Consider the following 57,671-nt stretch of genomic DNA (forward strand, 5'->3'; position numbering starts at 1 on the left):
ATATTGAAGATGCGAAGTGTCGCTGTTGCCTGCACTGTCCCAGTTTTCGGCTCAAACTTTGCCTGAAAATCGCCTCTGCCAATGGAAGCGGGTAATGTCGCTGTTTGGTAATTAAAGTTGAGTGTTGCTGCAACCTTGGAAATAAAATTCCCGTTTATATCACAGTTTGGGCATTCGTTACGAACAAAACAGCAGATGTTAGGAATGAAGTTGTTGTAGTTACCACAGCTTGTCTATTTGTAGCAAACGCTGATGTTGCCGTGACCACAGCTTAAGTAAAACTTATCAATAAACTTGTTGTCGTTACCCCAGCTTGCTTATTTGTTGCAAACGCTTATGTTCTCGTTATCACAATTTAAGTAAAACTTATCAATAAACTTGTTGTCGTTACCACAGCTTGTCTATTTGTAGCAAATGCTGATGTTGTCGTTACCACAGCTTAAATAAAACTTATTAATAAAGAGTACAAAATACTTGCTTGCCCTAAAATGGCAGTGGCAACGATGAGCATATTTTAAAACGATAAGCAAATAGCGATGTGTACGACCAACTACGCCTACGCCCAATTTGACTGCATACTGAAGCGTTTCTAACGAGACAGGCAAGATTTCACAGCCTTCTCCCAATTCTTCAATTATATTTTGTTAAACCCTTGGGTTAAACTATTGCTACACCCTAAAATTTTTAATTCATTATGACTCAATCACCAGTAAAAACTCTCTATATAACAGATTTTGCATTGTGGATTGAGCAGACTCTCAATAGCTTAAAATCCCAAGATTATAGCACCGTAGACTGGGAAAACTTAATTGAGGAAATAGAAGCATTGGGGAGGAGAGATAGACGCGAATTAGAAAGTCGTTTGACAACTTTATTTGAACACGTCTTAAAACGGAATTATCTAAATTTACCAGAATGTTATGGCGGTTGGGAAGCAACAATTAGCCGCACACAACAAGAATTAAGTCGTATTCTTCGAGATTCCCCTAGTCTGCGTAATTATTTCTTAACTATATGTGATGAATCTTATCAAAATGCCCATAAAAACGTGAGTAAGGAATATCAAACAAAATTTCCTGATGATTGTCCTTTTCCTAATGATGTAGAGACATTATTGAATGAAAGCTTTTGGTGTTGTTAAAAACCTGTAGTCATCAGTTTTCGGTTATGATTTGTAACCTTTGTGGCTATTTGTTGCTTTTGGATCGCATTTGGATCGCTGGGGTTGAAGATGAAACGATAAAGCCAAATATTAGAATCAACAAAGCATGGGGTCGAATCACCAGCATTCGTTTGCTTCTTCTCTGGCGAGTGATTTGAAACGTTAGCTGGGTGATAATACCCGTTTGCAGAAATTATTTTACAATTTACTTAAAAAAGAATATGGAAATCAAACACATTTGCGTGATTGGGGCTGGAATCAGTGGTCTGGTAACAACTAAAACTTTTATCGAGGAAGGGTACGACGTTACTGTATTCGAGAAACAAAAAGGACTTGGTGGTGTTTGGGAAAAATCTCGAAGTTATCCAGGATTAACAACCCAGAATACAGGTGACACCTATAGTTTTTCAGACTATCCCATGCCTGCATCCTACCCAGAATGGCCGACAGCAGAAGATATGCAGAATTACCTAAATTCATACGCCGATAATTTTGGGGTTCTTGAGAGGATTCGCTTTCAAACAGAAGTGACAAATGTTTCTCGAAAAACTGGAGAACAACCAGGATGGATAGTTACCATCAGAGTGAATGAAAAAGAGGAAAAACACGAATTTGACTTTGTGCTAGTGTGCAATGGGATATTTAGCACCCCTAAGCTACCTTCCTTACCAGGTAGGGAGGAGTTCGCAGCATCTGGAGGACGGGTACTACATTCTACCGAGTTTAACGATGCCTCAATTATTGAGGGTAAGCGGGTAGTGGTAGTAGGTTTTGGTAAGTCTGCCTGTGACATTGCGACTGTGGCGGCAAACACAGCCAGAGAATCCACCCTCATCTTCCGTCAGCCTCTGTGGAAGATTCCGAGATTTTTCCTGGGTTTAGTAAACCTGAAGTATATTTTATTAACCCGCTTTTCAGAAGCTTGGTTCCCCTGGCGTCAAATGGGACGGCTTGAAAGCTTGCTGCACACTCTGGGAAAGCCCCTAGTATGGGCTTTCTGGCGCACTAACGAGACGCTGTTACGCCTGCAATTCGGTCTTGATAGCTGCGGGATGTTGCCTGAACAACCGATGAATCAGGTTAACTGTCAAATTACTATAGCTCATCCAGATTTCTTCAAGTATGTACACTCTGGTAAAATCCAGGCAATTAAAACGAGCATTGCCAAGTTTATCCCTGGTGGCGTAGAATTAGCCAATGGTCAACAGTTGCAAGCAGATATAGTAATTTTTGGTACAGGATTTCGCCAAGAACTTCCCTTTCTCGAAGAAGAATATCGCCGACAGGTAGTCGATGAAGATGGTAATTTTAGCCTTTACCGTTATCTGATTCACCCTAATATTCCCCAGATGGGTTTTGTTGGTTATAACAGCAGTTTATATAGTCAGTTAACATCAGAAGTTAGTGCTTGGTGGCTGCTAGAGTATGTCAAAGGCAACTTGTTATTGCCTTTGCCGTCAGCAATGTATGAAGAAATGGCAGCAAATATGGATTGGATGAAAACTCAGTATCATCGTGTTGTAGCGAAGGCGACATGCATCTTCTCATTTTCCTTACGTTACACTGAGCAACTCATGGAAGATATGGGTGCAAATAATCAACTTGGTGTCTGGAAGGGAATTTCACAGATTATGATGCCTGTGGATTCATCCCTTTACAACAAACTTCGACAGGAATTAAAGTCGCAAAGACTGACAAATGTCAATGATTCACCTACTAATGAATCTAATCATTCTGAGTTGGAAGTAGGTGGGTGAACTAACTCCATTGATAAAGCACCGAAACGATAGCCTTTGCCATAGACTGTGTGAATCAGCGCAGTTTCTCTACCTACTTCAATCTTACGACGCAGTAAACGAATTAATGCCGCGATCGCATTACTATTGGGTTGTTCCTCTTGCCACAAATTTTGCATAATCTGGGCATGAGTCATTAGTTGTCCAGTGTGTTCCATAAAGTATTGTAATAACTGGCTTTCTTTCTGCGAAAGCTCAATTATTCGTCCTTGGCGATAGGCTACTTGATTTTCACAGTCGAGTTCTAAATCAGCGACAGTCAGCCGTCCGGTGGTGGTTTCATAAGTTTGAGAACCGGAACGACGCAATAAAGCGCGGACTCTGGCTAATAACTCCCGCAGTTCAAAAGGTTTAACTAAATAGTCGTCTGCACCAGCATCTAAACCTTGTACGCGGTCATCTAGAGTATCCTTAGCTGTGAGAAACAAAACAGGAGTGGTTTTGCCTTGGCGTCGCAATTCCTGACAAATTTCTAACCCCGTCTTTCCTGGCAGCATCCAATCTAAAATTAATAAGTCATAATTGCCTATTTGTGCATATTCGCTGCCACTGGTTCCATCGTAAGCGGCATCCACAGTGTAACCCTCACGAGTTAATAAGCGACTCAAGGGTTCAGTTAGTTCAACTTCATCATCAACTAATAAAATTATCATGCTGCTTGTGGTAAGCATATAAAGATATTATTCAACTGCTGGGACACCAAGGATACTAAAAAAAGAATGCTGACTGTTGCATTGCCAAAAGGGGAACTCCTTAAAAATAGCATCCGCCTGCTACAATCTGTGGGCTTAGACTTTAGTGCTTTTTTAGATTCAGGAAATCGCCAACTTCAAATTCCTGACACTAAAGGAGTTGCAAAAGGTTTGCTGGTGCGGGCGCAAGATGTACCCGTTTATGTAGAATATGGTCAAGCACAACTGGGTATTGTTGGTTACGATGTGCTGCGGGAGAAGCAGCCGCAAGTTGCCCATTTGGTAGATTTACAGTTTGGGCATTGTCGAATGTCGGTAGCGGTAAAAGCATCCAGTTCTTATCGATCGCCTTTAGATTTACCAGCGCATGGTAGAGTTGCTTCCAAGTATGTCAATTGCGCTCGTGAATATTTCCACAGTCTAGATTTACCTGTGGAAATAGTGCCATTGTATGGTTCAGTGGAATTAGGTCCAATTACTGGGATGTCAGAAGCGATCGTAGATTTGGTTTCCACAGGGCGGACTTTGCGCGAAAATGGTTTGATTGAAATTGCCACTCTCTATGAAAGCACGGCGCGGTTAATTGCCCATCCTTTGAGTTATCGCCTAAACACGGGTAATCTAAGTGATGTGATTGCCAAGTTGCGGTCAGCTGTTTTGGTAGAGGTTTAATAGTTCCAGTCAGAGGGGAATTTTGCACATTTAGGATGCTCGACAATTTTTATCACTAAAATTATGATTTAATCCGTAAACTGATGATTTAATCAGTAAACTGATGATTTAATCACCAAACTCATGATTTTTTCCTTAAAATCACGATTTTTATACTAAGATCATGATTTTTTCCTTAAAATCACGATTTTTTTCTTAAACTCATGATTTTTTTCTTAAACTCATGATTTTTTTCTTAAACTCATGAGTTTTTTCTTAAACTCATGATTTTTTCACTAAACTTCTGTGTTGAGTCCAATACAGACCTAACAAGAACAGCCCCTTCCCTACAAAAACTACGGTGTACACACAAGTCATCGAATTCCCAAAACAAAAACCTCACCCTGCCCTGACGGACATCCCTCTCCCCTTAGTAAGGCTACGGTCTGTGTACACACAAGTCGAATTACCCCCCTTAATCCCCCCTTATTAAGGGGGGAAACCGGAAATCTAGTTCCCTCACGCCACATGCTTCAAGTCGGCAAAGCCGCCCAACGCAGTGGCTCCCCTTTATAAGATCCGGGTTAGGGTGGGGTAAAACCTTGGTTAATCAGCTATTTCAGACTTGTGTACACCGTAGCCTTAGTAAGGAAAGGGACAGGTTTGCCAGAGGCGGGGAAAGGACTAAGAATTATTAAAAAAGCTTAAGTTATTCTGGAGATAGACACCCTGCTGACTAAATATCACATTTAAATTTATTAAGAAAAGTCAATGAAAGCTGGACACATTGATACAGAAGTGGCGAGGCTAGAAACCCTCCGCCAGTATCAAATTCTTGACACTGAACCGGAAGAAGCCTACAACAATCTTGCCCAGTTAGCGGCATTTATTTGTGGCACTCCCATCTCCTTGGTAAATTTTATTGATGAAAATCGTCAATGGTTTAAAGCAAGAGTCGGTTTAGATATATCAGAAATGCCCCGGAGTGTTGGATTATCTTACCTTTGCCTAGAGCAGCGTAATGTTGTAGTGGTTCCCGATAGCCTAGCTGATGAAAAATTGGCAAAGAATTTGGCAGTAACTAGCTATCCATATATGCGGTTTTATGCAGGTGTACCCCTAATTACCCCCAAGGGAGATATGCTGGGAACTCTGTGCGTGATTGACCAAGTTCCCCGGCAATTGAGCCAAAAACAAGTGGAGGCGCTTGTAGCTCTGAGTCGCTTGGTAATCGACCAACTAGAACTCAGGCGTTATGTAGCTGGGGAAAGTGAAGAACGCTGGCAATTAGCATTACATGGTAATAAGGATGGGATTTGGGATTGGAACCTCCAGACTAATGAAGTGTTCTTCTCAACTCAATGGAAGGAGATGCTCGGCTATAAAGACCAGGAAGTTTCCACCGATTGGGATGAATGGACAAAACGAATCCATCCCGATGAGCGAGATTGCGTAGTTCAAGCTTTCCAAGACCACTTTGCCAAGAAAACACCGTTTTACGTCTGTGAATATCGAGTCCAATGCCAAGACGGCAGCTATAAATGGATTCTAGATCGAGGACAGGCACTTTGGGACGCATTGGGTGATATAGTACGGATGGTGGGTTCTTATACTGATATCACAGATCGCAAGCTGGTAGAAGAAGAATTAAAACGGCAAAATCTGCGATCGCAATTATTTGCCGAAATCACCCTGAAAATTCGAGAATCTTTACAAATAGATGAAATTCTGCAAACCACTGTCACAGAGGTACAAAAACTACTACAAGCTGACCGGGTGTTGATTTTTCAACTGTGGCCTGATGGTTCGGGAACAGTGGTACAAGAGGCAGTGCTGCCTGGTTGGCCGGTAATTCTCGGAGAAAATATTTTTGACCCCTGTTTTAAAGAAGAATATATAGAAAGATATCGCCAGGGAAGAGTAAGTGCCATTGAAGATATTGAAGCTGCTCATATTCAACCATGCCATCGAAAATTTCTTCAGCAATTTGCTGTCAGGGCTAATCTCGTAGTGCCGATTTTTGTCAGAGACAGCATTTGGGGCTTGTTGCTGGCTCATCAGTGTGCCGCACCTCGACAGTGGAATAACTTTGAGACGGAGTTGTTACAGCAATTAGCTAACCAAATTGGGATTGCTTTATCTCAAGCGCAACTATTAGAAAAAGAAACTCAGCAAAGTCAAGAACTTACTCGTTCTAATGCAGAATTGGAACAGTTTGCTTATGTCGCTTCCCATGACTTGCAAGAGCCGTTGCGGATGGTAACAAGTTATTTACAACTACTAGACCAAAGATATAAAAATCAACTGGATGCCAATGCCGATCAGTTTATCACCTATGCAGTAGATGGGGCGCGGCGGATGCAGACCCTGATCAATGATTTGTTGAACTACTCCCGCCTCAGCAGCCGACGACAGCCCTTTCTACCAGTTGATTGTAGTGTTGTTTTACAACAGGCGATCGCTAATCTGGAAATTGCGATCGCTGATAGTATGGCAGTTATCACCCATGATCCTCTACCATTCGTAATGGCTGATAGTACCCAACTCACACAAGTATTTCAAAATTTAATTGCCAACGCAATCAAATTTTGCCGTCAGCAGCAGCCACGAATTCACATCGGAGTAGCCAGGGGAGATGTAAATCTAGATGAAGAAAGTTTAAGTTTTATCCCGTCAGCCGATGAATGGTTGTTCTGGGTGCATGATAATGGTATTGGTTTGGAACCCCAGTATGCTGAACGTATATTTATAATTTTTCAGCGTTTGCACGGTAGAGACAAGTATCCAGGCACTGGAATTGGTTTGGCAATTTGTAAGAAAATTATCGAACGCCACGGCGGTCGGATCTGGGTTGAGTCGAAACCGGGTGAAGGGTCGACTTTCTACTTCACAATTCCCGATAGAGCAATACCAAATTCTTAAAAACCTAATTAAAACAGGACTTACGCAAAAAAGTTCCGAAGTAGCGGTAATACCCTGCGGGAAGCTAAAGCTACATGAATTACCGCTACGATAAATTAGGTTTTTAAGAGAATTTTGTGTAAGTCCGATACAAAAACGGCTTAAAAATTAGTAGGGCGGCCTACTCCCTTTCTTTACGCTTGGAGACTGTTGAAGCCGTCTTCCTGGGTTGAAACAACAAGCAAACCCTCTAAAGTAAAGGAAACGTTAGTTGAATTACTGGCTTTAAATAAGTTTGGTCAAGTTCTGTATAGCAGCAGGTAAGTAATGGTAAGCACCATAACAGCGATTATGCCTATTCAGGTTTTATTAGTAGAGGATAATCCTGGCGATGCCCAACTTACACGCATTGCCCTGGAAAATAGCAAAATCTCGATTGACTTGAATGTGGTCGAAGATGGTGTAGAGGCAATGGCATTCTTGCGAAAACAAGAAAAATATGTCAAAGCAGCCCATCCAGATATTATACTGCTCGATTTAAACCTCCCTAGAAAAGATGGGCGGGAGGTATTAGCAGAAATTAAAGCAGATGAAAACCTTAAACGAATACCTGTAGTGATTTTGACGACTTCCCAAGCGGAAGAAGACATCCTGAAAGCTTATAATCTTTTTGCTAACTGTTATATAAGTAAGCCAGTAGATTTCGATCAATTCGTTAAAATTGTAGAATCAATAGAAAATTTTTGGTTTGCGATCGTAAAACTGCCACCGGAGTAGTGTAAATGGCAGGTAAACAGATTAAAATCTTGTTAGTAGAAGATAACCCTGGTGATGTCTTTTTATTACAGGAGTTGTTAAAGGAAGTTACCACAGTTGTAGTTGATTTGATGCCCGTTGAGCGGCTTAATGAAGCACTCAACTACCTAACAAACGAAATTTTTGATGTGATTTTGTTAGACCTTGTGCTGCCTGATAGCCAAGGACTAGAAACCTTTGTCATCGCTCACCATCAGGCAAAAGCTACCCCGATAATTGTGCTGACAGGTATAGACGATGAAACCCTGGCAATTAGCGCAATGCAGCAAGGAGCGCAGGATTATTTGGTGAAAGGGCAAGTAACTGGCGACTTGCTGGTACGCTCAATACGTTATGCGATCGAGCGTCAACGGGCAGACGACGCACTGCGCCATAGTGAGGAGCGATTTCGGGTTGCTCTGAAAAACTCTCCAATCTTTGTTTACAACCAAGATCGGGAGTTACGCTACACCTGGGTTTACAATCCCCCCGATGGATTGACAGTTGAGGAAATATTGGGCAAACAAGACTTGGATCTGATCCCAGTTGAAGATGCTCAACGTCTGATCGCAATTAAACATGGGGTGCTAAACACGGGGCGAGGAACGCGAGAGGAAGTATCAATTACAATCAGAGATACAACTCGATATTATGATTTAACTGTCGAGCCATTGCGAAATGAGTCGCAAGAAGTTGTCGGCGTGACTTGTGCCAGTATCGATATTAGCGAACGGGAAGCGGCGCTACGCGATCGCAAATTGGCAGAAGAAAAAATCCGCGAACAAGCAGCATTACTAGATGTCACCACAGATGCGATTTGCGTGCGAGATTTAAACAATCAAATTACCTTCTGGAACAAAGGCGCAGAAACACTTTACGGCTGGCAAGCTACAGAGGCATGGGGTAAAAATGCTAGTAAGCTTTTGTATGATGAACCTTCACCAGAAATTGAAGCGGCTCTGTTGCAAGTTATTAGTAAAGGTAAGTGGCAGGGTGAGTTAACTAAACTTACCAAAACTGACAAAGAAATCCTCGTTGCTAGTCGTTGGAGTCTAGTGTGCGATGAACAAGGCAAACCCAAATCAATTCTCACGGTTGACACAGATATTACCGAGAAAAAACATTTAGAAGCCCAATTGTTTCGCGCTCAACGCCTGGAAAGTATTGGCACTCTAGCTAGTGGTATTGCTCACGATCTTAACAATATCCTGACACCAATTTTGGTAGGAGCGCAACTGTTACCACTGAAATTTCCGGATGCGGATGAGCGAACTCGCCATCTATTAGAGATTTTGGAAATCAACGCTAGACGCGGTGCTGATTTAGTCAAACAAGTGCTGTCCTTTGCGCGGGGTGTAGAAGGGAAGCGCATCACTTTGCAAATCAAGCATTTGATTCTGGAACTTGCTAAGATTCTCAAAGAGACATTTCCCAAATCGATAGAAATCAGCACTGATGTACCGCAGGATTTGTGGATGGTTTCAGGAGATAGCACCCAACTGCATCAAGTGCTGATGAACCTCTGCGTTAACGCCCGCGATGCTATGGCCAATAGCGGTAGTTTGAATATCTCTGCCGAAAATGTGTTGATTGACGAAAATTATGCCCGCATCAACCTGGAAGCCAAAGAAGGGTCTTACACACTGATTACTGTCTGTGATACTGGAGTTGGGATTCCTAAAGAAATCTTAGATAGAATTTTCGAGCCATTCTTTACCACAAAAGATGTCGGACAAGGGACAGGTTTAGGACTTTCCACCGTACTTGGGATCATTAAAAGTCACGGAGGTTTTGTGAACGTGGATAGCGAACCCGGAAGTGGCACTACCTTTAAGGTTTACTTGCCAGCAGTCGGGGGAATGGAAATATTCACCCCAGAAGAGTTGCCACCACAGACAGGACATGGAGAATTGATTTTGGTTGTGGACGATGAAATTGCGATTCAAGAGATTACCAGAACATCACTAGAAGCTCACAACTACAAAATCTTAGTTGCCAGTGATGGCATTGAGGCGATCGCGCAATACGCTCAAAATATGGACAAAATTAGTGTTGTACTAATGGATATTATGCTGCCCTCGCTCGATGGTTTAACTGCCATCCGTACCCTACGAAAAATCAACCCCCAAGTCAGAATTATTGCTAGCAGTGGACTTATGCCTGACAATAAGCTCAGTGCAGTAGCTGCTATTGGTGTCAATATGTTTTTGCCTAAGCCCTATACTGTCAACGAATTATTGCTTTCTTTACAAAAAATACTATCGTGAAATCTGGTAATTACCTAAGTCATCTCTAGCTTCCCTCTCCTTTATAAGGAGAGGGATTGAGGGTGAGGTAAGCTAGGGACTGTATGTTATTTAATTCTTATTCCTAAGTAACCTGATAACTGTAAATGCTAATCGCCTGGATTGGTTATGATTGAGCATCGGTTAATACACTTGTGTTAGCGATACTCATTCATCTAGTTATTATGCCTCGGTTTCTGAAGTTTATCATCAATATAGTCATCTTGAGTACATTGCTACTCATATCTGTGCAAGTTTGGGCGCAAGATTGGCGTCCGGTTCGCGGTGGTATCCCTTTCGGTATTGGTGGTATAGCTTTGATAGAGCAGCAAAGCGATACCCTAAATTTTATGATTGTCCATGACAACAAACAAAAAAACCAAGGTCGTTTAGCAATCATCAGCATTAAGGGTAAGAACCAACCTGAATATTTCCCCTTGAACTGGCCAAGTAACATAGAATTGCCCATCGACTTAGAAGCTTTAACATCTGTTCCAGAGAAAACAAAATCCTCATTTATTACTTTAAGCAGTTCGGGAAAAGCTTATTACATCAGGTTAGAGCCTGCCAAGAAAAGCATCTCAGTTATTAAGGAATTCAATCTACCAGGAATTATTCCCGGAAATAATTTTGAAGCATTTGGGTTACAAAATATAGACGGCAAATTAGTTGCTATTTGGGCAGATCGAGGTGCAGGAGAACAACCAGCAACTATTTTTTGGGGAGTATTTGACTTGGCCAAATATCAAATTACTCTCGCAGGTTCTGCCAAGCTGAAAGTACCGTTTCCATCTGGCAATGTTCGTCATATTTCAGATATTAAAGTAGACTCCGTAGGAATTGTCTACATTACCTCTGCAAGTGATGCCGGAGATGATGGCCCATTTCAGTCAGCTGTGTATGTCGCTGGTTACTTGGGTTTGCGTGGTAACAAAATTGCTTGGCAGCAAAATCCTCAACTTGTTCCCTTTTACCGCTCTAACTACCACAAAATCGAAGGTATAGAACTTGTTCCCGGTGCAGAAGGCGGTGTAGTGGTTGGTACAGATGATGAGAATTTGGGTTCCTATGTATACATTGTAGGTGGAAGTAACTGAAGAGTATGTTCTTGCTGGTTTATTTGCGATCGCCTTACATATCTATATTCACATATCAAAAGTTTTGTCAAGTTATTTATGGCGATGCCTACACAGCGTGGAAATAAGTTCTCTGGCGATTGATGATAACGCTCTTTTATTACTCTCGTCAGATTAAATTTGAAACCCTATTTTGACGTTAGTCCGCGCAGGCGGACTTTGTTTGTGTAGCCGCGATTTCTAATCGCCTGGATTATCCCAGTTTAATTTTTGTCTCAATTCCGTTAGTGTAACACTGAAGGTTCTATACTAAATTAGTAAAAAATATCTGCTGTTTAAGATTTTTTATCTTATGAAAAAGTGGCTCATTTTTATTATAATTGCATTTTTATGTTTCTGTTCAACTTATGTCGTTAATGCGTCTAATTACCCCTTAATAAATTCAGATAATAGTTGTAATTTACGATTGATGAAAAAGGGAGAAGGGTGTTTTCTTTACAAAGTGAAATCTGGTAATTTTTCTATTCCTATTTACTACTATTTACCTGATACATTGCAGGAAGATACTAAAATTTTATTTGCTATGCATGGTGAAAAACGTAATGCGGAAGATTATCGAAATGATTGGAGAAAGATTTATAAATACAACAGTGATGAGCATCCGAATTTGATTTTACTTGCTCCCCAGTTTGAACAAAAGTGGTTTCCAAAAGCTGTGGGTTATAATCTTGGCAATATGTTTACAGAAGATTTAAAGATTTTAAATCCTCGAAACCAATGGGCATTTACTGAAATTGAAAATATCTTTACTTTCGTTAAAAGAACCACGAAAGTAAAGGCTAATAATTACTATCTCTATGGTCACTCTGCGGGCGCACAGTTCGTACATCGAATGGTTATCTTTATGCCATTCGCACATATCCAAAAGGCTGTGGCTGCTGAGGCAGGTTCCTATACAATACCGGATGAAAATAGGGAATATCCCTGCGGACTGAAGAAACTAACTGGAGAGCCACTATCATCTGTAGATTTGAAAAAAACATTTACTATACCCATGACAATAATTTTAGGTACAAAAGATAACAAAATTCTACCTCCTGAACATGATTCTTATGCTTGTGATACACAGCAAGGTTCTAATCGTTTAGCTCGTGGCGAATATTTCTACACTCAGGTTAAAAGTATTGCTGATAATAGAAAAGAAGATTTTAAATGGACTCTCAAAGAAGTTACTGCTACTCACATTGTTGCAAATACGAATCCTACGATTGAAGATCCGATGTTAGTGTCATGTGCCGCTTTGGAGTTTTTTCCTAAATTAACCTACGTTAATTGCAAATAGTTATTTCTGCACCCTGTCAAATTTTGAATTTAGAATTGCTGGTGCGATGCCTACGGCGGGCAAAGCCTACGCAACTTAGTGTAGGTTGACCATTATCTTATCGATAACGGTCACTGATTAATTACCCCTACACATTAAATCGGAATAACATTACATCCCCTTCCTGCACAACATACTCTTTCCCTTCACTGCGAACCAACCCTTTCTCCTTCGCAGCATTCATCGAACCAGTTGTTACCAAATCTTTATAAGCGACAGTTTCGGCGCGAATAAATCCCCGCTCAAAATCACTATGGATTACACCAGCAGCTTGAGGTGCAGACATTCCGGCATTAATTGTCCAAGCGCGGGTTTCTTTGGGGCCGCAGGTGAAATATGTCCGCAAGCCTAAAAGCATGTAAGTTGCACGAATCAACGATTTCAAACCGCCTTCTTCCACACCTAAAGACGCGAGGAAATCAGCTTTATCTGATTCTGGTAATTCCACTAATTCCGCTTCAACTTGAGCCGAAACTATCACAACTTGGGCATTTTCTGTAGCTGCAATTTGCCGCACTGTTTCCACAAAATGATTACCAGTTGCCAACTCATCCTCAGATACATTCGCGGCGTAGATAATCGGTTTATAAGTGAGCAGTTCTAATCCTTTAATAATTTCTGTTTCTTCTTCATTCAAGCTCACCTGACGCACCGATTTACCTTCATTTAAAGCCGCAGCTAATTTTTCCAAAACTGAGACTTCAAACTGTGCATCCTTGCTGGTACGAGCTTGTTTGCGAGTGCGGTCAATTCGCCGCTCAATTTGTGCTAAATCTGATAAACCCAGTTCTATATTAATGATTTCAATATCTCGCGCTGGGTCAACAGAACCAGCAACGTGGATAATATCGTCATTTTCAAAACAACGTACCACATGTACGATCGCATCAACTTCCCGGATGTGGGACAGGAATTGATTTCCTAGTCCCTCACCCTGACTTGCACCTTTAACTAAACCAGCAATATCGACAAATTCAACCCGTGCCGGGATAACTTGTGCCGAACTGGCAATCTTAGCAAGAACATTTAACCGTTCATCCGGTACTGCGACAACGCCGACATTCGGTTCAATCGTGCAAAAAGGGAAGTTAGCAGCTTCTGCCTTAGCATTAGCAACTACAGCATTAAATAAAGTAGATTTTCCGACGTTGGGAAGTCCGACAATTCCGGCTCTTAGCATTTTGGATTTTAGATTTTAGATTTTGGATTACATTACCAAGGTAATCTAAACAGGTTCCGGTATGGTTTGGGGAATTGGCCCAGGAACTGTCTGAGGAATGGGAGCAGGTACAGGTTCTGGTACAGGTTGAGGAATCCCTGGCCCCGGTGCAGGTTCAGGACTCGGTAACGGATTCGGCCCAGGATTGGGAATTTGTGGTTCTGGTATAGAAATCGCAGTGGGATTAATCATCGTAAGTCTAAATTAAATTATTCAACCTTCCCACGGTAGATGACAACCTCATCTGTTGACATCTCCCCAAATAGCTATACCCACGAACACATCCTTTAATAATTTACCGATCTTCTCATTCTCTGCGTCCATCTGCGCTTCCCTCCGCGCACCTTTGCGTTTAAATTTCACCCCCTCAATTCCCCACCATTTGCACAAAACTACTCCTCCTTCACCTTTTCTACCGCCTCTGGCACTGGATCGTAACCACCTGGATGAAATGGATGACAGCGCAAAATCCGCCGAGTTGCCATCCACCCACCACGCAACACTCCAAATCGTTCAATCGCTTCAATAGCATACATCGAACAAGTTGGTTGAAAGCGACAAGTCGGGAGAAACAACGGCGAGATAAACATTCGGTAGCCCCGAATCAGCCAAATAAATAATAATTTCATTGCAGCTACCTAAATCTTATAAATTAGTAACAGGGGTAAAAATTTTCATTTTGTCGCATCTTTGTTAACTACATTTTCTGACTTCACCTCAATTCCGGTTTTCTGGCTGCAAATTGCGTTGGCTGCAATTTGGGTGTTACTCATCCTCCTGATTGCAGGGGTGGTAAACGGCTTTGCCGACAAGCCAGAAATCGTGCGGAAGATAGTTCATATTGGCACTGGTAATGTGATTTTAATCGCTTGGTGGCTCGATATTCCCGCTAGCGTCGGGATTACAGCTTCTATTTTAGCCAGTGGAATCACCTTATTATCCTACCGATTGCCCATTCTTCCTGGTATTAATAGTGTTGGACGCCAAAGTTTAGGGACATTTTTCTACTCTGTCAGTTTCGGTATTTTAGTCGCCTGGTTCTGGTACTTGCAACAACCCCAATACGCAGCATTAGGAATTTTGATTATGACCTGGGGAGATGGATTAGCAGCCTTGATTGGGCAACGCTTTGGTACACACAAGTATAAAGTTTTTGGCACGCAAAAAAGTTGGGAAGGCTCCCTAAGTATGATGCTCGTTAGCTATCTTGTCAGTAGTTTGATTTTAGTTGGAACTCAAGGAAACAGTTGGCAAACTTGGGCGATATCGCTGATAGTGGCAGTTATCGCTACTGCTTTAGAAGCTGTTTCATTTTTGGGTATTGACAATTTAACAGTTCCTTTGGGTAGTGCAGCCCTTGCTTTCTTCTTAAGTCAGTTAGTTTTGAGTTAGTAATTGCCTTGAGTGCTATTCCTAATTGAGCAAATAAGAGATAGTGCCAAAAATTCATCGTTAGGAATAAGAATTAACTAACATACAATTTATGTCTTTGGCTTACCTCACCCTCAATCCCTCTCCGATATATTGGAGCGGGAAGCTAGATACAAGATGAAAAAGGCGGTTATAAACCGCATCTACACAAGCAAAACCCACCTCCGTGGGTTAAGAACCTTTGATTTTGTATTAGTCCACGGAGGTGGACTTTGTTTGTATAGCCGCGAATTCCATTCGCCCTGGCTCTAATGTTGACACTTTATCAAAAAAGTGAAGGTTCAAAACCTCGCCCCTTGTGGGCAAAACAGTCCTTGTATCTGAAGGTAGGTAAAAACCCCACCCGAAGTGTCTGGCTTGATTTAATACTTGCGACTTGCGACTTCATTTTTTATTAATAATTAATAAGTCAAACTTTTAATTTAATTGAGGTGGGATGCCTTCGCTATACTGAGATAAAATCCAATCGAGTAAAATCGGATTGACTAACTCCGGCGCTTCATCCTGTGGACAATGCCCCACTCCCTCTAAAGGAATAAACTTTTCTACTTGCGGAAAGTTAGCTAATTCTCTCCCTAACTTAATTGCTTCCCACGGATCAGCCGTTCCCCACAAGATAATCGCCGGACAGGGTAATTGTGGTAAAAGGTCTTCTGGTAGTGGCCCTGTAGAATAAGAAGTAAAAGCCAGAAACACAGCCCCAGCCCCCGGATCACTTGCTGGTGAAGTCAGAATATCTACCAACTCATCTGTCACCATCTCAGGATTCGAGTAGGCTTGCAGGAGAATTTTCCGCACCGTTTTCGGTTTGGCGAGTTGATTGAAAAAGAAATCACCAACTGGTTTAATAGACAACAGGCTTTGCAACAAAGGCGCTCCGAAACGACGACTCCAAGGTAAAGTTACCCGTTTGCGATCGTGCAACAGCCTTAAAGAACAGTTGAGCAAAGCAACTCCCAAGGCGATATCTGGGTTGGTTACTGCTGCTTGCATGGCTACAATACACCCAATAGAATTTCCAACTAAAAAAGCTGGCTCACCCACTACTTCGCGGCAAAAATCTGCCACTTGCTGTCCCCAGGTTTCTAGCGTGTAGGCAATTTTTTCACCCGGTTGAGGTTTTGCGGAAGCGCCAAAACCAATCAAATCGATCGCATAAACCCGGCAATTTTCCGCTAATACAGGAATATTTTTTTGCCAATGCCACCAAGAAGCGCCAAATCCATGCACGAGGACAACAGCAGGGCCAGTGGTTCCTTGGGTTTGATAGCAGATTGGGAAATCTTGCCAAATCCAGGTTTTTGTAGAGTTAAGCGCTGTTTTTGAACTTGAGGTTGTCATGGTAAATTTGATGAAAACATAGGTAAAAGCCTTTCAGCAGCAAGCCGCAAGTTAAATTGTTTTGAATTTGAATAAAATTTATCAGATTTTTAAAGTAAATCTTTTGCTCTAGTGATAACTTAGACATACACCACGAAAGCTTCTAAGGCGATAACACTAGCATTAAGCTCTAGTATAGAGAGTTTTCATCTTTGTAGAGGTAATTTACTCACAACCACAACTTACACAAACAATAGCTGAAACCCTAATTTTTAAGTAGGAGAAATTCATGAATTGCCCCTGAGCGCGTCTAGTTTTGCGTAAGTTATAACAACTTAGATTGTGTCAGTATTAAAAATCACGACTTTTGTAATGTGAGTAATATTTTTGCTATTTTTAGATGTGAGGGAATTAGCATCAGTGCTAGATTCAGTAGTTTCACAATTTACGACAGCCAATCAAGTCTATAAAATTGTCAAATATGAGGCATCGGCTAAGGGGTGGTTTGCAACTGGAAACTGACGCTAAATTTAACAATATTTTTCTTGTTCTTAGTTCTGCGAGCCAGAAAACATGAATCTAGTAGAAACAATTGATACTCCTGTTGGGAGTTACGCACCAGATTTTGAAATACCAGGAATTGATGATCAAGTACACCATCTCAGGCGTTATCTTGAGAAGTTCCGAGCAGTCGGTGTCATTTCTATGTGTAACGACTGTCCTTATGTAGAGTGGTATATAGACAAGTTAAAAAATATTCAAGCCGAATTTGCCCCAGAAGGCTTTACACTAATTGGCGTGAATGGTAGTAATGGCGATCGCGACTCTAGTCCCAGCTTGGAAAATATGAAAGCTTTTGCCCGGCGTCACGACTTGAATTTCCCCTATTTGTGGGACTCGACGCAAGATGTCAGCCGCAGTTTTGGGGCGACAAAAACCCCAATGGCCTTTTTAATAGATAGTAACGGTATAGTACGGTACAAAGGTCAAATTGACGATCATCCTCAAGACCGATCATCGGTGGGAGAGGATTATTTGAGAACTGCGATCGCTTCTCTGCTTCTTAGTCAAAAAATAGATATACCACAAACAGAACCAATCGGTACGACATTGATTTGGCGTAATTAGACATAGATAGTCGCTGTAACTGCTATCTTAAATTGGAGGCAATTGCAACTTTTTTGATAAAGCGGAACTTCATGGGAACGAATTACCGACGGGTTTTACTCAAACTGAGCGGTGAAGCCTTAATGGGCAACATGGGCTATGGCATTGATCCAGAAGTGGTCAAAGGAATAGCACAAGAGGTAGCAGAGGTGATCGCCACTGGCGTTCAAATGGCCATCGTTGTTGGCGGTGGCAATATTTTTCGTGGCGTGAAAGCGGCGTCGGCGGGAATGGACAGGGCAACAGCTGACTACATAGGGATGATTGCCACGGTAATGAATGCCATGACGTTGCAAGATTCGCTAGAACATATAGGAGTACAGACGCGGGTGCAAACTGCGATCGCTATGCAAGAATTAGCAGAACCGTATATCCGTCGTCGTGCCATCCGCCATCTTGAAAAAGGGCGGGTGGTAATTTTTGGTGCTGGTTCGGGAAATCCCTTTTTTACTACAGATACTACTGCGGCATTAAGAGCCGCAGAAATTGATGCGGAGGTGATTTTTAAAGCCACTAAAGTAGATGGGGTATATGATGCTGATCCTCATATTTATCCTGACGCCAAGCGTTACAATAGCCTTACTTACGCACACGTTTTAGCCAAAGATTTGCGAGTGATGGATAGTACTGCGATCGCCTTGTGTAAAGAAAATAATATCCCAATTTTAGTATTTGACCTAACGGTGCGAGGTAACATCCACCGAGCAGTCATGGGAGAATCCATCGGTACCCTTGTGGGAGGTTCTTGTGAAATTAGCTGAAGCTGAGAGTACGATGCAAAAAACCGTTGAGGCGACTCAACGAGCTTTTAACACAATTCGCACTGGTCGCGCCAATGCGAGTCTATTAGATAAGGTATCGGTAGATTATTACGGTTCGCCTACGTCGTTGAAATCACTGGCAAACATTAGCACACCAGATGCCACGACAATCTTAATTCAACCCTACGATCGCAGCAGTTTAAATATAGTCGAAAAAGCGATTTCTTTATCTGATGTCGGTTTAACCCCCAGCAATGACGGTTCTGTGATTCGGCTGAACATTCCGCCCTTAACAAGTGATCGCCGTAAAGAATTTGTCAAAATGGCATCTAAGTATGCTGAAGAAGGTCGTGTTGCTATTCGCAACATCCGCCGCGATGCCATAGATGCCATTCGCAAACAGGAAAAAAACGCCGAAATTCCTGAAGATGAAGCACGAGATCAGCAAGACAAACTGCAAAAACTCACAAACAAATACAGTGCCAGAATAGACGAATTGCTGGCAGAAAAAGAAAAAGACATCACGACTGTTTAAAGTCAAAAGTCTGAAATATAAAGGCTGAAGGATGATGAATAAATTCTTCAGCCTTTATCATTTCTTAAGTATCTAACAAAAATCGATTAAGTAGGGGCGATTCATGAATTGCCCCTACTTAATAAAAAATAAACTAATTTAGGAGCAAAAATTCAGCCATATGTACGACTGCATCATCGTCGGTGCTGGCCCAGCTGGTGGAACAGCTGCATATCATTTAGCCAAGCAAGGTCGCTCAGTATTAGTATTAGAAAAAGAATCCCTACCAAGATATAAACCTTGTGGCGGTGGTGTCTCTCCAGCGATCGCTCAATGGTTTGACTTTGATTTTAGCCCAGCCATTTCTATGAAAGCCGACTCCCTGCGCTTTACCTGGAAATTGGACGACCCCGTGGAAGCAAAACTCGCCACAAAAGAACCGATTTGGATGGTGCGACGAGACATTTTTGACCATTTCCTAGTGCAACAAGCACAGAAGCAAGGGGCTGAACTACGAGATAATACTGAAGTTACTGGTATTGAGTTTCAAAGTGACTATTGGCAAGTTAACACAGCTAATGGTTCAGTTACAGGTCGCTATTTAATCGCGGCTGATGGTGCCAAAGGGCTAATGGCAAAATGGCTAGGCTTTAAAGAACGTAAACGCATCCTCACGGGGGCTTTGGAGGCAGAAATTCCTGGCATTAGAGAAAACAAACCCACAATTCATTTTGAGTTTGGCTTGGTCAAAAACGGCTATATGTGGAACTTCCCCAAAGCTGATGGTTATTCAATAGGTGTAGGAACCTTCATTGGTCGTCAACCTCAGGACTTTAAAAAGATTTTAGATGAGTATGCCAAATCTTTTAATTTAGACCTGAAAACCAGCAAGCAATACGGTCATCCTCTATGTATTTGGGATGGTAATCAAAAGCTGCACACCCAAAATGCGCTTTTGGCTGGGGAAGCTGCTTGTGTGGTTGATCCCATGACAGCAGAAGGTATTCGCCCCTCAATTTTTAGCGGTTTGCTTGCAGCAGCAACCATTAATGAAGCACTTTCTGGTGACACTAACGCTTTAGAAAAATATAGCGAAACCATTAATGAAGAGTGGGGTAATGAAATGGCTTGGGCACAAAAATTAGCTGGAGCATTCTATCGGTTTTCCAACATAGGCTACAAAGTTGGTGTTAAGCACCCCTCTGCTCCCCAAATCATGGGTAAGATTATGTGTGGAGAACTGCGCTATGGCCACGTTGTTGATCGCGCCCTCAAGCGTTTAATCCCTGGTTTTGGGGGTTAAATATTAGGGATTAAGTAACGAATCTCTAGCGAGCGAGACGCCCACCCCACAAAAATTAATCATCTCTTGTGGGGTGGGCAGCGTTCGACTGACTTGTACTGACTTTGCCTGCCCTGAGCTTGCCGTTCGCGTAGCGTCTCCAAGAGTTGGGTACTGAGCGACGCGTTGCCGTTCGCGTAGCGTCTCGTAGAGAAGGGTCGAAGTAGCGTTGTCGTTGGCGCAGCCTAAGAAGAGAAGTAGCGCTCACGCCGAAGTCCTGCCCGCCGTATTTTAACTTTATTTATGCCTACCTACTTACCATTTCTCTAAACTAAGGTTTTAGACAAGGAACTCTTAAAGGTCTGCAATATAATTCCCAGAATCTTATCGACGGAATTAATATGGTATTCTACTGAGTCAATACAAACAGTATTCTGTTCTAAAGTTAAGAATTTCCAAGCGGTTCCACTTGTCACTGCTCCATAGATGACTGAAATCTCATTTCCTGCTCTTTGATTAAATATCTGAGCAGCAATCATTGTGGCTGCACATTGCCCCAATCCAGTGATGATATTGTCATTTTTGGCCTCTACAACAGTTACTACTGGAGCGCTGATAAAATACTGTTCACCAGATGCACTGAGGATGAAGTCACAAAAACCTGAGAGTCCTTGAGCCGGATCAACATTGAACTCTGTACCTGAAAATAAGCTGATTTTATAATCTAACTGTCGCCTTACTTCAGACAGAATCGGAGCGATTAAGAACTCAGAGCGGGCTTTTTCGCTGTTGATAGCAGTTGCTAAAGTTAAGTTCTCATCTAGCAACCGCTTCAGTAAGTCGGATGGCTGGACACCCCCTACAGTCAGAAACAGATTACGTGTCTCTTCCAGAGTTAAGCCAAATGCATTTCTTACTTTAGCGAGACTAAAATCACTGTATGCCATAGACTTCTGCTCCAGTTCTATCTTAATTCTGCATGGCTTCCCCGTCTTTGCAAGATATTGCTTCGTTAGCAGGCTTGCCTCTCAAATATTGCACCTGAACGCGAAATTAAAAATACCTAGAGAAAAGCCAGATAATCACTCCAGTTCCGAATACACAAATAATTCCCGCCAAGCCAGCTAGAGGTTTTTTATTCTTACCTGTGAACCAGTCAGAGACTTTACCAGTGTAAGTAATTAATTCTGCTGTATCTAGGGTTGCGATCGCCCATATCCATCCCGCGTGCAGTCCCCAAGCTAAACCCAAATTGCCGTTAGAAGCAAAGCGTGCCAACACCAGCAACATTCCCATCAGCCATAATCCAGGAAGTTGGGGTGCGGTTTCGCGTTGCTCCCAAACCAGGTGTAGCAAGGCAAAAATCAAGCTAGAAATTGCTGCTGCTACCCAAACGGGGTAATCCTGCGCTAATTCAGTGAACAGGAAACCGCGAAAAACTAACTCTTCTATCCCACCGACTAATAACGCTATCAAGAAAATCGGTAGCAAGATCGGTAGCAGTAACTTGAAATTCGTCTTTTCAAAAGAACACCAACCTAACCCAAATTGCCCACTAAATACAATAGCTAGGCTGACCACTCCCAAACCGAAACCTAGTGCTAAAGAACCAAGAGTTGAAAGATTCCCAACAAAGCCGTAATCCGAAAAAGATTTATTGGTCAGCCAACTAACTCCCCACAGAATCAGGGGAGCTAATAGGTAGAGTGACAACAATAACGGCATCTTTTGCTCTGGCTGCAAAGGTTTGGGAGGTTGCCAATTGAGCAATATTGCTGATACTGTTGCGATCGGCAACCAGCAAACTATCCAGAAAACAAAAAATGCCATCACTATAACTAGTGCTGGTGCATTTTCCATAAACGCTAGTAAGGCGTTGATCGAAGGCTCAAAGAAAGTTATCAAAATTAACAAAAAAAACACGATAGACTTCTTGCACTATAGATTTCTTGCTGATTAATCAAGAGTCTACTAAATTTGGTGACTCCTGCAAGGGGTCTAATCGTATTTTTCACTTGGACAAAATTCTCTAAATAGAGCTACTAGTTTGCTGTCCGGGTAAGGACAAGTTATCATCACCTGAAACTTATCCCTACCATCAGCAAATTTACTCTTCCTCTTCCAAATCTTCGTCCGAGTCGTCGGAGTCTACATCTTGTGAGGTTAGTTTTTTATCGGTTTCACCCAGTTGAATCAGGTGAATATGCTTGTATCCCAGCCTAATTTCAAACTCATCTCCAGCTTTTAAGCCCATTGCTTTGGTATATGTGGCACCAATCACAATCTGACCATTTTGATGGACACTAACCCGATATGTCGGTTCACGACCACGACCATCTTTAGGTGCTTCTGGACTTAGAGGAATTCCTCTAGCCGATAGCAAAGCGTCATAAAAATCCGTGAGATTGACACGAACCTGGTTATTCTTAGTAACAGTGTAATAGCCACACTGTTTAGCTCTTTCTCGGCGTGGTAAAGTGGAAAGTTCTTTTACTTTACCAAGTAATGCTTTTCCGGTTAATGGCGCGGTTGCAGTTTCAGTCATTATGCTCAAATTTTCCTTACTTTCTCCAAATTGATAAACGATGTAGTCTCATGCCAGCATTTGACTTTTTAGCATTTGCATAGAGCTACTGAGGACTCTAGTGTAACGGGTGAATTCCTGCTGATAGGAGCCAAAAGCACTCCTATATATGGTTGTCCACAACAAATTAGAGGTCATAGTTGCCACAGACATTAATTTGGCTGATTTCACGGCACTTTTAACCATTATTCGCCATCAGAAACGAAATTGTTTTCTCTTTTGGCGCTACTCTAGCGGTGTAACTTTCAGCTACCTTAACAAATTGGGTTGGTTCTACTACAAATAAGTCGTAGTCCCAAAAAATTGCAGGTTTTCCACTTTTAGTGCTTGCCGTTCCGGCCAATGAGCAAGTAGAGTTTTCTCTACTTCTACTCTCAAGCTTAGGACTGCATAGTATTTCAATAGAGTCCTATGGGCATCTGCCCTTTTGTCCTGCCAGTAGAGACGCGAATTTTCTTGTCTCTACATTCCGAATCAACAAAGCAGTAGTAGCCGCGCTTATACGGCTATTGATTCTGGTTTTGTCAGTTCGTAATTTTATATTAAATACTAGCATGGACTAATAATAGCAAAATAGTTGTTTAATTTTGAATTAAAGTTGCTGGTAAATTTTTATTTAAATTTCTGGACTTAAAGCTTGGGGATTTTTGTAACCCTTTATTGCAAGCGTGAGTATTGCCCTATGGCTTTTAGAAAAATTTATCTAATATAGATGAGCAGTTTTGACCAATGAGTTAAATCCAAGATTTTATTGATTGAGAGGAGACTAAAATCTCAAAGTCTCGCGGATTAGGGATTCCCGGTGCAAGAACTTTTCTTTGAAAGTGGTGAGGATTTTTCCTCGATTTATTCCCGTAAGCTCAAAAGCGGCCAGAGAATTTTGTACGTCTGTCTATGGTAAGAATAAATCTCTTAACATCTGCCTAACGCTTGATTGCTACTACTATATATTGAATATGTGGTTTTACATTTCTATATAATCAAAAAATTCCGTCAAGCGGTAGCGAAGGCGGAATTTCCCAGCGAGGACTGCATGACTCAAGCTGACATCAAGAGGTGTTGCTAACCTGATAAGCATTTAATTAAACTGGATATGATCGCTAGGTCAAAAATAAATCTAAGTCCCTTTCTAAGCAAACACCCTTTGCTTTAGATTCCCAAACAGGTAAATTCAATCCAAAGCTGCGATTACATTTTTGGCGTTTTTACTCAGAAGTTGACACAAATCTTGCCTACAGCGATGCTACAAGTAAAGCTTTAATGGTTATCCTTAAACTAGAATCAGTCGCTCTTTCATCGTCAGCCTATTAACACCAGGATTTGAATTAAGGGCAAAAAAAGCATAGCTCACTTTTCGCAACGACCTACCTTGACTGATGATTGTTAAGGCAGGTGAAGCAATTTTAAAATTTTGGTTAGTGGTCATGGAAGTTATTTTTAAGGTCATTCGACAGCAACAAAATTCCTCCCCCGTTGTGCAAACCTACCTTGTAGAGGCTCAAGCAGGTAATACAATCCTGGATTGCCTCAATCATATTAAGTGGGAGCAAGATGGAACCTTAGCGTTTCGCAAAAATTGCCGCAATACTATTTGTGGTAGCTGTGCTATGCGAATTAATGGGCGTTCGGCTTTAGCTTGTAAGGAAAATGTTGGTAGTGAACTTGCCAGATTACAACAAATAGCATCATCTGAAAGTAAAGTAAATACCATTGCCGAAATCACGATCGCGCCTCTGGGCAATATGCCCGTGATTAAGGATTTGGTTGTCGATATGAGCAGTTTCTGGAACAATCTAGAGGCAGTTGCTCCTTATGTGAGTACAGCAGCACGACAAGTACCAGAAAGAGAGTTTTTGCAAACACCACAAGAGCGATCGCGCCTCGATCAAACTGGCAACTGTATTATGTGCGGTGCTTGTTACTCTGAATGCAATGCCCTTGAAGTTAATCCAGACTTTGTAGGCCCCCATGCCCTTGCCAAAGCTTACCGGATGGTAGCAGATTCCCGCGATACTGACACCCAAAATCGCTTAGAAAGCTACAACGAAGGTACTAAAGGCGTATGGGGTTGCACCCGTTGTTTATACTGCGATTCAGTTTGTCCAATGGAAGTTGCACCATTAGAACAAATCACCAAAATTAAACAAGAAATTCTCACCCACAAACAAGCTAGCGATAGTCGTTCACTTCGTCACCGAAAAGTGTTGGTAGATTTAGTTAAAGAAGGTGGTTGGATTGATGAACGTCAATTTGGTTTACAAGTAGTCGGTAACTACTTTCGGGATTTAAAAGGATTACTCAGTCTTGCACCCCTCGGTTTGCGAATGATCCTCCGGGGTAAGTTTCCCCTGTCATTTGAACCTTCAGAAGGGACAGAACAAGTGCGATCGCTCATTGAATCTGTGCAACAAGTAGAAAACAAAAGTTAAGAGTTATAAGTTAGGAATTTTAACTCCTAACTCCTAACTTTAGTTCAACGCGGTTCCTGAGGTATATTCAAAGGCTGTCCATTCCGGTCATATACTAAAATATCCCACTGGCCGTTGTTACTAGATTCAAAAGCAATCCTACTCCCATCAGCGCTAATTGTCGGGTTGCGGACTTCTGCTTGCAGATTATTAGTCAAATTTCGTGATTGGCGTGTTTCTCGGTCGTAGAGAAAAATAGCCGATCGCCCCTGACGGCTAGCACCAAACACAATATAACGACCATCTTGTGAAACGCTAGGATGATTTGCGATCGCATCAAAGGAGTTTAAACCCGGCAAATCAACCAAATCACGAGTCACCGTATCAAACATATAAACATCTTGGCTACCCCGTCGGTCAGTAATAAAAACAATGTATCTCCCAGAGATTTGGGGGTTTAATTCCGACGCTAAACTGTTGAGACTGCGACCCCCCGGATCAAAGGGATAACTCAAAATACGAGGGTAGCCAAAACACCCAGTCAATAAACTTAAGCAGAAAAATACAGGTATAAAAAAAACACGTTTCATATAAATCGTAGTGTTAATCGGCGAAACAATTCAAGTAGAAATTTTAAGTAACGGCGAGGAATTAATTCAATGAGTAACTATCAACAATTAAGCGAAGCCGAACTGAGAACTTATGTAAAGACACATCCAGATGATGAGGAGGCTTTTTAACATTATTTAACAATTATGAGGGCAAAACCTAACCGGGTTGTAGTTAGTACAGAGGAACAAGCCCTAATTGAATTTAGGAAGAGAATTACAAGCGGAGTAAACACCCTAACCCGCCCTGACCCCGTCACACCCAATCAATCACCCATTCCCCTATAACCCCAGGGCTATTTCGTTCTAGACAGAAACTGCCCAGAACTGAAGTTCAGAGGCTCATAGCTAAAGTCCGTTAAAACGGACTATAACCTTTTCTTAGTCGTCTTTAGACGACTTTCGCTATTAGACTCAGAATTCATTCTGAGGCGGACTAGATGAGAATGAAATAGCCCTGCCTATAACCCCAATTCTCACCCTGTAGCGCGTCTCTAGCTGTGGGGTTTTGCTTTGGTGGGTTTGGTGCGATCGCTGTTTGTTTGGATGCGTCTCTCCAACTCCTAACTCCTAACTTCTAACTCCTAACTTTTTCCCCTACGGAGGTGAACCGACAGTTGCACCATTAGGAATATCTAACTCAATATTTGGCCCCCGGTCTAGGACTTCAATATCCCACTGACCACGGCTGGCGGTTTCAAAGACAACATAACGTCCATCTGGGCTGATATTTGGTTTTCTCACCCAGCCGCGATAGGTTGGTGTGACGATTTGCGACTGTTGTGTAGCGCGATCGTAAAGCGCCACCACTGGTCTACCTTGGTCGCTAGTCAGATAAGAAATATAACGCCCTGTGTAGCTCAAGCTAGGACTTTCGGCAATTGTCTCTTGTCGGTTTATCCCCGGTGTGCTAATAAACAGTTGCCTCTCCAAATCGTAGACTAGTAGCTGCTGATTACCATTCCGATTAGATACAAACGCTAAAAAGCGCCCATTTCCGCTCAAAGCAGGTTGATCTTCGGTGTAGCGACTGTTGAGGGAAGTAGGCCCTATGGGAATATCGTTAGAACCACAAGATACAAGCAAACTTGTTAAACCAAAAACCAGGCTCCAATGAATTGGTCTTTGGAGCCAAAATGTCGGCGTAAATTTTTCCACCTCAACTGTTTTCCGTCGCCTCTAAATCTACTTCCACGCCAACTGTTTTATACATCGTCATCAAAATCGGTCGAATTATCTGGCCTCTCATCTGGCTTTTCAATCGGGTTGTATGGTACATAATCAGTTGGGATCGCCTCATCATCTTCGCGCGATCTTCTCGGAGTTGAGTCAGTGGGTGGACGACGCCTTCTTGGTCTGGGAGCAACATCATCTTCCCGACTTTCGGGACGCTGGGACTCGTTATTACTGCGACGAGAAGGTTTTCTGACTTCCCCACCTGAACTTTCCCAATCATCAACTTGTCTAGATGAAGAACCCCAATTTTCTTCTTCAGAGTTTTCAGAAGGCCGATTCACCGGACGCCCAGAAGTCCGCCGACGTGTTTTATCAGATGGAGTCTGTTTTTCACTACTGCTGCGGCGTTCTGAACGACGGGGGGATTGCTCCTGGTAGTAGTCATCACGAGTTGAAATCTCATCCCTACTTCCTCGAATCCGGGGACGCACAGGGCGCTCCTCTTCTTCATAAGGCAGTGGATCTAAGTCCGCATCCATTTCAGCTTCATACTTTCTGCGATTATTGTACTCATAGCGATCGCTAACCGGTCGGTCTTCGTCCACAATCGGAGTGTTGCGCTTTGCTTGCTGGGTAGCTATACTCCGTAGGCGAATACTTTCAACTGCAAAAAACACAGTTGTGCCGACTAAAAGCAGTTGACCAAATTGTAAAATCGGGTCTAGCCGCCATCCTTGAAAGACAAGAATGAAGCCGCAGAGCAAGCCGACTGCCGCAAAAAAGATATCTTGATCCCGTGACAATTCTGGACGCACAGTGCGGAGAAAATACAGTGCTGCCCCAGCCACAGCCAGGAAAATTCCTAGAATACTGGCTGAGTTTGCCCCAAAATTAACCTGAGCCAGAAAACTGGCTGAGTTCAGCCCAAAATTTATCATTGCTGTTTTCCCAATATCAAATCTATGTTAGCGAGTCACAATTAAAATCACTACTCTATTTAGTCACGATATATTGAAGCTTCAGAGCCTCTGGCAAAGAAGCTCTGAAGCTGTTCACCGAAAAGAAAAAAAACCTATGTCTGTCAGCTACAACTGCTCCTAGCGGCAAATACTGCTGCTTTTGGTGTAATTATAAATAGCTAACAGACAATCGGTTATAAGAGTCGAATTGACTCTCATAAGCATTATGAACGCTGAATTTTATCTTTCTGGCTAATGAAAATTAGACCAACTGTAACAGGTACTACAACAATTGCACTACCCCAAAGCAGACTCCAAAGAAAATTTGCTAAAGAAGGCGTCATACTTCTAAACCTTTTTTTACACACTTCATCCTAATTTTAATAGTGTATTACTTTCTTGAGAAGCCTCTAACTCTGAACTGCCAAACTTGGGAACTGCTTTCACCGATTGTTGAGTTAACCGCGTGAGCGAGTTTGCTTTTCGATTTCGGAAGGAAGGGACAGCATTTGGTTAAAATGATCATGAGAGTGCTTTACAAAGCTTAAAATTTTCTGGCGATGTCTACGATGGTCACTGAGCTTTGTCGTACCACTTCGTGGAAGCAAGCTACGCGCAGCGTCTCGTAGAGAAGTGCGGGCTACGCCGGAGCAAAGCCCAGTAAGCCAGCGTTAGCGATGCCGGAGCGTCACCCGTTCGCGTAGCATCTCCCACAGGAGAAGGTCTTGCTGTTGCCTAAGTTTTTCTTTCTTCACAGATAGATAGTAGCTGAAACCGATGACTAGTGTTGACCTGACTGCTTGGATTCTCGGCCCTGTGTTAGGGCTGATGACACTATTATTTATATTCCGGATCATTCTCACTTGGTATCCGCAAGTGGATCTGAATCGTTTGCCCTTTAATTTAATCGCTTGGCCGACTGAGCCATTTTTAATCCCCTTGCGAAAGGTGGTGCAACCTATAGGCGGGGTAGATATTACACCGATTATTTGGGTTGGTATCTTCAGCCTCCTGCGAGAAATCCTGCTAGGTCAGCAAGGATTGCTGACTATGCTATCTCGTGTGAATTAGGGATGGGGCATTGGGCACTTGTACTGAGCGAACGCGAACAGCGTCTCGTAGAGAAGCCGTTGGCGTAGCCTCTCGTAGAGAAGTATTGGGCATGAGTTATTCCCTTTGTCCCCCTTGTCCCCCTCATCTCCCTCATCCCCCTCATCTCCCCACTCCCCACTCCCCTAACCGTTCATTTCCTGCACAAAATTTGTATAGACATTCCCCTGCAAAAACTGTGGATTCTCCATAATTTTTTGATGAAACCCGATGGTGGTGGGTAGTCCAGTGATGGCACATTCCCGGAGTGCGCGTTTCATGCGGTTAATAGCAGTGGGTCTGTCTGGTCCCCAAACAATTAACTTGCCGATCAAGGAATCGTAGTAAGGAGGGATTTGGTAATCTGTGTAAACGTGAGAATCAATCCGAACACCAGGGCCACCAGGGGGAAGATAGCCGCTAATGCGTCCAGGAGAAGGGCGAAAGTCATGATCGGGGTCTTCGGCGTTGATCCGACATTCGATCGCATGACCTCGCAAGACTACTTGCTCTTGGGTAAGCTTAAGTCTTTCTCCTTGGGCAATCCGAATTTGTTCGACAACTAAATCTATCCCAGTAATCATCTCTGTTACAGGATGTTCTACTTGAATCCGGGTGTTCATTTCCATAAAGTAGAATTTACCGGATCTATCCAAGAGGAACTCGATAGTACCCGCCCCAGTGTAATTAATGAATTGGGCAGCTTTGACAGCAGCTTGTCCCATCTTCTCACGCAAGTCTTGGTCGAGAGCCGGACTTGGTGCTTCTTCCAGTAGCTTTTGATTGCGGCGTTGAATAGAGCAATCACGTTCGCCCAAGTGGATAACATTACCGTAGTTATCCGCCAAAATTTGAAATTCGATGTGGCGGGGACGTTCAATAAATTTTTCTATGTAAACACCAGAATTACCAAAAGCTGCTCCTGCTTCACCTTGGGCTGCGAGGAAAAGTTTCACAAATTCATCTTCAGAACGAACTAGGCGCATACCCCGTCCACCGCCACCGGCTGTAGCTTTGATCATTACTGGATAGCCGATATCCTTAGCAAATCTTAATCCTTCTTCTTCGGATTCTACCAACCCCTCACTACCTGGTACTGTCGGCACTCCAGCTTTTTGCATGGTTTCTTTGGCAGTGGATTTATCCCCCATCCGCCTCATAGCTTCTGGAGTTGGGCCGATAAAAGCAATATGATGGTCGGCACAGATTTCCGCAAACCGAGCATTTTCTGCTAAAAAGCCATAACCTGGATGAATAGCTGTAGCATTGCGCGTCAGTGCAGCAGCAATAATATTGGGAATATTCAAATAACTTTTGCTGCTAGCAGGTTCGCCAATGCAAACCGCTTCATCAGCAAGTTGGACGTGGAGAGCATTACGGTCAACGGTGGAGTGAACCGCAACTGTCGCAATTCCCATTTCTTCACAGGCGCGGAGAATGCGAAGAGCGATTTCTCCCCGATTGGCAATTAATATTTTGTCAAACTTCATTTTTTAGCTTCGATATCATTACCAGTAGATTGACATTTTCTCTGATCCAACTTGAAACGAGGCTTTCGCACTATTTAAAATTATCACAGGAGATTCACCACCCTGATTCTAAGAAAACTTCAGATTGCAGGTTGCTGCCTCTACAGTCTTACTACACTAACAACATTACTGCTGTAAGTCTTAGCTAGCTTACCAAACTGGGCTTTTGCTCCGGCGTAGCCCGTACTTCGGCAAGCTCAGTAACCGTCGTAGACATCCCAAAAGCCATCACACCTTATCAAACACACTAGCTCTACCCTTTTTAATATCACTTGTGCAGCTGCTAGATTTCTGTCAGTCTGATACCGCCTTGAGAAAATTTAGATTTTTAAGCAACTGAATTTAGATATCACCTTACTATAATTATTTTCTTATGCTATAGTCTATCTTTAGACAAACCATGCGGATGTGGCGGAATTGGTATACGCGCACGCTTGAGGTGCGTGTGGCTTTGCCTTGCGAGTTCGAGTCTCGCCATCCGCATTTTTGCTTGTCTAGTCATAGGGTCAATAGTCAAGGGTCAAAAAACCTCAGACTATTGACCCTTAAATCTGAACTTACTTTTAGTACCCCCTCAAGGCAACAATGCTTGGTAAATAAGTTTGTAGTAAGGACTTTAGTCCTGATCTGAAGCATTGAAGTGCTAATTACGTAGCTAAAAAATTTGACAAAAGGAAAAAACCTTTCCCTACTCCCCACCAAGCATTGTTGCCTTGCCAAAGTTCTACTTTTTTATGCTTTTATAGAAATAGGTGAAGTTTTGTAAAAAGCATTGACTATTACTTTTACGCCGACAAACAACTTAACACTGCCAGGAGCTTGGCATCGCCTCACTCCGATTTGGCAAGGAGGGGAGGAAATAATTCAACAAAGTTTACCTCACACTCAGCTAGCACCTGCCTGGCAGATAATGCTTTTGGGTGACGGCTCCCCAACACGTCATTTAGAATTGCTCACAGGTGAGCCTATAGAAGTAGATGTGATTGATATGTCATTGATTGGCATGGACTTAGATGATGCTCCTGAGTTAATCCAAGCTGTCCCAAGTCCGCGACTACGACGACAAGTGTGGCTGCGTACCGCTTCGGGTCAGCGATTAGCCTATGCTACTTCCTGGTGGGAAGCCAGTCATGTAGATGAGTATTTGCAAAATCGTTCATTACCAATTTGGGCGAGTTTAGCTCGTCTTCGCACAGAGTTGTATCGGGATGTTCGAGGAATTTACTACGGTGACTCATCGGCGCTAGAGTCTGGTTTTAATGTAACTGGGCCTTTTTGGGGTCGCCACTACTTGTTTTGGCATCATGGACAGCCACTAACTTTGATTTATGAAGTTTTTTCGCCTTATTTAACCAAATATTTGGGTTCTATGCAGCTGAGTGCTGTTAATGCTGAGGCATAATACCATTGAAAAATTCAAACGTGTTCTTATCCAGCATCAGCCTAGTACCGCTTATCTACCAGACGCTGCACATAGCGTGCGGGGCATCTCAATGAGTGTAAAAAGCCTTGTAAAACCTCACCCCAACCCTCTCCGTGAGTTCGGAGAGGGAGCAAGAATATTGTTTCTCATCTGGTATATTTGCTTTCACTGAGATGCTCCCGCGTGCTTTTTTGAAAAAGTAGACTCTAATTCAAAATTCAATTAATTTTTAATTAAAAAGATTAGCACTTCATCCTCAGCAAAAACAACAACTGTTTGGCATCAAAATGATACAAATTCCGAAAAATTATAATTCATCAACATATCTGATTTCTAAGATTGGTAATCCATGCGAAATCCCGGATACTGAATTGTTCTAGGTTAGATAAAGTCAATACAACAGATGTAAGTTCTGTAAATAGAAGGTAGTGTGGGTTGCTGATGACTTGCAGCAATGCCCAAGTTAGGTATATCCTCAAAGTGCTTGAAATGACGGATTTAACTCTCGAAAAATTTCCGCAGAGGCAACCGTCCAAAGGAAGCGTCCAGCGAAATTCAACAAAGCGTGTTAAAAAAGATAACTAACTACTAAAGCACCGGTTTTGAAACAGTCGGGAAGGTTGATTACGGAAATATCATCAATGTCTAGGATGGAGAAATTTATGCAGTTAACTGCCCTAGATAACGAGAAACTTTTTGGTTAACTTAACCAATCAAACAAGTAATGAGTTTGCAAGTATGAGGTATAGGTTTCAATGGCACCGCCTCTTGTGTCTGTTCCGATGAAGAAAAATAAAAATAAAAAACCGTCTTTGGTGTTGACGCTCTCGGCGGCTGGGTTATTGATTGGTGGGGGGAGTATAGCATACCGGTTGTTAAGCCAAAGACAACCATATTGGAGCGATTTGCTAGTAGGTGCAAATATGATTCCTGGTGATGCCCTGTTTGCGGTTTCTCTGACAACTGATCCCCAGCAATGGCAGCAATTGCGCCAGTTTGGGACAAGAGAAACCCAAACAGAACTGGACAAAAATTTAGTACAATTGCGCGATCGCTTTCTAACTAATAATGGTTACGACTTCCAGAAAGATATCGCTCCTTGGGTAGGCAATGATATCACGATCGCAATTCTTGCCCCAGATACAGCGAGTAAACCTGCACCCAAACCAGTTACCACCAATGGAGATGCTGGCAATGATCAGCAGTCGATGGTAATGGTATTGCCAGTGAAAAACCCAGAAATCGCCAAAAGCATTTTGGCACAACCCAAAACCCTTAAACAAGGCAAATGGATTGACCGGAATTATCAAGGGATCGCCATCAAACAAAATCAGGGACAAGCAGGAGAAAACTTCTCCGCAGCATTACTAGATGGGCGTTTTTTAGTCATAACTGATAGTCTCAAAACTACAGAACGAGCGATCGATGCCTACAAAAATAAAACATCCCTAGCCACAACTGGGGGCTTTGCTGAGAATTTTCAGAAAATTGGCAATTACCAACCCTTTGCCCAGTTTTACGTAAATGTGCCAACAGCAGCCAAAATCGCCGCAGCTTCTCCAAACCGCCCCTTACCTGCTCAAGTTTTAGCTCAACTGCAAAATAACCAAGGTTTAGCGGGGACAATGACTTTAGAGCCAGAAGGAATCCGCTTCAAGGGCGTTTCTTGGCTAAACCCTAATAGTCAACGTGTGCTGGCGGTGGAAAACAAAGCTGGGGAAATGCAAAGCCGCCTACCAGCCGAAACCTTAATGATGTTATCTGGGGGTAACTTACAGAGGTCGTGGGGAGATTACGTTTTAACATCTCAGGGAAATCCTCTCTCGCCGATCGCACCAGAACAGATCAGAGGTAGTATAAAATCTCTTACCAATCTCGATTTAGATAAGGATTTGCTCAGTTGGATGAAAGGCGAATTTTCTCTATCAGTGATTCCGACTACTCCAAAACAAGGTTCACCAGATGATTTTCGTGCGGCTTTAGTGTTCATGGTACAGGCAAGCGATGCTAAGGGTGGGCAAAGCCTACGCCAATCAGCTGAAACATCCTTAAAACAGCTTGATGACGTGATGAGAAATCAATACCAGTTCCAAGTGCAACCGGCAAAAGTCGCAGGTCAACCCGTTATTAACTGGGTTTCGCCTTATGGTACGTTAACGGCCACCCACGGCTGGTTAGATGGAGATGTCGCTTTTCTTGTAGTGGGCGCTCCCATCAGTGATAAAATTGTTCCCAAACCCAACAATACACTAGCTAGCACTCTTCCCTTCCAACAAACAGTTCCTACAGAACCAAATCCGACAAATGGTCAATTTTTCCTGGATGTGGAACGAACTGTGAAAAATCTTCCCCCAACAATTCTCACCACCAATCAACAAACTTTGCTAGATGCAACGCGCTTAATTGGGATGACATCTGCTGTCAGCGACAATCGCAGTAACATCTACGACATTTTTATCGGACTAAAAAAAGTTACGAACTCGACTGTTTTGCCTAGTCCAGGAAGCAATAAGGGGAACTCTGTTAAATAGGGGAGTGGGGAGATAAGGGAGATGAGGGGGATGAGGGGGATGAGGGGGACAAGGGGAATAACTCATGCCCAATGCCCAATGCCCCATTCCCTATTTCCCAGTTTCATGACCCTGTAAGCATATAGGATCACAATAGTCAGAATCGATATTTTAAATTATCCACGGAGAGAACATTTTATGAATCTGGTTGTACTCCAAAACTGGCTGGACAATGCCTCTTTTGCCATATTATTCCTGACAATGCTGGTGTATTGGGGAGGAGCAGCTTTTCCGAATCTGCCTTATCTAGCCGCTTTGGGGACAGCTGGAATGGCGATCGCTAATTTATGTATGGCGACTCTATTAGGGGCACGATGGATAGAAGCTGGTTATTTTCCCTTAAGTAATCTCTATGAATCTCTGTTTTTCTTAACTTGGGGAATTACTACCGTTCATCTAATTGCTGAAAATAGTAGCCGTAGCCGCTTAGTAGGAGTTGTTACATCCCCGGTAGCAATGTTGATCGCTGCTTTTGCTACCTTGACGTTACCATCCCAGATGCAAACGTCAGAACCCCTAGTACCTGCCTTAAAGTCAAATTGGCTGATGATGCATGTCAGTGTGATGATGTTGAGTTATTCGGCTTTAATGGTGGGTTCGTTATTAGCGATCGCTTTTTTAGTTGTCACTCGCGGTCAAAACATCCAACTACAAGGTAGTTCTGTAGGTACTGGTGGCTATCGCAGCAACGGCTACCGCTTGCACAAAGCATCTGAGTTAATTTCTCAACCACCAGCCCCTTTTGTGGAAAATAACGGCTTTGCTCGTTTTGAAAGTAGTAGCAACGGCAACGGGAACGCTAACATCGCTGTTTTGAATTTAGTATCTACTTCTGAGCCTCAAATAGCATCAGGCGAACCTCTTTCACCCCAGCGCCTTAGCCTTGCCGAAACCCTCGACAATATCAGCTATCGCATTATCGGACTAGGATTTCCCCTGTTGACAATTGGGATCATTGCTGGTGGTGTTTGGGCTAACGAAGCTTGGGGTTCCTACTGGAGTTGGGACCCTAAAGAAACTTGGGCATTAATCACTTGGTTAGTGTTTGCCGCCTACCTCCACGCCCGGATCACTCGCGGTTGGCAAGGGCGCAGTCCCGCAATTTTAGCCGCCACCGGCTTTGTTGTCGTTTGGGTTTGTTATCTAGGTGTGAATCTGTTGGGTAAAGGTTTGCATTCTTACGGTTGGTTTTTTTAATCGAGTACCGTGGGTTTAAGTCCCCCAGTTCAATAACCGGTAAGTTTTGGGTCGGGGTCTAAATCCCCGTCACAAAACTTACCTTTCGACGTAGCTCAGGGTGCCGCTTGCGACTTGTTTTAACTCATCTATTTGGGGAATCGCCCTAACCCAAAAATAATCAGGGCGTTGTTTGATTGGAGCATGAATTCTTGTTTTTAATCTCATGTGAAGATACGTAAATATCTTGATTTACCGCGTGTAGTTTTGCGTAAGTCCTAAAATTAACTTTATATTGAGCAGTATTAAATCTATAAAATCATCATTTTATTTCGGATGAACTGCTAAATCTGTGGAAAGTATAGATTTAGTCACAGGAGATTTTTATGGAAGATGCATTTGAGCGACTAAATCATGATGAAGTTGTCTCTATCGAACCAGACACTTTTAATAAGTTAAATATTGCTAAAACTTTTAAAGTCCGTGATTTAATTACAGCAATTAAGGAATATATTGGAGCCGATGAGGCAGATGAAGTAAATTTGTATACCCAAGGATTAAATTGTGAAGTTTTGCAGTTTAGTACTCAGGGATGGAAAAAAGGAAAAGTTAGACTTGCTTTAGAATTTTGTCCTGATGAATCTGAATCACCACTTGATGATATTTTTCAAAAACTCAAACAAGTGGAAAATTAATATTCAATGAGCATTCGTAAAAACCCAGTTTGATAAGCTTTCCTCGTTCCCATGTTCTGCATGACAACGAGAGAACAATGAAAAATAGAGCTTTTTACGGATGAGAAACGACCTCTGGGTATTCCCGTAATGAATGACTGAGCCTTGCAAGCACTGTTCAAACTGGCATTGAACCGGTATGGGAAGCGCGATTTGAACCCAACTCATACGGGTTCAGACCAGGGCGCTCATGTCATGATGCAATAGAGGCAATATTTTCCAGCATTCATAGAAATCCAAAATTTGTTTTGGATGCTGACATTGCAAAATGCTTCGACCGCATCGACCATGAAGCACTGCTAAAAAAATTAAATACATCTCCCACCATCCGCCGACAAATTCGAGCATGGTTAAAAGCGGGGGTGATGGATGGTAAGCAGATGTTTCCAACATCAGTTAGCGAAGCGGGCGCGCGTACTCGCGCGACGGGTACGCCGCAGGGTGGGGTCATTTCTCCATTACTAGCCAATATTGCCCTTCACGGGATGGAAGAACGGATAAATAAGGCATTTCCAGAAATGTCACAAACCATGAGGGAAACTTGGTATCACAAAAAAGGTACAAAGTTTGTAAGCCCCCGATGTATCCGATACACCGATGACTTTGTGATTCTCCATAAAGACATAACCGTTGTCCAAAGATGCACGGAGATAATCTCTGAATGGTTAATAGACATGGGTCTGGAATATGTACCCACTGCGGAATGTACTTTCGAGAGTCAGATGTACTGGAGATTGACTACATAACCCCCAAAAGTGTGGGAGGCAAAGACGAATATAAAAATCTCCAGATATTGCACAGACACTGCCACGATCAAAAGACAATAGGACTTACGCAAACAATACTCGAAACCCTTATTTTCACGTAGGGGCAATTCATGAATTGCCCCGGAGGGCGTGTACTTTTGCGTAAGTCCTAGACAACTGAGGATGGTTCAGTTGTGAAGTACACATGACAACGTGCCGATTCATTGAGGAGCCCTGTGAAGGGAAACTTTCTCTTCCCGGTTTTGAAGACCAGCGAGTTTCCTGAGGGACTCGCTGAGTTTACTAGTGTCAATGCACTTGCTAGTTAACGAAAAAAAGATTAAATTGACTCATTATTAACATTCTCCACAAGACTTATCCTTTACCTTAAAAGATGAACAGGTGTGTTTTTTGCTATGCCTGCATGTCTTTGGTGAGTGTACTTAGCAAGGCATTAATTTAATGATGCCGTTTTTCCTTCAAGGCCAGTTTTATGAAACGAAAATCCGGTAAACTAAAGCTGGCAAGGTAGGAGAATAGTTTTTTTTTGAAAAACGGTTAAGTAAATTATCGGAGTGCTAGAACGAATGTACAATCAAGGTGCTGTTGAGGGTGCTGCCAACACAGAATCAGGTAGCCGCCTCTTCGTCTATGAAGTGGTAGGTTTGCGTCAGAGCGAAGAAACCGATCAAACTAACTACCCAATTCGTAAAAGTGGCAGTGTGTTCATCAGAGTGCCTTACAACCGGATGAATCAAGAAATGCGACGTATCACTCGTCTAGGCGGCACAATTGTTAGCATCCAGCCTATAACTGCTCTAGAGCCAGTTAATGGTGAAGCCTCATTTGGGAATGCGAACAGCGAAGTCAGCGAGTTAGCTACATCTGGGGAAACTGCTAGCAGTGAAGGAAATGGTAAAGCCACACCTGTGAATATTAATAGTGAAGTCCAAGACTTCGCTAAACCACCAGCTGAAGAACAGCTCAAGAAAGGCAACACCATGACTCAAGCAAAAGCCAAAAAAGACCACGGTGACATTCCTGTAAACACTTACCGTCCCAATGCTCCATTTATTGGCAAGGTAATATCTAATGAACCGCTAGTCAAAGAAGGTGGTATTGGTATTGTTCAACACCTCAAGTTTGACATTTCTGCCGGTGATTTGAAGTATATAGAAGGTCAAAGTATTGGGATTATTCCACCAGGATTAGACAAGAACGGCAAGCCAGAAAAACTCAGACTATATTCCATTGCCTCAACTCGTCATGGCGATGATGTGGATGATAAGACAGTATCACTCTGCATCCGCCAGTTGGAGTACAAGCACCCGGAAACGGGCGAAACAGTCTACGGTGTTTGCTCTACATACCTGTGTTTCTTAGAACCAGGGGCAGATGTAAAAATTACAGGGCCAGTGGGTAAGGAAATGTTGTTACCCCAAGATCCTGATGCTAATGTGATCATGTTGGCAACTGGAACAGGTATTGCCCCGATGCGGGCTTATCTGTGGCGTCAGTTTAAAGATGCGGAAAGAGCAGCTAACCCAGAATATGAATTTAAAGGATTCTCTTGGCTAATATTTGGCGTGCCGACAACTCCAAACCTCTTATATAAGGAAGAACTGGAAGAAATTCAACAAAAATATCCTGATAACTTCCGCCTGACTGGTGCCATCAGCCGTGAACAGAAAAATCCCCAAGGCGGTAGGATGTATATCCAAGACCGCGTAGCGGAACATGCAGATGAATTGTGGCAGTTGATTAAAAATGAAAAAACCCACACCTACATCTGCGGTTTGCGCGGTATGGAAGAAGGTATCGATGCAGCCTTAACAACTGCTGCTGCTAAGGAAGGCGTAACCTGGAGTGATTACCAGAAGCAACTCAAGAAAGCCGGTCGTTGGCACGTAGAAACATACTAAGTTAGTCATTGGTCACTGGTACTGAGCGAAGTCGAAGTATTGGTCATTAGTCATTAGTCACTTGTACTGAGCGTTCGCGTAGCGTCTCGTAGAGAAGTCGTTGGCGTTCGCGTTAGCGTCTCTGAAAGAGAAGCCTCTCGTAGAGAAGTATTAGTTTTAGACAGAGGACGAAGGACGAAGGACAAAGGACAAAGGACGAATGACAAAATGATAAAGGAAGCAGGATAATCAGTAGGTAGGGCAAATGCTCTACCTACAATTGTTGTTGCTGAAATTGGGTGCAAAATTTGTGGGTGTGAAACTAGGAATACTGGGGTTAGGCACTGTAGGAACGGGAACAGTGCAGTTGTTGCAAGATTGGGCTGGGCGTCATCCGTTGTTGCAAGAGATAGAAATCCATCGGGTGGGAGTCCGATCGCTCGATAAACCCCGTGCAGTAGAATTGTCTACGGAAGTCTTAACTACAGATTTAGAAGCCATTGTCAACGATCCGGCAGTGGATATAGTTGTGGAGGTAATGGGCGGACTGGAGCCGGCGCGATCGCTCATCCTGAAAGCTTTAAGTAATGGTAAACACGTAGTCACCGCCAATAAAGCAGCGATCGCCCGCTTTGGGGCAGAAATTTTCACAACTGCCAATGAAGCTGGCGTATACGTGATGATAGAAGCCTCTGTGGGTGGTGGGATTCCGGTGATTCAACCCCTAAAGCAGTCTTTAAGTGTTAACCGTATTCACACTATAACTGGCATCGTTAACGGTACAACTAACTACATCCTGACGCGGATGCAAACAGAAGGTAGCAACTTCAGTGATGTTTTAGCTGATGCCCAGCGTTTGGGTTATGCTGAGGCTGACCCGACAGCCGATGTCGAGGGCTTAGACGCAGCCGATAAAATTGCGATCTTGGCATCGTTAGGCTTTGGCGGACGGATCAACCTGCAAGATGTATATACTGAGGGAATTCGGCAAGTCAGCAAAACAGATATTGCCTACGCCGAAAAATTAGGATTTGTAATTAAATTATTAGCGATCGCTAAACGTAATACTCCCTCATCGCCTCTCTCGATCAGAGTTCATCCGACTTTAGTGCCTCAAGCTCACCCTTTGGCTAGCATCAATGGCGTTTACAATGCCATTCTTGTCGAAGGAGAACCCATCGGGCAAGTAATGTTTTTCGGCCCCGGTGCTGGTGCCGGTGCAACCGCCAGTGCTGTCACATCGGATATTTTGAATTTAGTTGCTGTCCTCAAAACCAATACAGCAGTTGCAAATCCATTATTAGCTTGTGGACATCAGGAATATTGCCAAATTGCACCAATGGCAGAACTGACAACTCGGTTTTATGCCCGTTTCCTCACAAATGACCAACCCGGAGTTATTGGTAAATTGGGTACTTGCTTTGGGAATTATGGCGTTAGCTTAGAGTCAATTGTCCAAACTGGCTTTCAAGGGGAACTAGCAGAGATTGTGGTTGTTACCCATGATGTGCGGGAAGGCAACTTTCGGCAAGCTTTGGCAGAAATTCGGAATTTGTCAGCGATCGAAAGTATTCCTAGTTTACTGCGTGTACTTTGAGATTAGTCCAAAGTGCGATCGCTCGGTATTGAACCAGAAGCTTAGGTCTATTGCTAAACTAAAAAACAACCCTTACCTTACTCCTGCAAAGGTAGTCTTATGACCTCTGCAACCGATCCATCCACCGCCCTCACTCCTTTTCCCGACCATACGCAGCTACCAGAGTCCGATGGTACTTTCGTAAGCCAGTCGCTTGCGGGGGTTCCCCCCGTTGTGCGAACTGGCGGGAAAAATTGGCAAGAGCATCCCCAAAGCATCTTACTCACTGACTCGATTACACCCGTCCTTAAACAATTACATCCTGAAGGTCAATATTGTATAGGTCAGGACTTAGGTATTTACTGGCGCTTGACAGACCCCCCAGAACGAGGAGCAGAAGCACCAGATTGGTTTTATGTAGCAAATGTACCGCCCTTGCTCGATGGACAAACGCGGAGGTCTTATGTACTGTGGCGAGAATTTATTGCCCCTTTGATTACCTTGGAATTTGTCTCTGGGAATGGTAATGAAGAACGAGATAGAACCCCTTGGCAAGGTAAATTTTGGATTTATGAGCAAGTAATTCATCCAGCTTTTTACGGCATTTATGAAGTGAATAAAGCCAGTGTGGAAGTTTATCACCTTATTGAAGGACAATATCAGCTCTTAGCAGCAAATGAACGGGGACATTATCCTATTGCCCCTTTGGGAGTTGAGTTAGGGTTATGGCAAGGAGAATATCAGAATGCGGAATTACCCTGGCTGCGCTGGTGGGATTTGCAAGGTAATTTGTTGTTGAGTGGCGAGGAAAGAGCGGCACAGGAAAGCCAAAGAGCGGAATTAGAAAGTCAAAGGGCGGAATTAGAAAGTCAAAGGGCGGAACTAGAAAGCCAAAGAGCCGATCGCTTAAGTGCCCAATTGCGATCGCTCGGCATTGAACCAGAAGCCTAATGTTTTTGGACGATTTTCCCAGAAAGTCAACACCTTAGCTGGGGTTAGGTTTCGCGTTAGATTTTCCACATAACATGAAAATCTAGAGTAAGCATAACCTTAAGTATTGACTCATGACTTGACCAAGCAACAATGGTTAATAACTATAAAATTTGCAGAACAACTAATGTCATATCATCAGTGTTTTGTTTATCAGCACCGATGAATTCCTGAACTTGGTCAAATAGGTAATCCACAATTTCTTGTGGTCCATTGCAGTACTTACAAGCCGTATTGAAGCCAGCCACAAAATTGTCTTCATCGAAGCGATCGCCACCTGCGGCAGCAGCATCGGTCAAACCATCTGTATAGTAAATAATTGTATCCCCAGGCTCTAATTGTACCTGGGCATCTTCATATTGGCTGTTAGCATCCAAACCGATTAACATTCCCAAAGTATCTAAACGGCTGACAGTTTTTGTTGCTGCGTGCCACCACAAGGGAGGATTGTGTGCCGCATTGCTATAAGACAAAATTCGCTTATGGGGATTATATTCTGAGTAAAATACCGTTACAAAGCGGTGGGAATTTTCCAAATCCGCATACATAACTCTATTTAAGTTTTGCAAAATTCTTGCTGGGGAATTACCATGTAGCACTTCTCCCCGTAGCATTCCCCGCATCATCGTCATAATTAGCGCCGCAGGGACACCTTTGCCCATGACATCTCCAATAACCAAACCCCAACGACTAGTTTCTGTGCCGTCTTTGGTATTGGGTTGAATCTTATTGTCAGTGGTAGCAAAAAAGTCGTAGTAGTCTCCGCCAACACGATTGGCAGGTTTACAGCGTGCTGCTACCACTGCACCAGGGATTGTGGGGCATTGACGTGGCAAAAGTCGCCGTTGAATTTCTGCACCAATTTCTAGTTCTTGATCTAGGCGTTCTTTTTTTCTTAGTTCTACAGCTAGTTCATCGTTTTCGATCGCTACTGCTGTTTGGTCTGCTACTAACCTAACTAACTTTTGCCTAGTTTCTGTCCAACTATATTCTGGATCGCGGCTCAAGACATAAAGCCATCCCCGTTCTGTATGCTTCACCAGAATCGCCGTACCAAAGATTTGCACATCTGGCCCCAAATAGCGATGCATCTGGTCATCCAAAATCCCCGTGGCATTCGCTAAAGGGGCCGTATTGGGCATAAGCGTGATTTGACTGCTGGCTATTTCTAGCGCTTTGCGGATATTTTTTCGCTGGCGACTATCTTGCCAATGTAACTGTTCTAGCCTGACTTGACCATTAGGTTTGTAGAGAAACAGGGCGCTGCCGTCTGCATCTGTAACTCTTGTTGCCATCAGGGGGATTAGTTCCAAAAACTGATTCAAATTATTGAAACTTCTCAGGGCAAATCCTAAAGAACTTAGCAAATCTTGAATTTTGTTTTGTTCCCGGTGCAACCTTGCCACGAGTTCTTTTAGTGCTACGACTGGTGTGACATCCGTCGCGGCACTACTATTGTTTTCAATGGGTTGAGAGGGCAGTTGAGACACAGGCACAGGTATTATTGCACTTTATATTGGCAGATTTTAGATTACTTATAAACCTTTTGGCTTTGGCATTGCTAAACCATATTTAGGCAAGAGTTGTCATTTTAGCAAGAGTATAAAGACGTAACAGGCAAATTTTATCGGTATTTTATTTGCTTATTGTATTTCTGATGGAATATTACTAATTTCAAATCATGTATTTTTAGTCAAAACCCAACCCGTAAAAATTACTAGTTTTGGTGATAGTTCAGAAAGCTTTTCATTTTCTCATAACTTAATTCTCAAAGCATATCTCTAAAGTCATCAAAATACTCTATTCAAAGAATAATTTCTCAGGCTTTCAGAGTAACTATTTGGGCAGAGGCAACTAGGAAACTAGAAGTTTTTTGAGTGAAAACCTCTAGAAGCGCTCAAATCGGGCTTGGTTTGCTAAAAAACAGACTTAGACTCATTCCCAAACCTGAGAATATCTAAATAAGTCTTCAAATACTTAATTTGTATACCATAATTGCCGACATAATCGCCAAGATTGAGCTTTTCCATTTGGAATTTCTCGTTTTGCGAATTTTGAGTTGCTGAAGATGCAAAACTTAAACCCATTGAAAGTTTAACCATCAGAGTTCAAACCTCTCAATTTCCTCCAAAAATATTTATGGATATTTTCGCAAGGAATATTTGAGAATACATCTGAAATCGATCCCACAATACTTGTATTTGTGGGGGTGAGCATCTCGCCTGCGCTTTAAATTGCTGCAAGATGCGAGTTTACGGCCTTTTGGATGTCGCAACTAAATGCCCGTGCTGCTACATTTAAAAAGCCTATTCAGGGTGTCAAAAAGGGCATTAGCTGGAAATTTTAGCAAAAGCCACCGATTGATGATGACAAATTCATGATTTTAGGAATTGATCTGTTTCCAGTATTGTGTTTCTAATTAGTTCAAGTGATAATACCAGATCAGTTACACCTAAATTTATCAGTTTGTCAAGAAAATTTTTTAATTCCAAATTTTTCAACTAGCCACTCAAAAGAGCTTCGACAAACTCATAGCTCGAAAAGGGGCGTAGGTCTTCAATTCCTTCGCCAGCACCAATAAAGCGAATGGGTAAACCTAGCTGCTGCACAACGGCAAGGGCAACGCCGCCTTTGGCAGTACCATCTAGTTTGGTTAAGACAACGCCACTCAGTTGGGCAGCTTGGGAGAAAACTTCGGCTTGCCGCAGTCCATTTTGACCTAAAGTGGCATCTAGAACCAACAGTGATTCTACTTTGGCATTTGGGGCTTTTTTGGCGATAATTCGCCGGATTTTGCCGAGTTCATCCATTAAATTTTTCTTGTTTTGCAGTCGCCCAGCTGTATCTATCAGAAGTAATTCGCTTTGACGTGCTTGAGCGGCGGCGATCGCATCAAATACAACTGCTGCCGGATCTGTATTCTTTCCCGGATTGGCAATTACTTCTACACCACTTCTACTACCCCAAACCTTCACCTGTTCCACGGCGGCGGCGCGGAAGGTGTCTGCTGCCCCAATCAAGCATTTATAGCCAGATTTTTGTCCCAAGTGGGCAATTTTGCCGATGGTGGTAGTTTTACCGGCACCATTCACCCCAGTAATTAACCAAATATTCAAGGTTTCTTTTTCTGGGGTAAAGCTAGTTTTGTGGGATGTAATGCTTGGCGCATCCAGCATATCCCGGAGAATTTTTTTCAGGTAAGCGATCGCTTCTTCAGGTGCGGTGACTTCTTCTCGAAGTTTTTTCTGTAGGGCATTGATAATAAAGTCTGTCGCCTCTACACCCACATCAGCTTGTAGGAGCAATGCCTCAATTTCCGTCACAGCAGCTTGGTTTAGCGGTCCTTGACCAACGATCGCCTTCAGTTGGTTAAGAATACTACGGCGAGTTTTGTCTAACCCTTGCCGGAGCTTTTTCAGCCAGGTAATTTCTTCAATAGAAACGTCTTCTGGACTTCTACCTTGAGCTGCTAGGACTTTCGCCGACCAGACAAACCCATCATCAAATACCAGTCCGGGAATTTCCTCTCCTGTCTCTAAAGTTGCAGCTATTGGCTGTACTATCTCCGGTTCTGGGACTTCAATCGCGGTGGCTATTAGTTGTTCGAGTTTGGCTTGCCGTTCTGCTGCCGCCCGTTCTAAGAAGGATAATGCAACTGGTGCTGTTGCCTCTGGCGTAGCTAGTGGTTCGGTGGGTGTTGGTTCAACTTCAATTGCCGTTAGTTCTGGGCTTTTGACATCTGGCTGATCAGCAATTGCTGCTACTGATGAATCTTCTGTAATTTCTGACTCAGTAGCCGCTTGGATAACTTCTGGCTGTGCTGTTTCTACGGTTGTACTAACAGGTTCCTCAGTTGCTTTTGGTTCGGTGATTTGGGCAATTGCCGTTTCTGCGGTTTCAGGTTGTGCTGAATCAGGCGGAGTTTCTACTACCTCAACTTGTTGTTTTTGCTGAATATTTTTATAGGCAGCTTTAGCAAACGCCAACAAGTCTGCCGTTGTGTCTGGTGCAGTTTCAGTAGTTGGTGTTGACGTTTCGGCTGGCTCTGGTTGGGGTTCTTGTGCAGGAGGAGTTTCTTCCTGTTTCTGATCAGAGGAATCGTTATATTTACGACGGAACCAATTAAAAACCATTGCAGCAGTATTGGTTATATGAATTATGAGTTATAACTTTAATTTAACTTGGGCGATTGGGCATTGTAAAAACACTTTCTTCATCCCCTTGTCTCCCTTGTCTCCCTCATTCGGAAAATAAGTATAAAAAACTACGCACTTTTCTTCTGCTCACTGACTCGGCGCAAAACACCGTTAATAAACCGATGACCATCGTCTCCACTGTAGCGTTTGGCTAGCTCCACAGCTTCGTTGATGGCGATACTGTCTGGAACTCCTAAGAACTTCATTTCTGCCACAGCGATTTGCAGGATATCGCGGTCAATTTGGGCGAGGCGAGTTATTTGCCAATCTACTAAGGCAGTAGAAAGTAGTTCATCTATAATGTGTCTATTTTCGTTGACGGTAATCACAAGCTCTTTAGCGTAATTACGGACTCCCTTATCCTGATTAGCTAGCTGAATCAATACTGGGAAATCAACTGCCGTACCCAACTGATTGATTGCTGTCTGGGTGCAGGCGATCGCTTCTTGAAGCATTGTTCTGGCACTATCGAGGTCTGAGGCCCGAGTTTGGCTACTTAAGAGGCGATCGTTACTGCGTTGCAGTTCACCTGCGGCATTATTTAGAGTATCTTGCACTTCTGAGGTCAGAGTGCGTACTGCTCCTAGCAACAACTTTGATACTAATTGATCGTCTTCCAATTTATCTAATTTCTTGGGGTTGACTGGCAATTGGCTAATGCTTAAAAGCGCCAATTCACGAGCAATTTGCTGGGGTTTACGAGGTTGCATAAAACTGAGGGGTGATTGTGCGAGAACTGATTAACTTGGGAGGCAAACCTATAATCATATCAATTTTGGCACAGTAAAACAACAATATATATAACGTATTTGCTTATGACTTTGCCAGATTGATTTTAAATTTCTTCAACCGGAATAACTTGCTGCTTGATTTCGTCGTGTTTCGCTTCCAATGTGGGCTGTTTGGGGAAAACCAAGGACGGATTGGGGGCGACAATGCCGCCTGATACAACTATTTTAAAGGCATCCTCAATCGACATGGAGAGGTTCACCACCTCATCTTCAGGAACGACTGCGTACCATCCGGTAGTCGGATTTGGGGTGGTGGGGATAAAAACACTTAGCACGGGGCAAGACATCTGGGCTTGGATATCACTGCTGATTGCACCAGTCACAAAGCCGATCGCCCAAATTCCGCGGCGGGGATACTCTACCAAAATTACACGGCGAAACTTGCCATTTGAATCTTTTAATATTGTTTCCAAAAGCTGTTTAAGGGTTTTGTATACCTGTCCAGCTAAAGGAATCGCCTGTAATAATCGCTCCCCAAAATCTAACAACCACCGCCCAGCAATATTTCGAGCCATCAAGCCCATCAAGAGAATACTTAATAGTGGTACAGCAAATCCTACTAATAAATTCAGTATATTTACTAAAATTGGGTTTAACCCATCAAAGGGATTCAATTGTTTGGGAATTTGGGTAAGGAAGTTGATTACCCAAGTAGCAATGGTAATTGTCAACCAGATAGTGGTTGCTAGGGGAATTACTACCAATAAACCAGCAATCAGGTCGTTTTTTAAGTCCTGTTTTAGGCGATCGATTACCAAGCCCCGATTCTCCTGTTTTAAGCTAGAGGAACTTTTGTTATTGCGATCCATACCAGCAGATTCGTCAAATTCCGAAGACTTTAACTTTAGGCAGTTTTTGCTGCAAGTAACTCTCCAAAAGGCTAGCAAGTTGGCTGCTGCCCCAAAAATACGTACTTGTTGCTGGAAATCAGCTATTTTCCTATAAGCATACACATAGACAGTGAACTACCCACACTGACTTGGAGTACCTTTTCGTTTTTAAAGCCCTTTTAACTGTTTCAAACTGTAATGCGTAATCTTTCTAATCTCCAGTTCCCTTTACACCACATCAGCCTGTGTAGTTTCAGAATCCGCGCACTGCAACTGTTGTATACTCTCCTGTGCCAAAATTGCTGTTGCGTCTAAATTAGGTTTTGGTAGATACTTCATTTCCCAAACTTTCAGCAAAATCAGATATTCGTAGAATGCCTGCAATGTACACCAAGCAAGTCCAGCGCGTCCATCTAGACAGCCGCCTAAGATAAAATACATATATATAAACCGTAGCAACGGTCTGGCCGGTAAACGCAAAGACAAATCTTTCAGGGCGCGGCGTTTTTCGATTTCCGATTTGCCAAAGAATAAATCTCGCCAGTTTACCTTTCCCTGCTCTAATTGATACAATGTTTCTTGAGCTTCATCTGTAGAATAACGGTTGTGTTTTTCAATCCAACGGCTCAAGCCTTTGCTACAAGTGTAGTGTGGGTATGTTTCTTGTAAAAAGCTAGTTGCACCCTCACAAACTTCCCGCTCAGTATGTCCGTAGTCTGTAAACCAGACTTTACCGTGGCGGAAGAGGCGCATTTGGTAACGGGGATACTGTGTGCTGTAGCGAATCCAATGATTCATGAACATCACACGTTCAGCCACGTAGTAACCGATGTAGTCTGGATTCTGACTTGCCTTTTCCGATTCCGCGAACAGTTCTGGTGTCATGCGCTCGTCAGCTTCGAGAATGTAAACCCATTCGTGCTGCGGGGGGATAGACTCTAACATCCAGGTGCGTTGTCGTCCGTGGCTTTCAAAAGCGTGTTGGATGACGCGGATGGGATAGCGACTAGCGATTTCCACAGTGCGATCGCTACTGCATGAATCCACAACAATAATGTCATCAGATAGCATCGCCGATTCGATACAAGCAGCAATATCTAGCTCTTCATTATATGTCAGTATGTAAATTGAGAACATTAGCCAAGTTTTATAGTGATTTTACCCAGTGATAATTGCCTTTTTATGGTTATTGGGCACATGGCAGTGTGAGCCGTGAACAATTTTTGGATACGTCCTACTGCCATGCCAATAGTGCATTAGCGTGCGGTAGCTCTAGGTTTACTACCTTGCACACTACCTCTACCTCTTAAGCCTGTCCAGCCAATGATAATGTAACCAATGGACAACAGCAAACTGCCAATGCCAATTCGCAGTCCAGACTTCCACGCAGTATCTTTAGCTTGTTGCTCGGCTTCGTCTCTGCGCTGGCGAAGTTGGCTCAGTTGTTGATTTTTCAGCGTCTGAATATCTGTTTGTTGTTCAATAGCTTTGTCAAGTGCTTGGGGATCTGTTTTAGCCTTCTTGAGTAACTCTTTGATATTTGCAGGAATTTGAGAACTTTCAAGTGCTTGCTTATATTTTTGATCATCTTTGAGGATTTCACTAAACTGAGCTTTGGTTTGGTTTCGCAGCTGCCCTAGTTGAGCTTTTCCTTGGTCAGTAGTCAGTTGTGCTTGCAATTGCGAGAACCGAGTGTTTAGTTGATTTTCTGCCTGATCTGCTTCTTGAGTGATCCGGTTGAGTGTTTGAGTTTTAGCTTGATTGACGTTATTGAGGTGCAGGGGAAAAATCAGCAAGAACATCAACCCGAAAATAGTTGAGAGGATCAGGGCGGGAAATCTTAAATCGATACCTTGGGGGCGATCGCTTGCGGCATCAGCACCATCAATCCAATAGGCAGCAAACAGAAGCCCCAAACCTACTAAAGGAACAATTCCCCGATCAACTAGCGCTGTTGCCAAGTTGATTTGCCATACCCGATCAGTAGGTTGAAAGGGTAACAATAAAATGAAAAAGTCCACAAAAAAGGACAAAATGCAGATTATTCCAACTACCTTAAGTGTGAGGGCAGTACTCAGGGAAGTAAAACGGTTAACCATAGTTTTTCAAACTGGCGGTGAATACAAGTGATGTTCATATTTAAAGCTACTTGAATATTGTGCCCATGACCGTGACTGTTGTATAGAAACACAAAGCAGATTCAATACTGGTAAAGGCTATCTACCTGTTGGTTTTTAACTAGGCCACAGTAACATTTGTTTTGTGCAGTGTCTTCAGAAAATTTCTAGAGTTGAGTAATCGGCATAACTCATGCACTGATGGCACTTGTCGCCACTGTAATCTCAATACTGCTGTAATCATTAACGGTAAACCCAAAATTCGCTCACGCCCACCCAACTGTTTGTAATAACTCAGTTGGTTCTACACCAGTGGTATTAGTGGGACTTAGACAAAAAAAACCATAAAAAAGTCTCAAATCTATATAGAGAGAGACTTTGACATCGTTTTGCTTGGTTGATTGATATATCTGGGTTTGAGCAGTTTCGTTTTTGAGCATTTGGTGTATTTTCCTCACCCTGCATGGGTTTGAGGCTTGTTTATCCCTCAAAAATGTTTAAGTCCCGTTAGTCAGAATTGAGTCAGAGACTCAATGAATGCATTCCCATACTCCGTATGGGAACGAGGGAGGAGAGGTTTATCAAACTCGCATTAACTACAAGTATTTGCTGAAGCCGAGTTAACCTTCGTTAAATCGCCAGTGAATACTGCTGTGTATTGATAAGGTGATGCACCAGAACAAGTCATAGAATTTGTATTAGCACGACGGGGAGTCCACCATGAGGTTGCTTGCACAGTCAAATTTGTGCCATTCCATGATAGATTGTTGACAACTAAAGAGTTAGTTTTTCCATCAGTGGGCTTTTTGGCAGATAAAAATGTGGCATAGTTAACCTCGCCATTAGCTGGATTAATCCGCGCTATAACTGCGACTTTTGGCCCGCCCCCGCTACCATAGCTAGACACCCAACGCCCAGTGGCAAAGCGGCGAAAATCATTACCAGTCTGACTGCCAGTAGAGGAGTAAACGCCATATAAAACATTGTTGCCATCCCAATATAATCCATAACCTGTACCATCGTCATTTGTTGTTTCGTAATCACTACGACACCATGTTTTGATCCCATTATTAAAACGGATTGTCACAGGGTTTTTGTTATTAGATGATACTTGCTGATAACCAATGTAAATGGTTGTATTTCCATTCTTTACTTTTGGCCCGTTTTTAGCTTTGATTGTCGCTTCACTATCATTGCAACTGAATGTCACAGCATTACCGATAGATGAATTTACGGTTTGAGCAAAAACTGGAGGAGCTTTTTGTGTGATTACTAAATCAGCTACTAATACTACGGATAACGATAAAGTTGTTAAATACTTCTGCCATTTGTGAGCATAAATCATGATATAAATCTGCCGATAAAGGGTTAGGGAAAACTTTGTATTACTATAAATTCTTCTGATAATTTATAGTAATACAATTCTTAAAAATTGCAGATTTTAGCATTCTAAATATTACGAAAGAGCAGACTAGCCAAGAAAATACATTAAGATAATATGCCTGAGATTAACTCCACATAAACCTTCCTTATCAAAGAGCTTTAGTGAATAGAATAAATTGCGTAGGCATTCGCCCAGCTTCTCTAAGAGTTGCCCACCAAAGGTATCGTAGTAGTCAAAAAAATGATTTTAATGAACAAGTAGCGTTTGCTCATTCTGTATATCTCTTGCTAGAAGCTTTCGTAACCTCTGCTTTCTGCTTCATGCCGTGCTGTACTAAACGGTTTTAGCATTGTCCTCTGATACTTATTCTGCACTAGCTTTCAGGCGGCTTAACCTGCTTTTGCGGACACGTTCGCTTTCACGAATACCACCAGCTAGCTCATATTCACTGCTGTTTTTGCCATACTTAAAAGCAACGCCCCTGACTATCTTATCTGTAAGATTGCTCAAGGTTTTTTCCATCTCATCAATTTTAGTTTTGGCAGAGTCAATCATAGCTAAATCAATGTTATAAGCATCAAGCATAGTGCGGAACTGCTCAATTGATTGAGTTAGATTTTGCAAACCGCAATTATCACCAAAATCCATATTTGAATCAATTGCTTTTAGTCCGGCGGATCTCAATTCAGCTTTTTCTAAAATACGGGATGTACGTTTTTGACGGGACATAAATATATTTGTTAAAGAGGGTTCTAGAATACCAATTCAGCAAGCCTGCAAGAGTCTCCCCCAACCCTTATAAGGTTGGGGGGTTGGGTTTTTGATTACTGAATCCATGTTCATAGAGTTAGTCTGACTTATTAAAGCTGTTTTATGCTTCAGTAAAATTCGTGAATAAATTTTATTTATTAAAAAAATAATAGATAAATCTGAGTAATTTCTCTTAATTCAGAATATTTTTTAGGTAGGGGCACTACCCTGCGGTCAGCTAAAGCTACATGAATTGCCCCTACAGCCTGTAATTTTGTGTAAGTCCTAGTTGATGATGAATGTCGTGATGTTAATGATGAATGTCGTGATGTTAATGATGAATGTCGTGATGTTAATGATGAATGTCGTGATGTTAATGATGAATGTCGTGATGTTAATGATGAATGTCGTGATGTTAATGATGAATGTCGTGATGTTGATGATGAATGTCGCGATGTTGATGATGAATATCGCGATTTTTCAAAATGGCTTCTCATGGAAGTGCGTAGACGCCTAGCAGCTTCTCATCAGCAGTCTATGTGCGAGGCGCACTTTCAAGATGGAAGAAAGCTAGAGTTAGAGTGAGTATTTCTGCTTAGAGAAACTACGCTTGGGTTAAAGCTTAATCCTCCTTAACTCTCTTGTTTGCGTAAGTCCTGTAAGAATTAAATAACATACAATTTATATCTTTGGCTTACCTCACCCTCAATCCCTCTGCTTATAAAGGAGAGGGAAGCTAGAGATAGGATGAAGTTTTGCATTTTATTTAATCCACGTTCCTAAGCTTTAATTGTTTATATTTTTGTAGTAAATAAATGCTGCTTCACTACGTCTAAGCGTGAACAATTCCAATAATCAACATGGGAGACAATCAAACCATCAGAGTTGAGACTTAATTCACTCCAACCAGGAATAGAAATCCGTGGCTTCCAGGGGAGAGGGGTATTCCAACTGAGTGTCCACTCAGTTTTTATGGTGTCTCCTAAACGTTGAATGTTATGTAAGTCCATCTTAGGATCTAAAAACCAAGTTTGGATAAGATTAATCATTTGTTTGTAACGTTTAACACCACGAAATTTATTTAGTGGATCTTGAAAATAAACGTCTGAGGCGTAAATGCTGTAAGTTTGATTTACTGGGAATCTTTGATAGTCTTCTTTGAGGATTTCAATGATATCCATGATCATATAGTTATATCTGTAAATTGGTTTAATATGTAAACGGGATGCCGATATAAATCCCTATTAGGAATTAAAATCGACTTCATTCCATAAACGTTCTAACTGAAGCCGCCAAGCAGCTATAACTTTTTCTCGTGCCTCTGCGGTTTGATCTATTTCGCCCATCAATCCTTCTGCGTAAAAGCGTTCTAAGCTTTGCATAGTAGCTTGCAGAGATTGCCCTTGTTGTTTTGCTGCCTGAATAATTTGCCAGATGCGGCTTTCAATTAGTCGATTAAAGACATTATCTAATCCAGCCTGATGCAGAGATACAAGTCGGTTGATTGCATTGGACAAATCTGGACTCACTAAAGTGCCACTGTCATGTTGAAATACCCCCCAAATTACCCCTTCAGATAAAGCGTACCGTACTTCCTGAGTGTCATCAAAGTTAGCTTCTAGGAACTGTTCTAAAAATGGTTGGGCTTGTTGGATGGGCACAATAGGCAGTAAAACTCGCAGCCAAGTATTATCTTCGGAAAGCAGCACCAACAGCCGAAAAGTAGAAGTGTCTACTTGCCACGATCCAGGAGCGATCGCATTAATCGCCGCAGTGTCAAATAATTCTGTTAGCGTATCCGCAATTTCTTCCGGTGTCATAAGTTTTTGTTAGATATAGCCTCTAGATTAGCGCAGAGGTGGATGAGCTGATTCACTAAAAGGCTATGCTGCCTGCTGGACAACTTCCAATAGGGATTTCCAACAAATAAATTACCCAATCTTCTGGGGTGGACGTCTCGCCCGCCCGTAGCTCAAGGCGGGCAAGACTTCGGCGTGAGCGCTACTTCGACAACGCTCAGTACAAGTCAGTCGAACGCTGCCCACCCCACAAGAAGTAATTGAGTATTTTTTTATTTGTCAGTCCTATAGTAAAATTTTAGTTCCCCTAAAGACGCAGTGGGGTAGCACAGCTAAGTGTACGCCCCCACGAATGAATCTATTCCACTGAGTTGAAATATTTGATTTAAATTATCGAATTCCTCAAAAACACGATGCCGATCGCACAGAAAGCGAAACCAGCAATGCTAATTTTCCAAGGTAAAATTCGGTTGATTTCTCCCATACCCATTGCAGTACCAATTTCTCTAGCACTCATGGCAACCACAAACAGAGTTAAGGTAATACCTAGTATGTAGGCAATTATTGGGATGATTTCTGCCCCAATGATCGATTCAGCATTAGCGTAACCCTGAAATAAACCAGCACTGACGCCCATCAGAGCAAGTATTATAAAGTTGGGTTGATTTGGGATCATCAGCATAGTACCAAAAACGATGGTAGAAATGGCGATGGCTATTTCTGTGCCGGGGAAATTTAGCTGGAATAAATGAATTATAATCCCCAAGACTGCTGCGAAGACAAAACCTCCAGCGATCGCAGCGCCACGAACAAACGCAGATGAGAGTAAGCCAATAGCAAGAATACCAATTAAACAATCCAAGCTAATTACTGGATCTGCCAGTCCCCAGAGAAAGCCTTCCCAGCAGTTAGAGATGGTATGACGATCTGGTGTTCCACTCAATGAACTCAGTAAGCTAATTAAAATTAGAACTGCGATCGCTCCAATATGCCGATGCATTAACTTCAAGGTGTAAAATTCTCCCCAAGCACGGGATTCTGATAATTTAGTTTTGAACATCACTATCTGCCAAATTAGTTTTTTCGGTAATTTATACTACCCACATAGCCAAACAAACTAACGTAGCTCATGCGTGTCAACTTAGAGCCAGGGCAAATGGAATAGAGCCTCCGGCACGCTGACGCGAACGCTCATCACCAATAGGTAGCCCCTGTCCCCCATCAAAAGGATAAAGTTGACCAAATAAAGTGTTCTTGCCAACTATCAGTGCGAGGATTAAATAAAGGTACTTCTGATAATGACTGTTCATCAAAGGCTTTAAGTTTATCGGATTTTTGCCAATGGCAAACTGCTGGGCAAGTGTGACAATTTCATAGGTAAATTGGTTGTCATGGCATCTATCTCAAAATCAACAGTCTTTATTTTAGTAGAGTAAATGTCAGAAATTACTTTCTCCAAATTGTCGGTGAGATAATTTTAGCTGACTTGTCAATTTTCTACTTCTATACTATCTATCGAGATCAGGCTAAGAAAGTAGACGAAAATTACTTTCAGAATCAGCGTCAGACTTTGTGTAAATGGAATCAGCAAGACTTACCTGATCTTACTGAAATAGAACGCAGTCATGCGATCGCGCAATTTCAAGGTAATGACAATCCATTCGTGCTAGATGTCACATTAGGAGAACGGGCATACTGTAATTCTTAAGGACTTACATCTTAATGGGTAGACAAAATGACCATCAAACAGACTTTATCCGAATCGGAATCTGGATGATGAACTCTGCGCCTTGAAGCACTGCAGAAATACACTTGAGTTGGCCACCATGCTTGTTGATAATTTGGTAGCTAATCGACATCCCTAAACCTGTACCTGAACCAACAGGTTTAGTTGTAAAAAATGGATCAAACATTTTTTGCTTTACTGCTTCTGGCATCCCACAGCCATTATCAGTAATCCGAATTATCACTTGATTGCTGTCTAAAACCTCAGTGCAAATGCGAATCTGGAGATTGTTAGTTGTCAGTTTTTGGTTGCCAGTTTTTTGGAGATTGTCCCCGAAAAGATGACAACCAAATATTGATTCTTTCAAAGTATCAATAGAATTATTCAGGATATTCATAAATACTTGATTGAGTTGTCCAGGATAGCACTCTACTTTAGGCAAATTGCCGTATTCTTTTATCACTTCAATATCTGGATAATTTCCTTCGGCCTGCAAGCGATTTTGCAAAATTAAGAGAGTGCTATCAAGACCTTCGTGGATATCAACTATTTTTTTGTCTGCTTCATCTAGCCGCGAGAAGTTACGCAAGGACAAGACTAGCTTGGAGATCCGCTCGGTTCCCATTTTCATGGAAGATAAGATTTTCGGTAAGTCTTCTTTAATAAAATCAAGGTCAATTTCTTTAATAAAAGCTTGAATTTTTGCTCCAAAATGGCAATCGCATTCTTGATAAAGCGTAATCAAATCGAGTAAATTTTTACTATATTCATCGCTAATAACGATATTACCATCAATAAAATTCACAGGATTATTAATTTCATGGGCGATACCCGCAACTAATTGCCCCAATGAAGACATTTTTTCAGTTTGAATCAATTCAACTTGCGTATTTTCAAGTTCTTTTAAGGTCAGTTTCAGTTGGTAATTAACTGCTTCTAGTTGTGCTGGACTTGGCAAAGCCAGAGCCTGGGGAATGATCGGTAACAGTGCGATCGCTGTATATACTGAGAGAATAGCCGTAATAAATTTGATGAAAGTGGACAGCCAGTAAGTTGGATGCCAAAGTGTCCATACATCCATTACATGGGTTGTACCACAAGAGACGATAAAAGCTCCAAATAAGAAAAGTATCCATTTGAAGGGGAAATCTTTTCGCTTGTGGACAAAGTAAATAAGGATGATCGGAATAGAATAATACACCAAAGCAATCAGAGAATCTGAGATGATGTTTAGCCACACTAAAGTCGGCTTCCAGAGGTAACAATGTCCATGTGGAATAAATGAGCTATCACTAAAAAGATTTTGCAAAAATTCCAGCATATCTGATCAAATAAGCTAATTTGTCAACTGTTGAATGACAAATTATATCCGCTACACAAAAAACTGTCCTTAATCTTGAAGAAGAATTCAGCAGTCAGAATTCAGAATCAATATAGTTAGGACTTACACAATGTTGTATTAGTGCAGTAATTCTTCAACTTGATGCTGGCTCCACAAAGTTCTATATAAACCCTGTTGTTGCACTAGTTGTAAGTGATTGCCTATCTGAACAATTCTTCCTTTTTCCATCACAAAAATTCGGTTAGCAGCTGCTGCCGCCGATAATTGATGGGTAATGAAAATTACTGTTTTGCGTTCAGTACCACCAGAAAGATTTTTGAGGATTTGTGTAGCTGTTTGATTATCCACACTAGAGAGGGCATCATCCAAAATTAACACTGGAGCATTGACCAGCATTGCCCTAGCTAAAGCAGTACGTTGTCGTTGACCGCCAGAAAGAGTAATACCACGTTCACCAACAATAGTTTCGTATTGCTGGGGAAAATTGTTAATTTCTGATTCGATTTGGGCAAGTTGAGCAACAGCTTCTACCTGTTTTTGTTCGGTAATTGGATCACCGTAGCGAATATTATTTTTGATTGTAGTGCTAAATAGAAAGCTATCTTGAGGAACATAAGCGATCGCACTTCGTAAATCAGCCAAAGCTATCTTAGTAATATCCAACCCATCTAAAAACAATTGTCCTGATTCAATATCTAACAAGCGCGGTAAAGCATTTGCCAAAGTGGATTTTCCCGCACCAATTGCTCCAACAATCGCCACGGTTTCTCCCGGAGCAATGGTGAAGTTAACATTTGTTAAAGCTGGAGTAGTGGAACCAGGGTAATTGTAGGT

The 57,671-nt window shown here is 42.4% G+C and carries 56 protein-coding genes and 1 tRNA gene (1 of these 57 only partly in view); 27 read left to right on the forward strand and 30 right to left on the reverse strand.

Annotated features, from left to right (window positions below; genetic code table 11):
- The first annotated feature begins 694 nt into the window (after positions 1-694).
- Positions 695-1,141, forward strand: coding sequence for a DUF29 domain-containing protein (locus tag HWQ38_RS34310; RefSeq protein WP_292802994.1), 447 nt, complete (start codon positions 695-697; stop codon positions 1,139-1,141).
- A gap of 242 nt (positions 1,142-1,383) precedes the next feature.
- Positions 1,384-2,919, forward strand: a complete 1,536-nt coding sequence (locus HWQ38_RS34315; protein ID WP_292802997.1) for an FAD-dependent oxidoreductase — start codon at positions 1,384-1,386, stop codon at positions 2,917-2,919.
- Here the strand turns inward: HWQ38_RS34315 and rppA are convergent.
- Entirely contained in the window at positions 2,892-3,611 is a 720-nt protein-coding gene (rppA, locus tag HWQ38_RS34320) for a two-component system response regulator RppA (protein ID WP_292803000.1), read from the reverse strand. The genes HWQ38_RS34315 and rppA overlap by 28 nt on opposite strands.
- A 66-nt stretch (positions 3,612-3,677) precedes the next feature.
- Here rppA and hisG point away from each other — a divergent pair, with 66 nt between their 5' ends.
- The 6 genes from hisG (at position 3,678) to HWQ38_RS34350 (ending at position 12,700) form a co-directional block, all read left to right on the forward strand.
- Positions 3,678-4,322 carry an ATP phosphoribosyltransferase gene (hisG, locus tag HWQ38_RS34325; RefSeq protein WP_292803003.1) on the forward strand — a complete coding sequence of 215 codons (645 nt, stop codon included), beginning with the start codon at positions 3,678-3,680 and terminating at the stop codon, positions 4,320-4,322.
- A 750-nt stretch (positions 4,323-5,072) separates the two neighbouring features.
- Positions 5,073-7,223, forward strand: coding sequence for a GAF domain-containing protein (locus HWQ38_RS34330; RefSeq protein ID WP_292803006.1), 2,151 nt, complete (start codon positions 5,073-5,075; stop codon positions 7,221-7,223).
- A gap of 306 nt (positions 7,224-7,529) precedes the next feature.
- Complete coding sequence (locus HWQ38_RS34335; RefSeq protein ID WP_292803009.1) at positions 7,530-7,979, forward strand: response regulator; 450 nt, start codon at positions 7,530-7,532, stop codon at positions 7,977-7,979.
- Between the two features lie 5 nt (positions 7,980-7,984).
- Entirely contained in the window at positions 7,985-10,264 is a 2,280-nt protein-coding gene (locus HWQ38_RS34340) for a response regulator (protein WP_292803012.1), read from the forward strand.
- A 203-nt stretch (positions 10,265-10,467) separates the two neighbouring features.
- Positions 10,468-11,379, forward strand: a complete 912-nt coding sequence (locus tag HWQ38_RS34345) for a hypothetical protein (RefSeq protein ID WP_292803014.1) — start codon at positions 10,468-10,470, stop codon at positions 11,377-11,379.
- A gap of 448 nt (positions 11,380-11,827) precedes the next feature.
- Entirely contained in the window at positions 11,828-12,700 is an 873-nt protein-coding gene (locus HWQ38_RS34350; RefSeq protein WP_292803016.1) for a hypothetical protein, read from the forward strand.
- A gap of 127 nt (positions 12,701-12,827) precedes the next feature.
- Here the strand turns inward: HWQ38_RS34350 and ychF are convergent, their stop codons facing one another.
- The 3 genes from ychF to yidD form a co-directional block, all read right to left on the reverse strand.
- Positions 12,828-13,919: a redox-regulated ATPase YchF gene (gene ychF / locus HWQ38_RS34355; protein ID WP_292803018.1), complete on the reverse strand. Its 1,092-nt coding sequence runs from the start codon at positions 13,917-13,919 to the stop codon at positions 12,828-12,830.
- A 45-nt stretch (positions 13,920-13,964) separates the two neighbouring features.
- Positions 13,965-14,150 carry a hypothetical protein gene (locus HWQ38_RS34360; protein WP_292803021.1) on the reverse strand — a complete coding sequence of 62 codons (186 nt, stop codon included), beginning with the start codon at positions 14,148-14,150 and terminating at the stop codon, positions 13,965-13,967.
- Between the two features lie 200 nt (positions 14,151-14,350).
- Positions 14,351-14,587: a membrane protein insertion efficiency factor YidD gene (gene yidD / locus HWQ38_RS34365; protein ID WP_292803024.1), complete on the reverse strand. Its 237-nt coding sequence runs from the start codon at positions 14,585-14,587 to the stop codon at positions 14,351-14,353.
- A gap of 61 nt (positions 14,588-14,648) precedes the next feature.
- Between yidD and HWQ38_RS34370 the strand changes: the two genes are divergently transcribed.
- On the forward strand, positions 14,649-15,350 hold the full coding sequence (locus HWQ38_RS34370) for a diacylglycerol/polyprenol kinase family protein (RefSeq protein WP_292803026.1): 702 nt from the start codon (positions 14,649-14,651) through the stop codon (positions 15,348-15,350).
- A gap of 456 nt (positions 15,351-15,806) precedes the next feature.
- On the opposite strand, the gene HWQ38_RS34375 is transcribed toward HWQ38_RS34370, so the two are convergent.
- The gene (locus HWQ38_RS34375; RefSeq protein WP_292803029.1) at positions 15,807-16,730 is read right to left on the reverse strand and encodes an alpha/beta fold hydrolase; all 924 of its coding nucleotides are present in this window, start codon (positions 16,728-16,730) and stop codon (positions 15,807-15,809) included.
- Positions 16,731-17,282: 552 nt separating this feature from the next.
- Here HWQ38_RS34375 and HWQ38_RS34380 point away from each other — a divergent pair.
- The 4 genes from HWQ38_RS34380 to HWQ38_RS34395 all read left to right on the forward strand — a co-directional run bounded on the left by HWQ38_RS34380 (position 17,283) and on the right by HWQ38_RS34395 (position 20,454).
- Positions 17,283-17,837: a thioredoxin family protein gene (locus HWQ38_RS34380; protein ID WP_292803032.1), complete on the forward strand. Its 555-nt coding sequence runs from the start codon at positions 17,283-17,285 to the stop codon at positions 17,835-17,837.
- A gap of 71 nt (positions 17,838-17,908) precedes the next feature.
- Positions 17,909-18,637, forward strand: coding sequence for a UMP kinase (gene pyrH, locus HWQ38_RS34385; RefSeq protein ID WP_292803035.1), 729 nt, complete (start codon positions 17,909-17,911; stop codon positions 18,635-18,637).
- Entirely contained in the window at positions 18,624-19,172 is a 549-nt protein-coding gene (gene frr / locus HWQ38_RS34390; RefSeq protein ID WP_292803038.1) for a ribosome recycling factor, read from the forward strand. Before pyrH ends, frr begins: the two co-directional genes overlap by 14 nt.
- Positions 19,173-19,332: 160 nt before the next feature.
- Positions 19,333-20,454 carry a geranylgeranyl reductase family protein gene (locus tag HWQ38_RS34395; protein WP_292803041.1) on the forward strand — a complete coding sequence of 374 codons (1,122 nt, stop codon included), beginning with the start codon at positions 19,333-19,335 and terminating at the stop codon, positions 20,452-20,454.
- 55 nt (positions 20,455-20,509) lie between these two features.
- Here HWQ38_RS34395 and HWQ38_RS34400 read toward each other — a convergent pair whose 3' ends face one another.
- The 4 genes from HWQ38_RS34400 to HWQ38_RS34415 all read right to left on the reverse strand — a co-directional run bounded on the left by HWQ38_RS34400 (position 20,510) and on the right by HWQ38_RS34415 (position 22,978).
- Complete coding sequence (locus HWQ38_RS34400; RefSeq protein ID WP_292803044.1) at positions 20,510-20,701, reverse strand: hypothetical protein; 192 nt, start codon at positions 20,699-20,701, stop codon at positions 20,510-20,512.
- Between the two features lie 58 nt (positions 20,702-20,759).
- Positions 20,760-21,380, reverse strand: a complete 621-nt coding sequence (locus HWQ38_RS34405) for a hypothetical protein (RefSeq protein ID WP_292803047.1) — start codon at positions 21,378-21,380, stop codon at positions 20,760-20,762.
- Between the two features lie 106 nt (positions 21,381-21,486).
- Positions 21,487-22,356 (reverse strand): CPBP family intramembrane glutamic endopeptidase, encoded by an 870-nt coding sequence (locus HWQ38_RS34410; protein WP_366933373.1) that lies wholly within the window; start codon positions 22,354-22,356, stop codon positions 21,487-21,489.
- A gap of 184 nt (positions 22,357-22,540) precedes the next feature.
- Entirely contained in the window at positions 22,541-22,978 is a 438-nt protein-coding gene (locus HWQ38_RS34415; RefSeq protein WP_292803053.1) for an AbrB family transcriptional regulator, read from the reverse strand.
- Between the two features lie 1,463 nt (positions 22,979-24,441).
- Between HWQ38_RS34415 and HWQ38_RS34420 the strand changes: the two genes are divergently transcribed.
- The gene (locus HWQ38_RS34420) at positions 24,442-25,446 is read left to right on the forward strand and encodes a succinate dehydrogenase/fumarate reductase iron-sulfur subunit (RefSeq protein WP_292803277.1); all 1,005 of its coding nucleotides are present in this window, start codon (positions 24,442-24,444) and stop codon (positions 25,444-25,446) included.
- A gap of 44 nt (positions 25,447-25,490) precedes the next feature.
- Here HWQ38_RS34420 and HWQ38_RS34425 read toward each other — a convergent pair whose 3' ends face one another.
- Positions 25,491-26,015, reverse strand: a complete 525-nt coding sequence (locus tag HWQ38_RS34425; RefSeq protein WP_292803056.1) for a Tol biopolymer transporter periplasmic protein — start codon at positions 26,013-26,015, stop codon at positions 25,491-25,493.
- A gap of 165 nt (positions 26,016-26,180) precedes the next feature.
- On the opposite strand from HWQ38_RS34425, the gene HWQ38_RS40685 reads away from it, so the two are divergent.
- The gene (locus tag HWQ38_RS40685) at positions 26,181-26,321 is read left to right on the forward strand and encodes a hypothetical protein (protein WP_366933374.1); all 141 of its coding nucleotides are present in this window, start codon (positions 26,181-26,183) and stop codon (positions 26,319-26,321) included.
- Positions 26,322-26,630: 309 nt separating this feature from the next.
- On the opposite strand, the gene HWQ38_RS34435 is transcribed toward HWQ38_RS40685, so the two are convergent.
- The 3 genes from HWQ38_RS34435 to HWQ38_RS34445 all read right to left on the reverse strand — a co-directional run bounded on the left by HWQ38_RS34435 (position 26,631) and on the right by HWQ38_RS34445 (position 28,512).
- Positions 26,631-27,191: a hypothetical protein gene (locus tag HWQ38_RS34435; RefSeq protein WP_292803059.1), complete on the reverse strand. Its 561-nt coding sequence runs from the start codon at positions 27,189-27,191 to the stop codon at positions 26,631-26,633.
- Positions 27,192-27,238: 47 nt separating this feature from the next.
- A complete protein-coding gene (locus HWQ38_RS34440; RefSeq protein ID WP_292803062.1) occupies positions 27,239-28,147 on the reverse strand; it encodes a Ycf66 family protein in 909 nt (302 codons plus the stop codon).
- A gap of 245 nt (positions 28,148-28,392) precedes the next feature.
- Positions 28,393-28,512, reverse strand: a complete 120-nt coding sequence (locus HWQ38_RS34445; RefSeq protein ID WP_292803064.1) for a photosystem II reaction center X protein — start codon at positions 28,510-28,512, stop codon at positions 28,393-28,395.
- A 433-nt stretch (positions 28,513-28,945) separates the two neighbouring features.
- Between HWQ38_RS34445 and HWQ38_RS34450 the strand changes: the two genes are divergently transcribed.
- Complete coding sequence (locus HWQ38_RS34450; RefSeq protein WP_292803067.1) at positions 28,946-29,239, forward strand: YggT family protein; 294 nt, start codon at positions 28,946-28,948, stop codon at positions 29,237-29,239.
- Positions 29,240-29,403: 164 nt separating this feature from the next.
- On the opposite strand, the gene accC is transcribed toward HWQ38_RS34450, so the two are convergent.
- Entirely contained in the window at positions 29,404-30,747 is a 1,344-nt protein-coding gene (accC, locus tag HWQ38_RS34455) for an acetyl-CoA carboxylase biotin carboxylase subunit (RefSeq protein WP_292803070.1), read from the reverse strand.
- A 441-nt stretch (positions 30,748-31,188) separates the two neighbouring features.
- On the opposite strand from accC, the gene HWQ38_RS34460 reads away from it, so the two are divergent.
- The 10 genes from HWQ38_RS34460 (at position 31,189) to HWQ38_RS34505 (ending at position 41,863) form a co-directional block, all read left to right on the forward strand.
- Positions 31,189-31,269 (forward strand) — tRNA-Leu (locus tag HWQ38_RS34460).
- 289 nt (positions 31,270-31,558) lie between these two features.
- A complete protein-coding gene (locus tag HWQ38_RS34465) occupies positions 31,559-32,188 on the forward strand; it encodes a chorismate lyase (RefSeq protein ID WP_292803073.1) in 630 nt (209 codons plus the stop codon).
- 776 nt (positions 32,189-32,964) lie between these two features.
- The gene (locus HWQ38_RS34470; RefSeq protein WP_292803076.1) at positions 32,965-34,740 is read left to right on the forward strand and encodes a DUF3352 domain-containing protein; all 1,776 of its coding nucleotides are present in this window, start codon (positions 32,965-32,967) and stop codon (positions 34,738-34,740) included.
- A 177-nt stretch (positions 34,741-34,917) separates the two neighbouring features.
- Entirely contained in the window at positions 34,918-35,976 is a 1,059-nt protein-coding gene (gene ccsB / locus HWQ38_RS34475; RefSeq protein ID WP_292803079.1) for a c-type cytochrome biogenesis protein CcsB, read from the forward strand.
- 365 nt (positions 35,977-36,341) lie between these two features.
- Entirely contained in the window at positions 36,342-36,650 is a 309-nt protein-coding gene (locus HWQ38_RS34480; protein WP_292803082.1) for a KGK domain-containing protein, read from the forward strand.
- A 167-nt stretch (positions 36,651-36,817) separates the two neighbouring features.
- The gene (locus HWQ38_RS34485; protein ID WP_366933377.1) at positions 36,818-37,435 is read left to right on the forward strand and encodes a reverse transcriptase/maturase family protein; all 618 of its coding nucleotides are present in this window, start codon (positions 36,818-36,820) and stop codon (positions 37,433-37,435) included.
- The gene (locus tag HWQ38_RS34490) at positions 37,393-37,557 is read left to right on the forward strand and encodes an HNH endonuclease signature motif containing protein (protein ID WP_292803086.1); all 165 of its coding nucleotides are present in this window, start codon (positions 37,393-37,395) and stop codon (positions 37,555-37,557) included. Before HWQ38_RS34485 ends, HWQ38_RS34490 begins: the two co-directional genes overlap by 43 nt.
- Positions 37,558-38,022: 465 nt before the next feature.
- The gene (gene petH, locus HWQ38_RS34495) at positions 38,023-39,357 is read left to right on the forward strand and encodes a ferredoxin--NADP reductase (RefSeq protein WP_292803280.1); all 1,335 of its coding nucleotides are present in this window, start codon (positions 38,023-38,025) and stop codon (positions 39,355-39,357) included.
- Between the two features lie 289 nt (positions 39,358-39,646).
- Positions 39,647-40,933 (forward strand): homoserine dehydrogenase, encoded by a 1,287-nt coding sequence (locus HWQ38_RS34500; RefSeq protein WP_292803283.1) that lies wholly within the window; start codon positions 39,647-39,649, stop codon positions 40,931-40,933.
- Between the two features lie 99 nt (positions 40,934-41,032).
- On the forward strand, positions 41,033-41,863 hold the full coding sequence (locus HWQ38_RS34505; protein ID WP_292803089.1) for a Uma2 family endonuclease: 831 nt from the start codon (positions 41,033-41,035) through the stop codon (positions 41,861-41,863).
- Between the two features lie 143 nt (positions 41,864-42,006).
- Here HWQ38_RS34505 and HWQ38_RS34510 read toward each other — a convergent pair whose 3' ends face one another.
- The 14 genes from HWQ38_RS34510 to HWQ38_RS34575 all read right to left on the reverse strand — a co-directional run bounded on the left by HWQ38_RS34510 (position 42,007) and on the right by HWQ38_RS34575 (position 55,079).
- Positions 42,007-43,398 (reverse strand): PP2C family protein-serine/threonine phosphatase, encoded by a 1,392-nt coding sequence (locus tag HWQ38_RS34510; RefSeq protein ID WP_292803092.1) that lies wholly within the window; start codon positions 43,396-43,398, stop codon positions 42,007-42,009.
- Positions 43,399-43,818: 420 nt separating this feature from the next.
- Positions 43,819-44,004 (reverse strand): hypothetical protein, encoded by a 186-nt coding sequence (locus HWQ38_RS34515; RefSeq protein WP_292803094.1) that lies wholly within the window; start codon positions 44,002-44,004, stop codon positions 43,819-43,821.
- Positions 44,005-44,403: 399 nt separating this feature from the next.
- Positions 44,404-46,035, reverse strand: a complete 1,632-nt coding sequence (gene ftsY, locus HWQ38_RS34520; protein ID WP_292803096.1) for a signal recognition particle-docking protein FtsY — start codon at positions 46,033-46,035, stop codon at positions 44,404-44,406.
- Positions 46,036-46,166: 131 nt separating this feature from the next.
- Positions 46,167-46,808: a transcription antitermination factor NusB gene (nusB, locus tag HWQ38_RS34525; protein ID WP_292803098.1), complete on the reverse strand. Its 642-nt coding sequence runs from the start codon at positions 46,806-46,808 to the stop codon at positions 46,167-46,169.
- A gap of 125 nt (positions 46,809-46,933) precedes the next feature.
- Positions 46,934-47,698: a DUF502 domain-containing protein gene (locus HWQ38_RS34530; RefSeq protein WP_292803286.1), complete on the reverse strand. Its 765-nt coding sequence runs from the start codon at positions 47,696-47,698 to the stop codon at positions 46,934-46,936.
- Between the two features lie 249 nt (positions 47,699-47,947).
- Positions 47,948-48,856 carry a glycosyltransferase family 2 protein gene (locus tag HWQ38_RS34535; protein WP_292803101.1) on the reverse strand — a complete coding sequence of 303 codons (909 nt, stop codon included), beginning with the start codon at positions 48,854-48,856 and terminating at the stop codon, positions 47,948-47,950.
- Between the two features lie 119 nt (positions 48,857-48,975).
- Positions 48,976-49,818 carry an HpsJ family protein gene (locus HWQ38_RS34540; protein ID WP_292803103.1) on the reverse strand — a complete coding sequence of 281 codons (843 nt, stop codon included), beginning with the start codon at positions 49,816-49,818 and terminating at the stop codon, positions 48,976-48,978.
- A 284-nt stretch (positions 49,819-50,102) separates the two neighbouring features.
- Positions 50,103-50,276 carry a hypothetical protein gene (locus tag HWQ38_RS34545; protein WP_292803105.1) on the reverse strand — a complete coding sequence of 58 codons (174 nt, stop codon included), beginning with the start codon at positions 50,274-50,276 and terminating at the stop codon, positions 50,103-50,105.
- A gap of 152 nt (positions 50,277-50,428) precedes the next feature.
- Positions 50,429-51,181: a hypothetical protein gene (locus tag HWQ38_RS34550; RefSeq protein ID WP_292803108.1), complete on the reverse strand. Its 753-nt coding sequence runs from the start codon at positions 51,179-51,181 to the stop codon at positions 50,429-50,431.
- A 402-nt stretch (positions 51,182-51,583) separates the two neighbouring features.
- Entirely contained in the window at positions 51,584-51,949 is a 366-nt protein-coding gene (locus HWQ38_RS34555; RefSeq protein ID WP_292803111.1) for a hypothetical protein, read from the reverse strand.
- A gap of 815 nt (positions 51,950-52,764) precedes the next feature.
- Complete coding sequence (locus HWQ38_RS34560) at positions 52,765-53,151, reverse strand: DUF2358 domain-containing protein (RefSeq protein WP_292803113.1); 387 nt, start codon at positions 53,149-53,151, stop codon at positions 52,765-52,767.
- Positions 53,152-53,214: 63 nt separating this feature from the next.
- Positions 53,215-53,790, reverse strand: a complete 576-nt coding sequence (locus HWQ38_RS34565) for a leucine zipper domain-containing protein (protein WP_292803116.1) — start codon at positions 53,788-53,790, stop codon at positions 53,215-53,217.
- 364 nt (positions 53,791-54,154) lie between these two features.
- Complete coding sequence (locus HWQ38_RS34570; protein ID WP_292803119.1) at positions 54,155-54,829, reverse strand: HupE/UreJ family protein; 675 nt, start codon at positions 54,827-54,829, stop codon at positions 54,155-54,157.
- A gap of 76 nt (positions 54,830-54,905) precedes the next feature.
- Entirely contained in the window at positions 54,906-55,079 is a 174-nt protein-coding gene (locus HWQ38_RS34575) for a hypothetical protein (RefSeq protein WP_292803121.1), read from the reverse strand.
- Between the two features lie 176 nt (positions 55,080-55,255).
- Between HWQ38_RS34575 and HWQ38_RS34580 the strand changes: the two genes are divergently transcribed.
- A complete protein-coding gene (locus HWQ38_RS34580; protein ID WP_292803124.1) occupies positions 55,256-55,477 on the forward strand; it encodes an endonuclease in 222 nt (73 codons plus the stop codon).
- A gap of 34 nt (positions 55,478-55,511) precedes the next feature.
- On the opposite strand, the gene HWQ38_RS34585 is transcribed toward HWQ38_RS34580, so the two are convergent.
- Both HWQ38_RS34585 and HWQ38_RS34590 read right to left on the reverse strand, forming a co-directional pair.
- Entirely contained in the window at positions 55,512-56,816 is a 1,305-nt protein-coding gene (locus tag HWQ38_RS34585; RefSeq protein WP_292803126.1) for an ATP-binding protein, read from the reverse strand.
- Between the two features lie 138 nt (positions 56,817-56,954).
- Positions 56,955-57,671 carry the 3' portion of an ABC transporter ATP-binding protein gene (locus HWQ38_RS34590; RefSeq protein ID WP_292803130.1) on the reverse strand. Its footprint extends 1,035 nt past the window's final position, so only the last 717 of its 1,752 coding nucleotides appear in the window; the start codon falls outside the window, past its right edge — the gene reads right to left on this strand; the stop codon is at positions 56,955-56,957.

This window comes from Nostoc sp. NMS7 (assembly GCF_017115085.1).
Classification (GTDB): Bacteria; Cyanobacteriota; Cyanobacteriia; order Cyanobacteriales; family Nostocaceae; genus Nostoc.

Excerpts from the sequence above, each read along its gene's own strand:
- HWQ38_RS34310 (WP_292802994.1), top strand. The coding sequence starts at position 695 with ATGACTCAATCACCAGTAAAAACTCTCTATATAACAGATTTTGCATTG.
- HWQ38_RS34315 (WP_292802997.1), top strand. The coding sequence starts at position 1,384 with ATGGAAATCAAACACATTTGCGTGATTGGGGCTGGAATCAGTGGTCTG.
- rppA (WP_292803000.1), bottom strand. The coding sequence starts at position 3,611 with ATGATAATTTTATTAGTTGATGATGAAGTTGAACTAACTGAACCCTTG.
- hisG (WP_292803003.1), top strand. The coding sequence starts at position 3,678 with ATGCTGACTGTTGCATTGCCAAAAGGGGAACTCCTTAAAAATAGCATC.
- HWQ38_RS34330 (WP_292803006.1), top strand. The coding sequence starts at position 5,073 with ATGAAAGCTGGACACATTGATACAGAAGTGGCGAGGCTAGAAACCCTC.
- HWQ38_RS34335 (WP_292803009.1), top strand. The coding sequence starts at position 7,530 with ATGGTAAGCACCATAACAGCGATTATGCCTATTCAGGTTTTATTAGTA.
- HWQ38_RS34340 (WP_292803012.1), top strand. The coding sequence starts at position 7,985 with ATGGCAGGTAAACAGATTAAAATCTTGTTAGTAGAAGATAACCCTGGT.
- HWQ38_RS34345 (WP_292803014.1), top strand. The coding sequence starts at position 10,468 with ATGCCTCGGTTTCTGAAGTTTATCATCAATATAGTCATCTTGAGTACA.
- HWQ38_RS34350 (WP_292803016.1), top strand. The coding sequence starts at position 11,828 with ATGAAAAAGGGAGAAGGGTGTTTTCTTTACAAAGTGAAATCTGGTAAT.
- ychF (WP_292803018.1), bottom strand. The coding sequence starts at position 13,919 with ATGCTAAGAGCCGGAATTGTCGGACTTCCCAACGTCGGAAAATCTACT.
- HWQ38_RS34360 (WP_292803021.1), bottom strand. The coding sequence starts at position 14,150 with ATGATTAATCCCACTGCGATTTCTATACCAGAACCACAAATTCCCAAT.
- yidD (WP_292803024.1), bottom strand. The coding sequence starts at position 14,587 with ATGAAATTATTATTTATTTGGCTGATTCGGGGCTACCGAATGTTTATC.
- HWQ38_RS34375 (WP_292803029.1), bottom strand. The coding sequence starts at position 16,730 with ATGACAACCTCAAGTTCAAAAACAGCGCTTAACTCTACAAAAACCTGG.
- HWQ38_RS34380 (WP_292803032.1), top strand. The coding sequence starts at position 17,283 with ATGAATCTAGTAGAAACAATTGATACTCCTGTTGGGAGTTACGCACCA.
- pyrH (WP_292803035.1), top strand. The coding sequence starts at position 17,909 with ATGGGAACGAATTACCGACGGGTTTTACTCAAACTGAGCGGTGAAGCC.
- HWQ38_RS34395 (WP_292803041.1), top strand. The coding sequence starts at position 19,333 with ATGTACGACTGCATCATCGTCGGTGCTGGCCCAGCTGGTGGAACAGCT.
- HWQ38_RS34405 (WP_292803047.1), bottom strand. The coding sequence starts at position 21,380 with ATGGCATACAGTGATTTTAGTCTCGCTAAAGTAAGAAATGCATTTGGC.
- HWQ38_RS34415 (WP_292803053.1), bottom strand. The coding sequence starts at position 22,978 with ATGACTGAAACTGCAACCGCGCCATTAACCGGAAAAGCATTACTTGGT.
- HWQ38_RS34420 (WP_292803277.1), top strand. The coding sequence starts at position 24,442 with ATGGAAGTTATTTTTAAGGTCATTCGACAGCAACAAAATTCCTCCCCC.
- HWQ38_RS34425 (WP_292803056.1), bottom strand. The coding sequence starts at position 26,015 with ATGAAACGTGTTTTTTTTATACCTGTATTTTTCTGCTTAAGTTTATTG.
- HWQ38_RS40685 (WP_366933374.1), top strand. The coding sequence starts at position 26,181 with ATGAGGGCAAAACCTAACCGGGTTGTAGTTAGTACAGAGGAACAAGCC.
- HWQ38_RS34440 (WP_292803062.1), bottom strand. The coding sequence starts at position 28,147 with ATGATAAATTTTGGGCTGAACTCAGCCAGTTTTCTGGCTCAGGTTAAT.
- HWQ38_RS34445 (WP_292803064.1), bottom strand. The coding sequence starts at position 28,512 with ATGACGCCTTCTTTAGCAAATTTTCTTTGGAGTCTGCTTTGGGGTAGT.
- HWQ38_RS34450 (WP_292803067.1), top strand. The coding sequence starts at position 28,946 with ATGACTAGTGTTGACCTGACTGCTTGGATTCTCGGCCCTGTGTTAGGG.
- accC (WP_292803070.1), bottom strand. The coding sequence starts at position 30,747 with ATGAAGTTTGACAAAATATTAATTGCCAATCGGGGAGAAATCGCTCTT.
- HWQ38_RS34470 (WP_292803076.1), top strand. The coding sequence starts at position 32,965 with ATGGCACCGCCTCTTGTGTCTGTTCCGATGAAGAAAAATAAAAATAAA.
- ccsB (WP_292803079.1), top strand. The coding sequence starts at position 34,918 with ATGAATCTGGTTGTACTCCAAAACTGGCTGGACAATGCCTCTTTTGCC.
- HWQ38_RS34480 (WP_292803082.1), top strand. The coding sequence starts at position 36,342 with ATGGAAGATGCATTTGAGCGACTAAATCATGATGAAGTTGTCTCTATC.
- HWQ38_RS34490 (WP_292803086.1), top strand. The coding sequence starts at position 37,393 with ATGTACTTTCGAGAGTCAGATGTACTGGAGATTGACTACATAACCCCC.
- petH (WP_292803280.1), top strand. The coding sequence starts at position 38,023 with ATGTACAATCAAGGTGCTGTTGAGGGTGCTGCCAACACAGAATCAGGT.
- HWQ38_RS34505 (WP_292803089.1), top strand. The coding sequence starts at position 41,033 with ATGACCTCTGCAACCGATCCATCCACCGCCCTCACTCCTTTTCCCGAC.
- HWQ38_RS34515 (WP_292803094.1), bottom strand. The coding sequence starts at position 44,004 with ATGGTTAAACTTTCAATGGGTTTAAGTTTTGCATCTTCAGCAACTCAA.
- ftsY (WP_292803096.1), bottom strand. The coding sequence starts at position 46,035 with ATGGTTTTTAATTGGTTCCGTCGTAAATATAACGATTCCTCTGATCAG.
- nusB (WP_292803098.1), bottom strand. The coding sequence starts at position 46,808 with ATGCAACCTCGTAAACCCCAGCAAATTGCTCGTGAATTGGCGCTTTTA.
- HWQ38_RS34530 (WP_292803286.1), bottom strand. The coding sequence starts at position 47,698 with ATGGATCGCAATAACAAAAGTTCCTCTAGCTTAAAACAGGAGAATCGG.
- HWQ38_RS34535 (WP_292803101.1), bottom strand. The coding sequence starts at position 48,856 with ATGTTCTCAATTTACATACTGACATATAATGAAGAGCTAGATATTGCT.
- HWQ38_RS34540 (WP_292803103.1), bottom strand. The coding sequence starts at position 49,818 with ATGGTTAACCGTTTTACTTCCCTGAGTACTGCCCTCACACTTAAGGTA.
- HWQ38_RS34545 (WP_292803105.1), bottom strand. The coding sequence starts at position 50,276 with ATGCTCAAAAACGAAACTGCTCAAACCCAGATATATCAATCAACCAAG.
- HWQ38_RS34550 (WP_292803108.1), bottom strand. The coding sequence starts at position 51,181 with ATGATTTATGCTCACAAATGGCAGAAGTATTTAACAACTTTATCGTTA.
- HWQ38_RS34555 (WP_292803111.1), bottom strand. The coding sequence starts at position 51,949 with ATGTCCCGTCAAAAACGTACATCCCGTATTTTAGAAAAAGCTGAATTG.
- HWQ38_RS34560 (WP_292803113.1), bottom strand. The coding sequence starts at position 53,151 with ATGGATATCATTGAAATCCTCAAAGAAGACTATCAAAGATTCCCAGTA.
- HWQ38_RS34565 (WP_292803116.1), bottom strand. The coding sequence starts at position 53,790 with ATGACACCGGAAGAAATTGCGGATACGCTAACAGAATTATTTGACACT.
- HWQ38_RS34570 (WP_292803119.1), bottom strand. The coding sequence starts at position 54,829 with ATGTTCAAAACTAAATTATCAGAATCCCGTGCTTGGGGAGAATTTTAC.
- HWQ38_RS34575 (WP_292803121.1), bottom strand. The coding sequence starts at position 55,079 with ATGAACAGTCATTATCAGAAGTACCTTTATTTAATCCTCGCACTGATA.
- HWQ38_RS34585 (WP_292803126.1), bottom strand. The coding sequence starts at position 56,816 with ATGCTGGAATTTTTGCAAAATCTTTTTAGTGATAGCTCATTTATTCCA.